The organism is Arthrobacter sp. 10N43, from assembly GCF_056394525.1.
On sequence record NZ_JBFTIA010000002.1, the window covers coordinates 398,076 to 455,746 of the forward strand.

Below are 57,671 nucleotides of genomic sequence, written 5' to 3' on the forward strand. Positions count from 1 at the left end.
TGTTGTTCGGCCACAGGATCAGGACAGGGTGATATTGCAGATCCCGCTGGCCAATTTTCATCCTGGCCTCCCAGCGGCCGAACCGCTGTTGGGCAAACCTGGCGGACATTCCGCCGGTGGTGCCCGCGGCGTCGCCGCTGACAGTCAAGACTCCGCCGCCCACAACCAGCGCATCCGGACTCCGGATCCCCTTGCCCGCGTGCCCCGGCCCCTTGAAGACCTTCCATTTCGCGGGGTCAGGCGGCCCGGCGTAACTGAATTCGTCCCCCGCCACCACTGGGCCCCATCCGCGGACGACGGCGGCCTGGGCCCCGTCTGAACCGGCGGCCTGCGTCGCGGCGGTCACGGCGGCCAGCGTTCCGGTGGAGACGGCGGCCGCACGGTCTATCGCCGGTGCCCGTTCCCTGGACACTGGTGCGGCACCACACCCGGCAAGGGCCAAGGCGCCTGCGGCGCTCAACGCCGCGGTCCTGCGGACTGCGAACATCGCGTCTCCATCCGGTCGGGACATGTCCGGGCCATGCTTCACGCAGACGTGCTTTCACACATGCTTGCCGAACCAGGCGAGCGTGTCGTTCCATGCCGCCGTCGCCTGCTCCTGGTTGTAACGTGGCCCAGTGTCATTGTGGAAGGCGTGGTCCACGCCGGGATAGACCTTGAGTTCGTGGCGAACATTCGTCTTGTCCAAAGCATCCCGGAAGGCCGGCATGGCGCCGGTGATCCGCTGATCCAGTTCGGCGTAGACACCGAAGACGGCCGCCTTGATGGCCGAGATCTTGTCCAGATCAGGTGCTGGCCCATAAAACGCTGACGTCGCCTTCAGGCCAGGGATCGCCGTCGCCGACTGCCAGGTGATCCCACCGCCGAAGCAGAAACCGTTCATGGCGATCCGCCCGTGGTCAACGAAGTCCTGAGAGTTCAGATAGTCGAAACCGGCGGCGAAGTCGGAGACGTGCCGCTGGGCACCGGCCTGCGTGAGCGCCCCCGGCACAGCGTCGGGGTCCATGCCCGCGGTACCGCCTTCGCGGCTCAGCAGGTCCAGGGCAAGTGCCGCGTAGCCTGCTTTGGCGAAGCGGCGCGCCACATCCTGGATATGGGGTGTCAGCCCGCGATTCTCATGGCAGACCAGCACGGCCGGCCCGGCCTGACCCGCCTCCGGCCGGGCGAGATAACCACTGATATTTGTGCCACCCGAAGCAAACTGCACGGTCGCCGTCGAGAGTCCTGCCGCGCCCTCCGGGACAGACAACGGGCTCTTGGCTCCAGGTACTGCCCCTGCGGACGCACGACCGGAACCCGACGATGTTGGCGTCGGCGTCGGCATGGGATCAGTGCTGCGGGGAACTTCCTCGGCCGTGCAGCCAACCAGGAGCATGGCTGCCGATGCCGCCGTCATGCTGCCCATGATGAACGCCACCCGCCGCGTGAATGCCCGGTGACTCATATCGCCGGAGCGGTAGTCGTCGAAGAACTCCTCAATCAGATACTTCTCAAACTTGCCAAGCTCGGTCATGAAGGGCCTCCTCCGGTGCCGATCATCCTCCTCCGAAGTCAGATTTCCGGCAAGAGTCCACAGGGTACCTGCGCTGAGGCCAGGTCCAGTACGGCAGCACCCGACCCCAGAGCGCCAACTAAATCCGGTCCAAGTCTTTCGGCAAGCCAGCAAGAAGCCGCACGCGCGTACCCCGCATGCGGCTCCTTTGGGGTTTCGGCTATCCGGAAATTCTCTTGGTCGTCGCGTTCCAAGTCAGCCGCCCGTGCTGGAAATCCGTTGCCCGGCCCACGGAAACCACGTACGAGTCGCTCGTGGGATAGCCCAACCGGCTCGTCTCCCAGCCGAGTGACGCCCACTTAGACCGGATCGCACCTGTTACCGGATGCGCCCCGGTAGCTGGCGAATAGTAAATCGACGACCCGTTAGAACCAGAGAAGTGATTGTACCGCCCCACCTTGTCCGGTGTTCCCTTCTCGTCCGTGATCGGATATCGCAGCGCGCCAGTCTCCGCGCCCAGCGCCATCCATTTGGCACGGATTGCACCTTGGACAACGTGCGCCCCGGTCTTCGGCGACCAGACAATAGAGCTTCGACCCGAACCGGCGAAATGGTTGTACTGCCCCACCCTGTCCGCCGATGCATTCGTGTCAGAGGTCGGATAGCCAAGCCCGGTCTCCCAGCCCAGTGACGCCCACTTGGCTCGTACCGCACCTGTCACCGAGTGCGCCCCGGTTTTGGTTGACCAGTAAATCGACGCACCTCCTGCGCCGGAGAAGTGGTTATACCGCCCCACGCCGTCCGGGGACTGCTTTTCGTCGTTGATCGGATAGCCTAACGGCCCTGTTTCCGCGCCGAGTGCCATCCATTTCGACCGGATCGCACCCAGAACATAGTGCGCTCCGGTTGTCGGGGAGTAGTAGATCGAAGACCCTCCCGAACCGGCGAAGTGGTTGTACAGCCCCACTTTGTCCGGCGATGGTTTCTCATCGGAAGTAGGGAAGCCCAGGATGCCGGCCGGACCGCCGGCGGCCTTGTAGCGTTTGTTGATCTCACCGAGCACCGCATGCGCGCCTGTCTTGGCTGACCAACAGATCACCCCTCTGAAGTAGTCTTGGCACTTTCCTCCCGCTACGGCGTACTCCGCGGTCAGCGACCGGCCAAGGCTCGACCCGGGGCGGCCGGCGTTGATCGTCCACCCGTAGGCAGCGATGGGGTCGTCCGTTCCGTTCCCGGTGAGCATGACCTTCTGAGCGGTCTGGCCGTCGTCCGCTGTAATGAGGTAAAAGGTCTCCTTCGTGCCGGCTTGCCCTGCGGCCGTGGGCGCAAAGGTCACGGTCTGGTACGCGGTTTCACCGCCGGGAATTTTCAGGCCTTCGGAGATGGGTGTCGTAGTGGAGAAGACACCCTGCGGCGCTTTCGCCTTCGTGATGGTCATCGGGACGTTTCCGGTGTTCTTGATCGGGAAAACCTTGGTGGCCGATGTCCCGGTGGGGACGTCACCGAAGTCCAGCGAGCCCGGCAACTCCAGGTGCGCTGTACCGGAGATGGCGGTCGCGGTAATCTTTACCGTCACCCTGCCGCGGTCGCTGACGACGACCAGCGAATCGGCCACCGGCGTCGCCGTGGTGGGGCTGAAGGTCAGAGACACCGGCACTGACGCGAGGGGTTGAATCGTCTGCCCCACAACTGGCGCCGTGCCTGCATCCACTTTCAGCGCCGCGTTGGCCGGCAAGGTGACGCCAGTGATCTTGACGGCCGCTGTGCCGGTGTTGACGATGTTGACGGTCAACCGGCTAGTGGTTTTCGTCGGCACGTCGGTGAACTGGGCCAACGCCGGGGTAGCGCCCAGGCCGTCCTTCGTCCCCACACCATGGACGCCGAGGAGGACGGTCTCGCCGTCCGCTGTCTTGACGATCAGTGTGCCATCGATCTGTCCCGCGGACGTGGGCGAAAACATCACCGGAACTGCGAGATTTCCCCCCTTAGCCACCTTCCGAGGCAACGTCAGAGAGGTTCCAACTTTGAACGGTGCAGTTGTTGTGATGGAACTAATCGTCACGGTCCGGGACGCGGTGACCGTAACAGTTCCGGCTGCAGGGGTACCCACCTTGGCGTTGCCCAGGTCAGTGTCCGTCGCCCCTACCGCTGCTGTTGTCGGGGCGCCGAATCCAACCACGTGCCCGTCTCGGGTGCCGACGTACACACGGCCTTTCTCAGTTGCCACCGAGGAGAACTTGGCGCCGATCCCCAGCGGGGCGCTGAAGACCTCTTTGAGCTGGCCAGTGCCGTCCGGAATCGCCTTGTATGCCCGCAATTCCGCACCGGCCCCGGTTCCTCCGCTGACATAGACCACCCAGACAAGGGCGGAGGACCCGTCGTTGCCGGAGGAAGTCACCACCGGCGAACCGGAGCTGAACCCGAACGTGCCGGCGGAGGTCCCGACGGCGGCGAGGCTGACGCCGCCCGCCGCGCTCGTCACCAACTTGAATGCGCGAAGGTATCCATTGCTCTCTACGACATAGATGTAACCACCGTTGCTGCTCCCGAAGAACGCGGGCTTGCCCCACACTCCGTTGTACGGACCGGCTTTGTCGAGGACGGCATCAGTTCCACCGGCCCCCTGCGCCATGCCGCCCAGGTTGTCCCGATCCAACAGGTAGACGCGGCCGTCCTTCCCCACTTGCGCCAACAGATGGGGGTGCTTCACTGTGCCATAGCCATCCGGGATGGCGAGGGGGGCGCCGGCTCCCAGGTCAGCGTCGTTTCGGTTCAGCCGGGCGTTGTCTGCCGGGCTGAAAAAGTCGGTTGGCTTCAGGTTGCCGTCGCTGCCCACGCGGAGCCTGACCACGGCTTCGGCCAGGGTAGTGGGAGGCTTCGAGCCCGGGCCAGGATTCGGGGAGATGCCGTTCCCTGTCGCCAGCAAGATCTGACCGGCACCGTCGGACACCAGGCCTCCGCCGGACTGCCAGACGCCGCCTTCCGCGTTGGCATTGCCTGATTCAGTGGCCCACATCGTCGTCTGCCGGCCGGCGGTCGATACGCCGACGACATAGCCGACGAAGGGGGTGTAGTCGCAATGGCTGGCGAATCCTGCGTAGACCACGCCGTCAAGGAGCAGCAGCCCTGGGCGCTGCATCGCCGTCATTGGGTTGAACGGGCGGGTGGGATCATTTGTCGGGGCGCCTTGGATTGTGACAGGGAACCCGGGCTTCTCCGCGCCGGTCGCAACGTCCAAGGAGTGCATGTACCAGTGCGGAAAATACTTGCTGGCCCCGTCATTCGTCTTAGCCAGCAGGAAGATGCTCTTAGTGGCCGGGTCGTAGACGGGAGTGGAAGTAATTCCGATATTGGGCGTGAGATCACCGCAATTGACGGTCGACACCGGCCAGGCCGGCCCGAGCTGGCGCGTCCACTTCGCCGCGCCCGTCTCGCTATCCAGCCCGTACACTGCATTGTTTTCCGTCGCGGCAATCACAGTACCGCCTACTACGAGCGGCTGGGCGTAGACCTGTCCGTCCACGGTTGCAGAGAACAGTTTGCCGAAGTTCGAAGAGGCGACAGCCGACGGCGAGAGCCCCGGTTCGTTCTTGTCCCAGCCCGTCCGCAGTGAATCGTAGGCGACGGTCGCCACATCCGCGACCGCGGGCCCGCTAAGGGCCAGCCCAGCAAGTGCGAGCGACGCCGATAGCAGAGACGCCCACGCGCCCCGGGACGACCCGCGTGGCAGGGACCATGCTGCGAAGTTCGTGGCCGCCCGATGTTTCCGCGGATGTGGCGCCCCACCCTGACGTCCACCGCGCAGACGGCCCTTAAAATGGCCAGAAAACACCCGAGAATCTGTTTGATCACGCATGGCTGAGACCCGTTCCTGATCATTACATTGACTTTATTAACCCAGTAATCAGGAGCCTAGAAGCGGAGATTTGTGAGCGCGCGAGTGGTCGCTACTCGAGTTTTTGGGCGCGATTCCCGTCTTTTTGCTGGCACTACTTGATCGCCTCGTGGGCTGTCGCGGCTTCCTACCTGCACCCGGGAAAACTCAGGGCGGAGACCCCCGGTCTGGGGCCATGCGCATGGTTGTCAGGCATCGCCGGCAGAGGCCGCTCCGGGCGCAGGCGTGAGCAATTGCCGGGGTGTTTCGAGCGTTCCCAACGGGGACGAAGAGGGTAGGCGGAAGCGTGTCAGCGTTCCGGTCCGTTGGGTTGTTTCGAGAAGGCAGCGCGCGCCCGCCGTTAGAGGGTCTCGCCTACCGGTTCATCAAGGCGTCCAGGACAGCTGCACCCGGCGGACCCGTAGCGGCCAGCACCGAAAAGCCAACGGCGGCGGGAACACCCAGCGCCCAGGACAGCCGCCGCCGTCGTGCCTGATCCACCAGGCACCGGAGGGCTGCGAAGTTCCTCATGAGTTCGTCCACATCGTGTGGCGGCGTCGGCTTCGTGTGCCAGGTCCGGGCTTTCACGGCGGCGGCAACGATGCGGTCGACCTGGTCGGCATTCAATACGGCGCGGCGCCGCCGGAGGAAGCCCAGGAGCTGCCGATCGCTCAGGACGATTACCTGGCTCGGCTTCTCCCTGATCGTGAGCCGCCGGGGGTCAACGATCACCACGACGCCGGTGACGTCCACCGCCGCACCCGCTGCCGCACTCAGCAGCGTCGAGGCCCGGGCCGCTTCGCGCGCCGAGTTGTAGAGGTGGCGGTGTTTGTTTCCCGACACCATCAGAGTTTGCCCGGCCACCCAGATCGATTGGCCGGTATGGTTCTTCGTGTTGATGGTGAAGACGCCAGCAGGACCGACCAGCACGTGATCGATATCCGACCAGCCTGAGCCGACCGGGACGGCATGCAACACGAGCCACTCGGGCCCGAGCCCTGCCAGAATCCGGCCCACAGCAATCTCGCCCAGCGCGCCCCGGTACCACGGCCAGCTGGCCTCGCTCATAGGACTGGCACCGAACATCCGCCTGAGCAGCGAGCGCGGCGGAACAAGCGCCTGGACCGCCAACAGTTCCTCGATCACGGACTGGGCCGCAAATCGCTCGGTCAGCGGCGCCGGCGCCGCGAATCCGCTCATTGCCGCGACTGTGGTCGCGGCTGTGGTGTGGGACGCATGCGACGCATCCTAGCTGGCAAGGGCATGGCAACGGGGGCAGGGGTCCCGGCGCGCCGGAATCCTTGCCCAATGCTGGCGGAGGTCTGCGGCTGAGCCCCCGCACCCGCCCCCCGGAGGACGCCCCGGGCCGGGAGCGCCCCCGCGGGCCCTCGCCTCAGGCGCCGCGCTAGGCTCGTCCCATGTCGCCCGATCGCTACCTGGCCGAACTGGCCGGATCCCTGGACCAACTCAGCTCGCTCGCCCGGCAGCCGGCCGGCCTGCTTTCCCGCGCCGTCCCGGCATGCCCCGGCTGGACGCTCGAGCAACTATTCGGCCACCTCGGCTCCATCGAGCGGTGGGCGGCCGCGGTGGTTAGTCGGGGCACCTTCGTCGAGGAAACCTCACCACCCGCCATCGACGCCGCGGCCTGGTTTCTCGAGGGGACGGCACCCTTCCTCGGGACGATGACGGTGCTGGATCCGGAGCAGGACTGTTGGAACTTTGGTCCGCCACCGCGCAAGGCCGGGTTCTGGCTTCGGCGCCAGGCCCACGAGCACGCCATCCACCTGGTCGACGCCTGCCAGGCGCTCGGTCTGGAGATCCCGTCTCTTGATGAGGACTTCATGCTCGACGGCGTGGACGAGGTCCTGGCCATGTTCACTCCGCGCCAACTTCGACTGGGGCGGATGCCGCACCCAGACCAGGGCGTGATTTTCCAGGTGCCGGGGGCCGCCGGCTGGACCGTCGGCCCGGGTCCTGCGGTGGCATCTATTACCGCCCCGCTGCGCGGCATGTATCTGGGTCTTTGGGGCCGGTCCAGCCTCAAGGAGATTGCTGTCATTGAAGGCGACGACGCCGCCGCCCGTCGCTTGCTTCGCGGCCCGCTCACGCCGTGAGTCCAGGATGTGCGGAACAGGTCGAGGTGCAGGCGATTCCGATCAGCCCGGACCGATGAGCCCGGCCACGCGGTCTATCTCCTCGTCCAGATTGTAGAAATGGACGGCCAGTCGGATCCTGCCCTCGCGGACAGACGACACGACCTTCGCCTTGCGGAACCGGGCCATGACTGCCTCGGTGTCTCTCACGGGCACGGAGATGATGGTCGAGCGGTGATCCTCGGCGAACGGACGGAAGCCTGAGCCCTCCGCCGCCAGGGCGTCCTGGAGGCGACGGACGAGCCGGGCGTTGCGGTCAAACAAGGCAGTAATGCCGAAACGGCGGAAAATGCCGAGGGCCGCCTGCTCTGCCAGGGCAGGAAACCATGCCAGCGAGGCATCGAGCTTCGAGGCCGTGGGCGAGAGGTCCATGGCCGGTCCGTAGAAACTCTCGGCCGGAGTGCGTGCAGCTTTCCAGCCCGGGCCGACGGGCTGGAGGCGGTCAAGCAGCCCCCTGCGGACATACAGATACCCCATGCCCCTCGAACCGAGCAGGAACTTGTGGCTCGCGGCCGCCAGGAAGTCCACGCCGTCACGCACTACATCCAGCGGCACCGCGCCTGCCGCCTGGCAGGCATCGACGAAGAACCACGCACCGGAGCGGGCAGCGACCCCGCTGAGCGCGGCAAGGTCGGCCCGGTAGCCGTTGGCCGAATGTACCGCGCTGACGGCGATCAGGCGGGTGCAGCCGTCGGCCGCCCGGCCGAAAGCCTCGGCGTCAACAGTGCCGTCGCCGTCGGGAGCCAGCGTGCGGACCTCGTAGCCGCGGCCCCGGAGCAGCAGCCACGGATAGTAGTTAGAGGCGAATTCGTTCCCGGCGACCACGACGTTTTCGCCGTGCTTCGCGGGTGGCAGGTTGGCGGCGACGATCCCGGCGGCCGTGCTCACTGCCGGAACGATTGCGATCTCTGCGGCGGTGGCGCCGACGATCTCCGCGAATATGGCGCGGGCCTCCTCCCCCGCCCGCTCGGCTTCCATCCAATCGAACCGGCCGGCGGACCAGCGCTCGACCGCCAGTTCGTAAGCCTCCCGTGCCGGGGCCGAGCCAACGTTCATGGTCGCGGTGTTCAGATAGATGATGTCCTTGAGCCCCGGGAAGAGCTGGCGGATGTCGGAGGCTTGCATGGCCTTTGCTTCCTAGACTTTTGAGTGCGCGGGGTCCAGGCCCTTCGCGTAGGCCGCCTGCCCCACGTGCTGGAGGCAATCGGCAAATATGCTGACCAGCCGCACCCCGAGCGTGACGGGCGGGTCCCAGCGGGTGTCGACGATGCGGTCGAGATCAGCGTCGCCGAGGGTCTTCAGAAATTCCACAGTCTGCCGGTGAACGGCGTCGTAGTATTCGAGCAACAGCCCCGGCGGCGCCTGCACCGCATCGACCTGGCGGCTCGTATGGCCGTAGCCGGTGTCGCGTTGGGGCAGCTGCAGATCGAACCGGCCGGCGAACCCCTGCGAGGTCCAGACCTGGTCAAGGCCTGCAGCGGAGGCCACCTGCGCGTCCTCGACCCGGCCCAGGTGCCAGAGGAGCCAGGCCATCGAGTTCCCGTTGCCTGCCGGCCGGCGCAGCAGCGTAGCGTTATCTACCCCCGCCAGGGCAGCGGCAACGCACTCATGGATCCTGCCGAAGGAGTCGAGCAGCAGTTCATTGGATTTCATCAAGTCCCTCCCTGTGCATATTCGGTGGGCCGTACATTTTCGGTGAGCTCTTCATGTTCGGTGAGGCCCATGCTTGCACGGAGGCCGTGCCGGCGGATAGGGCCGAGCGTCCAGCCGGCGGGGCTTAGCAGCGAGGTCTTGGCCGCGGCGGCTGATGAACCTGGTATCGGGCATTGGCATCGTCCGGGTGTTCCGCGGGAAGCGGACCGGCGAATGGGACGAGGCAGAGCTTGAGCGGCAACTCAACGACCGGAGCTTCCTGGCCCTGCTGCTTGGCGGATCGATCCGGCATCCCGGCAGCCGCTGAGGCTGGTGTCTGCGGGAGTGGTCAACAGTTGGGCGAGTCGAACTCGTAGGCCCCCGAATCGGCGGCGGCCGTGCCGTTGCAGTCGCCGTCCTGGGGCACCGCCAGTCCGGCGAGGTCGACGAAGGAAGGGCTGGTTCCGGCGCGGTCGATGGCCGGGCTGGTGCCGGTCAGGTGGAGGTCGGCCGGGGCGTTCACGAAGCGTGCGGACGCAGTGGTGGACGTACTGTTCGGCACGAAATTGACTGGACCGTTGAGGACGTTCTGCTTTTCGGTCCATCCGGAACCGTTGATCCACAAGGAGTTCTTGACACCTGCCAGGATGTTGCCGCGGATCACGGTTGATGACGGGCAGCTCGCATGGCAGACGATGGCCTGGGACTGCGGCCCGTTCAGGTAGATGGTGTTGAACTCGAAAACGGTGCCGTTCGTGGGTCCGAACGAGGTCCCCGGTCCGCGGGCGATCAAGCCCTTGGCCTGGGCGCAGTTGGCGCCACAGGTGGACCGGACCAGGTTGTAGCGGTAGGTGTTGCCGTCGGCAGTTCCGGAGGACTTGCCGATCTCGGAGAAATTGTTGTTGTCCAGGGCCACGTTGTGATGAATGTAGTTGCGGTTACCGTTGTAGATTTCGAAAGAACCGCCGTCGCGGTTGTAATCGTAGGAAAAAGCGGTGGAGCCGCTGACGGTGTTGCCGGAGAATTCGTTGTCGTTGCCGTTGACCAGCACGCCGGATGCCCCGGAGTCGTCATTGCAGTTCACTGCTTGGGGTGTTCCGCAGTTTGTGCCCTGCGTCAGGACGTTCATGATGTTGTTGTTTGTGAGTATGTTGCCGGCGTATTTCCCGAAGTCGGACCCGGTTCCCGCCTTGATGCCCACGGCATTGTTGGAGGCGCTGGAGTTCCGGACCGTGTTGCGGTCTCCCGTGACGCTGATGCCCGCATAGCCGCAGGAGACGCCGCGCAGTCCGTCAACCGTGGTGAAGTTGCCGTTGATCCGGATGCAGTTCCCTGACTTCCCGCCCGTTATGGTCGGGGCACTGCCGCTCCCGTAGCCGTTCAGGGTAATGGGCGCGGCATCAGTCCCACTCTGGGTGGTCACAACACCTCCGGTCCAGGTGTCTCCCCGGCGGAAACTCACGGTGTCTCCGGGCTGGAGGACTGTCGAGTTGACCTTTGACAGTGACTTCCATGGTGCGGCGCTCGAGGTTCCCGAATTGGTGTCGCTCCCAGAGGCACTGACAAAGTATGTGGCACCCGCGGCGTGGGCCGGCGCCGCGAGTCCCGCCACCAACCAGCCCACGGTGAGCAGTTGTGCTAGGAGGCCGGTGATGGTGGAAGCGATTTTCCTGATGCCTCGCGGGTTCATCCCGCCAACCCTAGTGGGCGACGGTTGCAAAAAGCTGGGGCAAAGATTGCCAGAGATTTATCTCAAACAGCACTGTATACTTTCAATTGATTATCCAAAGTGCCTGCCCAGCCCGGTCCCAGCGCGGAGACGTCGCACCGCATAAGTCGACCCCTTCTGACTGGAGTCCTGCCATGCTGCTGCGCCACCCCCGCCACGCCACCTCAGCGGCGGCCAGGCCGCACCGCAAGAACCCGTGGAAACGGGCCCTCCGCGCGGCAGTGGTGGTGGCTATGATCGTGGCCTGCCTACTTGTCGCCTCGACGTCGGCCAATCTCCTGTTGGAATGGCACGAAAAGTCCAACTCGGTCGCCTACGGCGAGAGGGTCTCCATCCGCGAGGGCACCGTCAACGTAAGTCGAACCGGCAGCGCCGGTCCTACGATCGTGCTGCTCAGCGGGCTCGGCACCCCGGCCCCGGCGCTCGATTTCGCACCGCTGGTCCGGGAGTTGCGCGGCTTCCGAACCGTGGTTGTTGAGGGATTCGGCTACGGCTACAGCGACATGGCAGCCCGGCCGCGGACCGTGGAAAACATCGCCGAAGAACTTCATGAAGTGCTGTCAAAGCTCGGCATCAGCGCGCCTTACGTCCTCGCGGGCCACTCGATTGGCGGCTTTTCCACGCTGTACTACGCGAACAAATATCCCGCCGAGGTCTCCGCGGTTATCGGCATCGACCCCACCGTCCCGACCCGCCAGAGGTCCACGGGCGCAACTCCCGGCCCTAATGAGATGCCGGCAGCGGACTACTGGTGGGCGCACACACCTTCCACGGCAGGCCTGGTCCGCTGGGCCACCGCGCTGGGTTTTGGGGAGCCTGGGGGCGACGGCTTCACGACTGCTGAACGCCAGCAAATGCGTCAAATGACCAGCTGGAACTTCGGCAATCAAGCCGTCACTGACGAAACACTGCGGATGGGCGAGAACGCCGCCAAACTCCAAGACGTCCGTTACTCGGACACCCTTCCGGTACTCGAATTCCTGTCCCAAGACACAATGAACCAGCAGCCGGACTGGTACGTATTGCACGAACGGCAATTGGCCAATGTAAGACACTGCGAGCTGGTTGTCCTTCCGGGCGAGCATTACCTGCATTGGACGCAGTCCAAGGCCATGGCTGCGAAGATCAGCGAATTCCTGCGCCAGATCAGCCCGAAACTCCCCTAGTGCGGGGCCGGATCCGCAGGCGGGCCTGGCTGGGCTAAGAGGGCACGGATGGTAGACGGAAGGACCTTTGCTGCCGCGACCTCGTCCAGTCGCCCTCCCCGAATTTCAGCCGCCGCGCCGTGGAGGATGGCGTAGAAGCAGGCCGCCTGCCACGCGAGGGAATGATCGGTGCGGAAGATCCCCTCGATCCTGCCCTTTTCAAGCACGGAAACTACCCGCGCCAGTGGCTTGTCGTGGTACCCCCTGATTTGCTCCGCCGTCAAGTATCGATCGGCCGCCGCCAAAAGCGAGTTGAATTGTTGGAGGACCCGCCAGGACGATTGGATGAGTTCCAGCAGGCAACCCCAAGCGTCCTGCCCGATGTCCACCGCGGCGAGTTCGGCCTCGGCGCGGTCCATAGTCACGGCAAAAACAGCAACAACCAGCTCACGCCTGTCCGCGAAGTGTCCGTAGAGGGTCACCCTGCCCACCCCCGCAACCCGGGCAATCTCAGCCATGCTGGCCCCTGGATTCTCACCCAGGCAGGTCAGTGCGGCGTCAATGATGACGTCCTTGTTCCGGACAGCGTCCGCACGCTTGACGCGCCCCTTCTGGACTTCCGGCACGGGCCCGACCCGCCTTTCCGACTATTCAAACACCGATGTTCAGGTTACCAGCGGGGCCGCCAGCGCAGACTTCCCTGCAGGACGACACAGGCTGGCGCCTGTGAGGAATCTCTCACCCCGCTGCGGCCGCCGGCAGGGAACCTGATTCACCGGGCACTCCCGGTTACCACAGGCCCGCCCGAGCCTTTCGCTTCGGAATGGATGAATTATCGTGGAACAAGAGCGTGAATTTATGGTGAATATTCGGATTTTGCGCCACTATCCCCATGTTGGAAGAATTTAAGGCGGAATGCGGGCGATATCCGCACCCAATTTTGCGGAAGCGCTTCCGTGACGATTCCAGCCACCACAGGGAGCCCTATCCATGATTTCCGTCAGCCGGGTCTCGAAGAGCTACGGCTCGGGGACGACGGCGGTCCGTGCCCTTGACGACGTCTCCCTGTCCGTCGCCCGAGGCGAGATATTCGGCGTCGTTGGCCAGAGCGGCGCCGGCAAGAGCACACTGATCCGCACCATCAATTCCCTGGAGCTCCCCGATTCGGGAAGCGTCAGCGTCGACGGCCGCGAGATGACTACCCTGTCCGGCGCAGAGCTGCGCACTGCACGCCACAACATCGGCATGATCTTCCAGCACTTCAACCTGCTCAGCAGCAGGACCGTGCAGGCGAATGTGGAACTTTCTTTGGAGATCACCGGCGCAGGGCGTGCGGCCCGGCGCACCCGGGCCCTGGAGATCCTCGAACTTGTGGGCCTGAACGGCAAGGCCTCCGCGTATCCCGCACAGTTGTCCGGCGGGCAGAAACAGCGTGTCGGCATCGCCCGCGCGCTTGCGTCCAACCCCTCGGTGCTGCTGAGCGACGAGGCGACCTCGGCGCTGGATCCCGAAACCACGGCACAGATTCTCGATCTCATTCGGAACCTGAGCAGGGACCTGGGACTGACCGTGCTGCTCATCACCCACGAGATGGACGTGGTCAAGCGGATCTGCGACTCGGCTGCCGTCATGAGCGGAGGCAGGATCCTCGAGCAGGGTCCCGTGGAACAGCTGCTGGCCACGGAGAAATCCCTGTTGGGCCAGGCGCTGTTCCCCATGGGCGAGGTCCCGGAGACCTCCAGCGCAGTCGTTGACATCACGTTCAGCGGCGTCACCGCCGACCGCCCCGTGATCGCCCGGCTGGCACGCAAACACGGCATCGACGTCGGCATCCTGGGGGCGGCGGTTGAAACCGTCCGCGGACTCCAGACAGGACGCACCCGGCTGGAACTGCCCGGTGACGCGCGCACCGTGGCAGCCGCCGTCGCCGATCTCCGTTCCCAGGGACTCTTCGTGGAGGTAGTCAAGTGATCGACCGCAATGACCCGTATTTCTGGTCGGACCTGCTGGACACCATCCTCAAGGGCGCCGGTGAGACGTTCTACACGGTGGGCCTGAGCTTGCTGTTCACGGTCGTTTTTGGCCTCGCGGCCGGCGTCCTGCTTGTGACCACCGAGACCGGCGGCCTGCTGGCGAAGCTCTTCGGCAGCCGGGCGCTCGGATTCTTCGTCAACCGGCTGCTGGACGTGGTGGTGAACATCGGCAGGTCCGTCCCCTTCATCATCCTCATGATCCTGCTCATTCCGTTCACCCGCCTGCTGGTCGGGTCCTTTATCGGGCCCACCGCAGCCATAGTCCCGCTGACCATCGCCGGCATTCCCTTCTTCGCCCGCCTGGTGGAGATCGGGGTCCGCGAAGTACCGGTGGGACTCGTCGAAGCCGCCCAGTCGCTCGGAGCCACCCGGTGGACCATCCTGACCAAGGTCATGGTCGCCGAGGCAGTCCCGGCCCTGGCGCTCGGACTGTCCACCACCGTGGTCGGCCTCATCGGTTACTCGGCCATGGTGGGCGCAGTGGGCGGCGGCGGCCTTGGGGATGTCGCGTTCCGCTACGGCTACCAGCGGTACAGCCCCGAGTACATGTTCTGCGTCGTCATCCTCCTGGTCCTGCTGGTGCAGCTGTTCCAGTCCCTGGGCAATTTCGCCGCGCGCCGGCTGTCCCACCGATAGCTGCCGACGCCGGCTTCACCGTTTACTTTTCCCATCACCCTCCGTTCTGCGAAAGAGTTCCCATGTTCCGTGCACAAATCCTGAAGGCCGCCGCAACCGGTGCGGCCGCCATCCTCGCCCTGTCCGCCTGCGGCGCGGGCGCTTCCAGCACACCGGCCGAGACCATCAAGGTCGGCGCCCTGGCCGTGCCGGCCGGGGACATGCTCAAGCAGGTCCAGCGCGAACTCGCCCCCAAGCAGGGCCTGACCGTGGAGTACAAGGAGTTCAGCGACTACAACACGCCCAACCCGGCCGTAAGCGACGGCGACATCGACGCCAACCTGTTCCAGAACACCACGTTCATGGAGACCTACAACAAGGCTGCCGGCAAGAACCTCGTCAGCGTGGGTAAGGTGTACCTGCCGCCGATGGCCCTGTACTCCAACGATGTGGCCAATCTTTCGGCGCTTCCCGACGGCGCCTCGGTCGCCATCCCCAACGACCCCACCAATGAGTCCCGCGCCCTGAAACTGCTGGCGTCCAAAGGGCTGATCGAGGTCACCGAGAACCCGATCACGCTCAAGGACGTCAAGGCGAACCCGAAGAACCTCAAGTTCACGGAAATCGAAAACGCCAGCCTCCCGCAGGCCCTCAATGACAAGGACGCGGCAATCGTCACTCTGGCCTTTGCCCTTCCCGCTGGCCTGAGCGCGGACAAGCAGCTGCTGGTCGAGGGCAAGGACAGCGCCTACTACAACGTGCTGGCCGTGAAGGCCGAGATGAAGGATGACCCGCGCGTGCAGAAGCTGTACAAGATCCTGACCTCGCAGGACATGAAGGACTTCATCCAGACCAAGTTCAAGGGTCTGGTCATCCCGGCCAGCTGACCGGTTGTGTCGTCTCCCTGGCGCCTCCCCCGGGACCACCCGGTTCGGGTGAGGCGCCGCCCGGCGATCGGGTTCTATGGTCAGGGCATGGGACTTTTACGGCACAGGCATGACGAACCCGCGGCCCAGCGGTTTCAGATGCGCGAGAAGCTGCTCTCGATTGGGGACGATTTCTGGATCGAGGACGACCAGGGCAGACGTGCCTACAAGGTCAACGGCAAGGCCGTCCGTGTCCGTGACACGTTTGTCCTGGAGGACGCCTCGGGAAACGAGGTGGCGCGCATCCAGGAGCGCAAACTCTCGATCCGGGACAAGGTCTCCGTCGAGCGCGGCGGGGACACCGCGGCGACGGTCCACAAGGCACTGGTCGGGCTCCGGGACCGCTTCGCCATCGATGTGAAGGACGGCGCCGATTTGAAGGCGCACGGCAACATCGTTGACCACGAATACAAGATCGAACGTGACGGCGACACAATCGCGACCATCTCCAAGAAATGGTTCCGCGTGCGTGAGTCCTACGGCGTGGAAGTCATGGAGGGCGAGGACGTTCCGCTCCTTCTGGCGATCACCGTCGCTATCGACTCGTTGACCTGACCCGTTGAGCGAACATGGCGCCGAGGAACCGAACCCGCTCCCAACTGGCCAGGACCCTCTGGGGGCTCTTCGGCTTCTTCACCGCGAGCGCGGTCTGCGGCGTACTGGCGGCCAGCCTCCTGGTGCCCACCGTGGCCGCGACCGGCGTCGCCGTCAGCGATTCGATCAAACTGTTCAATAGCCTTCCGTCGGAACTGACCGTAGATCCGCCGTCGGAGTCCACCCGGGTGCTCACCGCGGATGGAAAGCCGATCGCGACCTTCTACGCGGAAAACCGTGTCAAGGTCCGGCTTGAGCAGATGTCCCCGTACATCAAGAACGCGATCGTCGCGATCGAGGACCGCCGCTTCTACGAGCACGCCGGCGTGGACCCCCAGGGGATTCTCCGGGCCGTGGTGTCCAACCTGACCACTGGCGGCAGGCAGGGCGCCTCCACACTGACCCAGCAGTACGTCACCAACGTGCTCAATGAATCCCTCGTCTCGGCGGACAGGGGCGATCAAATTGTCCTCAACGGACAGAAGAGCATGGCCGACAAGATTCGCGAGATGAAGCTCGCCGTCGAATTGGAGAAAAAGTACACCAAGGACCAGATCCTCGAGGGTTACCTCAACATCGTGTTCTTCGCCCGCGACGCCTACGGCATTGAGGCCGCGTCCCGCTACTTCTTCAACACCACAGCCAAGGACCTCACCCTGCCGCAGGCTGCGCTGCTCGCCGGCCTCGTGAACAGCCCCAGCTTCTACAACCCCGCCGTCCACCCGGACAACGCCGTCCAGCGGCGCAACCAGGTCCTCGCCAGGATGCTCAGCTCCCGGGCTATCTCGCAGGCGGAGCATGATGCCGCCGTCGCCGCCCCGGTGGATCTAAAGATCACTCCCGGGATGCAAGGATGCGCCGGCGCGGAATTGGCACCGTACTTCTGCGATTACGTCTCCCACCTCATCCTCAACAACCCCGCATACGGTGCGGAAGTCGCCGAGCGCGAGCGGAAGCTGTTCCGCGGCGGCCTGACCATCACGACCACCCTGGACAGCCGGCTCCAACTGGCGGCCCAGGCGCAGGTGGATGCCACGGCCGGGGCCAACCCGGACAAATGGGGCGCATCGATGGTCTCGATCGTTCCCGGAACGGGCAAGATCCTGGCGATGGCCCAAAACACCGTCTTCCTGCCGGCTCCCGGAAAATTCGATACCCAGCTGAACTTCAATGTCGATTCCAAGGACGCCAACGGCAACGATCTGAACGGCGCCGGCGGGTTCCAGCCGGGCTCCACCATGAAGCCGTTCACGTTCGCGGAATGGCTCAACGAGGGCAAATCCCTCGGCGCCGTGGTGGACGCCTCCCGCCGCTCCTATCCGCTCGGGTTTCGCTGGAGATCCAGCTGCGGCAGGGTACTCGGTGCCTACAGCTCGCGGGAGAAGAGCCTCGGCGCGGCGGACGACCTCCAGAACAACGACGCCGGATACTACCGCCGCATGCGCGTTGACTACGGGCTGTATAACTCCATCAATACGGCCACCTTCGCAGAGGCCTCCCAACTCGACTTCTGCGGCATCCAGAAAATGGTCGATGCCGCGGGGCTACACAGCGGCGTGGACAACGCCCGGATAAACATGCACCAGCTGGGCAATCTGCTGGGTGCCATTGGCGTGGCGCCGCTCAATCTGGCCAACGCCTTTGCCACATTCGCCAATGACGGCAGGTACTGCGCACCGATCGCCATTGTGGCCGTCACCGACGCGGCCGGCCGAAACCTTCCGGCCGAGAGCAGCTCCTGCCGGGATGCGTTCAAGCCCGAGGTCGCCCGCGGCGTGAACTCCGTGCTGCAGGACGTGCTGAAGCGCGGGTCCGGCGTTTACATCAAGCCCAAGCTCTACGACCGGTTTCCTGTCGCGGCCAAGACCGGCACGTCCAATACCAACGGCTCGACCTGGGTGGTGGGCTACACCACCGGCATGGCCACCGCGTCCTTCTTCGGCGACGCCCTGGAAGGTCAAAAGCGCCCCGGCCAGAACGTCACCGTCAACGGCAAGTTCTACAAGGCCATTGACGGGTACATGCTCGCCGGTCCGCAATGGGCTAACTACATGCTGCAGGTTGCCGGGTACTACCCCGCCGCTGCCTTCCCCAAGCCGCCCGAGTCCATGACCCGGACTCCTTTCAACACGCGGATCCCCTGTTCCCCCCGGGCTGACCGGGCGCTGTGCGGGTAGCAGGCCAGAAATTGTCGGGATCCACGGGCGCACCCTATGCCATCGGGCCCGGAACGCTTATTCTCTTGCCATGAAGGATGGGGGCAATTTCCGGCGAGGGGAATCGCGCCGCCGCGCGCGAGTGGCCTGTGAATACCGCTGACCAGCCCCATGACAATTACGACGCCTTCCTGTCGAGGCTGGACGCCGCCACAACCAGCCTGAGCACTCGGGCCGGGTCGTTGGACAAGGCCCTGGAGGCCGTCTCGCTGCTGTTGGAACCATATGAGTCAGCTGTCCGGAAATGGGAGCGCCGTCGGCATTACGTCAGCCAGCAGCTCGCCGCGCATTCCGGGTCGCCGCAGTCCTACACCGCGCTGTGCGAGCTTCACATCGTGGCGGGAAAGATGGAATCGATGCTCCGCGGCCGGGTCGAGCGGGTCACGGAAAAACTCGCGGTCATTCAAGGGCGCCGCGAGGCCATCGACAAGTCGCTGCTGGAGCTTGAGCTGAGCAGAATCAAGCTGACGTCGTCCCGGATGCTGTCACAGGACCGCCAAGAGTTGACCACCATCTTTTCTGAACTCGCCGGCTCCCCCGTTGCCACGGGAGCCATTCCCGACATGGGGTTGCTGAGCGATCTCAAGGAAGCACGCGAGGCAATCATCCTGGCCGAAGCGCTGATCGAAGTGAAGGGCTACTAATCATGGAAATTTCAAGGCGCGATCAGCCCCGCAAGAACACCGTCGTTCTTGTTCGCTGGAAAAAGCAACCGGGCGAAAACACCGTGGCCAAGTTCATCATGTCCAGTATTTTGGGCTTGATCCTGTGCCTCTTCCTGATGATCTTCCTGTCCGGCCTCAGAAGTTTCGGTGCCCTGGTCCTGTTTACCGTCTGTTTCGCCGCGCTTCTGACGCTGCGTTCAGTCATGACCCAGAGAAAATTCATGCGGGGGCTGACCAAGAGGATCAATGAAACCATCGCCGAGGTAACGAGCAGCCCGGGCGACCAACTGTCGGTCAGGCAATTTCGGCACATGGCCAAGAGCGGCGAGAAACTTCCGCTCGTTGTCAGCGGCGTGCCCGGGCTAAACCTGCATGTTGCCAAGGCCTCAACGCTGGAGAAACATGTCCCCGAGAAGTGGGTTGCGGTCTTTACCGTAGTCCCTCCCGAGAACGGGACTGCCAGCTTCGACCGGCTGTTGGCCGCGGCAATGAATGCCGGACCAGGCAACACCGGCACCAACGTCGCCTAGCGCGCGAAGGGAGATTTTCTGCGGCCCCTTTTGCCGCACCCAGCCCGCCGGCCGTGACCTTTATTGGGCTGGCGGCACCCGCGCCTTCAGGGCCTCGTTGACGGGGGCGAAGGCAACCCGGTCCAGGACAAGCTCGATCTCGCGGATCTTGCCAGCGTTGATGGTGAGCAGCTCGATGCACCTCACGGCACCAGCAGCGGTATCGGTGATGAAGTCATACACGACGCAGGCACGGTCCTGCCCGGTAAAGACTTCCCGGATCTCGTTGCGGACCAGCGCCGGGAGAAGGCGCTTGAGCGCGGTGGTCCACCCGGCCTCGTCGAAGGTGGCGCCAGCAAACGTCGCCACGAGATCCTCACCGAGCAGGTTTTCCAGGGCGTTCACATCGTGGGAGCCAACGGCCTGGATGTACGAGCGTGCGATCCCTTCGACACTGGAGTCCGGCATGAGAAACCTTTCCTGAGCAGCGGAGGGGCCCGCCAAGGAGCCACGGGCAAGCCAAGAATCCACGCGTGGCCACATCGTTTCCCAGAAGCCTAGCGGCCGGGGATTGAGACGGGAAGGTCCACGCAGGGTCCGGCCCCCGGTCACTCTGACCGCTTTTCACTCATGAGGGCCCCGGCCGGTGCGGAACTGCGAGATCAGGCTGATCAGGGCGAGGGCGACTGTAGCGCCGCCATATCCGGCAACAGTCGGCATGAGGCCCAGCGGGGCAGCGAGCTGGCCAGCGATGATGACGGGCAGGCCGAACGCGATGTAGGCGACAACGTAGATTGCGGCGACGATTCCTGCTCTCTGTTGGGGGCCGGCCAGCGGCACGATCAGGCGCATTGATCCGGAAAACGCTGCCCCGAAGCCGATGCCCGTGATGACCAGCCCGGTGATCATGACCGCAAGGCTTCCGGCGAGCACGCCGGTCACGACGCCGATGGTTCCGGCGATGGAGGCGTAGATCCCGATGGTCATTCCACGCCGGGGGCTGAGCCGCCCGGAGGCTACAGCCACGACTGCAGCCGTTGCGGGCGCAATGAATCCGCTGAGGGTGGCCGTGAATGCGCTGGTGGCGGCGCCGGTGGCGAGGCCCTGCAGGACTCGGGCGGCGATCACCCAGCCGATGCCGGGCGCCACGAGGAACGTCACGGTCGCCAGGAGCTGGACGAGGAGTGCTCCGATCAGCACGGGCCGCCGGCCGACATGGTCCGAAAGTGAACCGACGGTCAGCATGGCCACAAGAAAGCCGATTGCGTAGACGGCAAACGCCAGGGTCAGGACGGCCGCGGGAAAACTCCACCGCTCCTGGTAGAAGGGAAGCAGGGGTGTCGGCGCGCCCGCCGCCAAGTACAGGCTGATGAAGGTAACCGCGTTCCCCGTGAAAGCTACCCCGGAAGGAAGCTTGGAGCGCTCGGACCGAGCACCAGCAACTGGTGTACGGGTTTCAAGGGAGGAATTCTAGACTCCGGACCTGCACGGTAGCCCCGTGGACAAGCAGATGCCCCCAACTGTCGGCGCCCATGCCACGTCAATCGGACAGACTCCACGACGGCTAGCTCAGCCATGTCGCCGGGAGAGAGCCGCGGCACCGAGATTCTCTGCTCATGTGGTGCCTGACTGAACGGAAGCCCCTCCCCCTCCCAGGATGACCCCAACGCGACTGTATTTTGGATTTACACCCCACAGCGGGAAAAGAGCAATGATGCGCGGAATAGGCAGGCGTCAGTCAGGCGGCCGCGGAATAGGCCTGATCGGGGCCGCGTATTTTGCCATCGGCGTAGTGGTCGCCGCCACCCACGGCTAGCTTGTGGCATTGAATGTTCCCGGCAATATTGGACGTGGTATCCGCAGGTCAGCTGTTCGCGGGCCGTCAGAGCGAATTTTTCCATCGAGGCGTCATAACGGACTTTGCGGGTGCCCTGCGGTGAGGCCGGCAGCGTAGACGTGGCCAGGGCAGCGATCCTCGCGCCCGCCATCCCGGCCAGCGAGTCGGCATGGGCCCGTCCCGCCCGGATCTCGGCCGCGAGTCTGCCCGAAAGTGACAGCGAAGGACCACGGGACAGAGTCCGCGCGCAGGGGCGGCGGCGGTCACCTGTCGGGCGGGAAACACGAATCCGGCCGCGCAATCGATATGCAGCCCTGTCAGAGTCCCGGGCGCCAATTGCCCTTCACCTTGCCCGTCCGGGCGACTCGGCAAGCCGCATTATGTTCCGGCCTGACGCCCCTGAATGAATCGTCTCGGCGCCGCACGGGCCCCCATGGCATTCTTGTCGTTCACTGGATGTAGCCTTTTGGCGCTGGCGGATGGAATCCAGGTATACCGTCCTCGGCGCGGCACAAGAAAATCGCAACGACGCAAGCGCAGAGTATGAGCATGAAATCACTACTGAGCGATGAAGTCGTCGCCGTACGTGGCGTCCTCACCGATACGCAGCCGGTCGACTTCCATGCCCTCGGGGTCACCGGCGCAATCGACCGATTGACCATTCCCCTCCGCGAACGCGGAACCGCGGTGCACCTGGAGGCTCCGCACCACAGGACGGAAGTGGACCGGCAATCCGCAACTCTTCTGTACCGGGCGGCACAGGAACTCCTCAGCAATTGCTACAAATTCGCCCACGCTTCAATGGTGACGATCCGGCTCGGCTGCGTAGCCCAAGGTCTGAGCCACAGCGTCCAACTCAAAGTGACCGACGACGGCAGTGGTTTCGACGTGCCGGCAGCCATGATTGGTCGGCACACTGGTATGGGACTGCGCCTCATGCGAGCGGCCGTAGGCCTTGCGGGCGGAGAAATGATCATCGATTCGTCGGCCGCCGCAGGAACCTGCGTGACGATAACACTGCCTCTGGACTAGCGCCGGGCCGCATCGCACTCGTCGCCAACACAGCAAGGGCGGCGCGCGTCTGCTATGGCGGCTCCTGCCCCGCGTTCACCCCACGATTAATCGCTTCTAAGTAGGAGACGGCCTTCCCTACTCTCCCAGGTCTGCCGATTCCTACCGTTACGGAACTAACTGACCGGCTTCCTAACGGGTATCCGTTTCCGCGTCGACAGACGATGCCGCTTGGCTGTCGAACCCGGCCGGCCCGGCTTATCACTTAGGAGTGGGCGTTATAGCTTTTGGCCTTCAACTTGGTTCCGGCGCCTCCGGCGTTTCACAAGGAACTCCGAGGTTTCTCCGTGGCATTCCCCTATCTGTTGTGGAACAGTTCGAGTACCTGACGGTGTCCGCGCCGTGCCGACGTATGACCCGGGCTTGCCGGTTGATGATGCGGACGATCCTGTTGCAGTAGCCGTTCACCGATTTCAGCCGGGTCGGACCGTAGAGAAAGCCGGAAATGATGAGCCGGAATGTCGCAGGAAAGTGTAGGCGGAAGCTCATGAGGCGGTATCCGTGGCTGATTGTCGCGGCGGCCCTTGCCTTGGCAGCGGCGGGCTGCCAGTCCCCGCCGCCCGGCCCCGCCCCCTCCACCGGGACCGGAACTGCAACGGCCTCCCCGGCCCCGAACTCCTCTTCGACGGCCGCCCGCCCGGTCTCCGGGACCCCGGGACACGTGTTCGTGATCATCCTTGAGAACAAGGGCTACGACAAGGTCTGGGGTACGGGCTCGACGGCGAAGTACCTGTCCAAAACTCTGCGCGCCCGGGGCGTCCTGCTCTCCCGCTACTACGGCATCGCACACAATTCGAACCCGAACTATCTGGCCCAGATTTCCGGGCAGGCATCGAATGAGATGACTCGGAACGACTGCCCGACCTATGCCCCGTTCCAGCAGACCGGGACCGCAGCACCAGGCCAGGTGCACGGAACCGGTTGCCTGTATCCGGCCTCAGTCCCCACCGTCGCGGGGCAGCTCAGTGCGGCCGGGAAGACCTGGAAGGGCTACATGGAGGACATGCAGAGCCCCTGCCAGCACCCGGCGCCCGGCGCCAAGGACGACCACCAGGGTGCCACCGCTGGCGACCAGTACGCCACCCGCCACAACCCGTTCGTGTATTTTGAATCAATTACCTCGTCCCCGGACTGCCAAAGCACCGTCGTGGACTTCGCCCATCTCGCCGATGACCTGAAGTCCGTTAGCACGACCCCCAATCTGTCCTACATCACGCCCAACCTGTGCAACGACGGTCACGACAGCCCCTGCGTGGACGGCAGCCAGGGCGGACTGGAAAGCGCCGACGCGTGGCTCCGCCAACAGGTCCCCGCCATCCTTGACTCCCCGGCCTACAAACAGGACGGCATGCTCGTCATCACCTTCGACGAATCCGAGGGCAACACCACCGGACCGGCCGGGCTCGTGCCAGGCGGCACTGCGGGCGGAAGAGTCGGCGCCCTCGTACTCTCCCCCTTCGCCAAGGCCGGAACCACCTCGAACACCCCCTACAACCACTACAGCCTGCTCGCCAGCATCGAGGACATCTTCTCCCTCCCCCGCCTCGGCTACGCCGGGGCCCCCGGACTGAAACCCTTCGGCAAGGACGTCCTCAATAACAAACCCTGACCCCGCACTTCCAGGCATCCCGTCCATCCGCCGCAGTGTCAGCGGGTGTGCACGGGTCAGGGCCGCCCAGTCGCCGGCGGCCCCGGTACCGGGGTACGGGCAGCTTCTTTAGCCGAAGCGGCGGGCAGCGTTTCTTTTGCCGGCGATTGACAGGTAGGTGACCACTGCTGCGATGCACGCGGCGAGGCCCAGGCTGACGGGACCGGTCCCCCAGCCGAGACCTCCCCGATCGGAGGATACGGCCGTCCAGTCGGCGAAGGACGCCCCGAGCGGCCGGGTGAGGATGTACACGAACCAGAACGACGGTATCGCCGCAAGCCAGCCACGCCAATACCAGAGGGTGCCCACCCCGATCGCAGCGGCGAACACGACGCCCGACGCAAGATAGCCCAGGTCCAGGCTGTACGCGGTCATGTCGCCCGTCGCGGTGCCAAGGGCGAACGTGACCAGTACGGCGATCCAATAGAACCCTTCGCGGCGCCGCGTGTCCACGCTATGGATCGACAGGGTCTTCTCGGACCGGTACCAGAGGAGGAAAACGGCTGACAGTGCGAAGAGGAAGAACACAGTAGACACTAAGTACGGGACGCCCAGCACGACGTGCACCGCATCGGCAGCCATCGTCCCGAAAACACTGACCATAACCACGGCCAGCCAATAGACCCATGGAACGTAACGGCGGACGGCGAACTGCAGAACGAGCGAAGCAGCCAGGCCGCACCCACCCAGGCCCAGCGCCACGACAGGCTCGATGTGATGGACCAGAAAGTCCGACGTGGTCTCGCCCATCCCGGTCGTAAGCACCTTTGCCACCCAGAACCAGGCCGTGATTTCCGGAACCTTGACCCCGACCCGGCGTGCGCGAGCCCCTCCCCCGGCCGGCACCCCTGCCTCCTGCACCCCAGACGCGGCGCCGATACGTGAAATGTCCTGCTGTCGGGAATCTGTCATCCCGTGATTGTGCCTCACAGTCCCTACCGTTACCTGAACATGACAGCGCATCATCCGCCCGGACCCCGAAGGAAGGGGGCATGCTCTGTCCGGCCGTACCCCAGGCCGCTCTGCTGGTATTCGGGCAGGATTCATCACGTCCTCCAAGCGAACGCCATCCAAGGCGGAAGGATCAGGAGTCGAAAGCACCAGTGTCCGAATCGGGATTGCCTTGGGACGCAGTGGGCGGCAGGGACACACGAGCCGTGTCGGTCGATAACCAACTGGGAGCGTCTTTGCCAGGTTTCTTGTGTCACGGTTGGAGGTCAACCGCTCCCGTCGATTATTCAGTGAGGCTCATGGTTTTCCCAGCCAGGCATCGGAGAATGAAGGTATGTATTTGGTCGAAACCGGCGCCTACGAAAAGGCATCGTCGCACATCGCGCTGGCATTTGGTTCCAGTTCCTGCTCGTTGTCGACTTGCGAGGGGCGCGCCCGCTGCTGAAACTCATAACTCGGGGGGCGCTACCTGGACGACGTCAGCGGATGCGTCCTCAATAGCAGCCAGACTTGACGCCGGTGATGGAGCGAATTTTTCTTCCGGCGCTCCGGCCCTCTACTTGAATAGGATGCACGCTCCCGACACCGGCCCTCATGAACAGCGGTTAGCCGGTGCACCGTGCATCCGTCCGGCAGCTCCAGGGTCTCCCTTGATGCCGGCCGCCCTGAAAGGAATCCTCGTGACCGTGCTGCCGCCTGATCACGCAAGCGCGCCATTTTTCGCTTCCGGGCCCTTGAAAAGGCTGCGTGCCGCGCCGGTGACGGTGGGCTTTGTCCTGGTGTTCTGGGCTGCGGGAGCATTCTCCTCGTGCCTGATCTCTGGCCCGAGCCCTTCCCTGCGGACCCACTTGGCGGCGACAGCGCACTCCCTGCCGGGGAACTGGTGGGCCGTGCTGACGTGTGTGTTCTGGGCACAAAGCCTGGGCGGGTACCTGCTGGGTACGGCGTTGGTCCTCGCCGTCGGCATTCCGCTGGAACCTCGGATGGGAAGCCTGAAGTTCGCCGCCGCAGGCCTGGCTTCACACGTTCTGGGCATCGGTGCAGCCTTGGGGTTCCTGGCCCTGACACAGCAAACGCTGAGGAGCTTGACCCAGGAAATGAGCGGGCATCTGTTCCTGGGGCCCAGCGCACTGATCGCAGGGGCGTTGATGGCGGGGACCGCCATGATGCCAACCCTGTGGCGGCGCCGGGTCCGCCTGGTCGTCTTCGCGTTGCTGATACTCCTCGCCCTCTACAGCGGAGGGTTCGCCCACCTTGTCAGGCTCGGCGCCGCAGCGACCGGAGCTCTTCTGGGTCCGATCCTGCTGGGCAGGCTTCCCAAGTTCGGGCGCCCGGTGAGCTCCCGGCATGAAGGCCGTGTCTTGATCTCGCTCCTGGTGGCGGTTTCGGCCGTCGGCCCGGTCGTGGCTGGCCTTGTCCCGCATGCCGCCGGCCCCCTGGCGGTCCTGCGATTCCTCTTTACCAACATCCAGCCGGTGGACTCCCAGACCCTCCAGAACCTGTGCTCCGACCCGGGGTCAGCCAAGGACTGTGCCGCCGCCCACCTGCAGCTGCGCGCCGGAGCCGGCGGCATCTTCATGGGAATCCTTCCATCATTTCTGCTGTTGCTGCTTGCCGACGGCCTTCGCCGCGGCCGCCGCTTCGCGTGGACCGGCGCCGTGCTAATCCAGCTCGCTCTCTCGCTGCTGGCTGGCATCACCATTGCCGGGGTTCTCCTGCGAGCGGCACCGGACACCTCGGCCGTGGAGGGGATCGGCGCGTTCGCAGCATCGGGGTACGCACACCCGCTCAGCCTGATAGTGCCGTTGCTGCTGCCCATCGCCCTGAGTATTCTCTTGCTGCTAACGCGCAGGCTCTTCCTGGTGGCGGCACCGTCGGGGACATACGCCCGGCTCTTGTCACGGGTTCTTGCCGTGGGAGCGTCCCTTGGAGCGTTCTACCTGCTCGCCGGACTGGCTCTTGCCGGCGGCTTCGCACCCGTTCCCGGACCGGCCGAACTGTTGGCAGATATTCCGGACCGATTCCTGGCGCTCGGATACATGGTGGACGTGTCGCCGGCGTTCTTTCCCCAAAGCACCGCGGCGGTTCTGCTGTACGAGGGCATCGGCGTCATCTTCTGGGCCGCGACCGCCGTTCTAGTGTTGAACACTTTCTTGCGCCCGGTCCCGATCCAGCACAACGCCGGCGCCGCACGCGCCCGCGACATACTGAAAACGCGGGAAGGCAGCTCGTTGTCCTGGATGACGACCTGGCCCGGCAACAGTTACTGGTTCTCCGCCACGGGCGAGAGCTTCGTCGCCTACCGCGTCATCGGCGGGATCGCCCTCACCATGGGCGTGCCGGTCGGTCCCGGGCCGGACCGCGAGGACGCCTTCGCGGAATTCACCCGCTTCTGCATCAGGGAAGGGTGGACACCGTGCTTCTACTCCGTTCCCCAGGACCTGCGGGACCACGCCGCGTCGCTGGGCTGGCGGTCAGTTCAAGTGGCTCAGGAGACGGTCCTGCCGCTGGACTCGATGTCCTTCAAGGGAAAGAAATTCCAGGACATCCGCACGGCCATGAACAACGCCGCGAAGGCCGGCATTCGCGCGGAGTGGATGACATACGCCACCGCACCGTTTTCGGTCCTTGCCCAGATCCAGGAGCTCTCCGAAGAATGGGTGGCGGACAAGAAAATGCCCGAAATGGGCTTTACCCTCGGCAGCCTGGACGAACTCAACGACCCTGATGTCCGCCTGCTGCTTGCCATCGACGGGCATCACAGGGTCCACGCCGTCCTCTCCTGGCTGCCTGTCTACCGCAACGGGACCATCGAGGGCTGGACCCTGGATTACATGCGTCGACGCAGCACCGGATTCCGTGCCGGCGTAGAATTCCTCATCGCCTCCGCGGCACTCAGCTTCAAGGACGAAGGATGTGGCTTTATCAGCCTGTCCGGGGCGCCCCTGGCCCGGGCGAATGTGACGTCACCGGACCTGGCCGCCCACTCGGATCCGCAGACGGCGGGCGGCCTGGACCGGCTGCTGGACTGGCTGGGCGCAACTCTGGAACCCGTGTACGGGTTCAGGTCCCTGCTGGCCTTTAAGGCCAAATTCCAGCCCCGTTACGAACCCCTTTACATGCTCTATCCCGATGCGGCGTCGCTGCCCCCTATCGGAAACGCCGTCACCCGGGCCTACCTCCCCACCATCAATTTCGGAGAAAGCCTTGCACTGGCCCTGCGAATGCTTCACCGCCCCACCCGAGGGAGGCCCGCACCGCTCCGCAATCGGGAGCCGGTCCCGGGCGCCAACCACATCGACGAGCCCAAGGATGAACGGCCGGGTGCCGTCACCCCCGGCTAACCTCTCGCGGGGCGCCGGGACGATGCCGTGGGCCGATGCGCACGGCGCGTCGTCGCCGGCGGGTGTGGTCCGGTGGGTGCCGGGTCTTGAACGCCGAGGTCTTCGGCGCGGTGGCTGCGAAGCGACCGTTTCAGGGCGGGGTGAGGCCGAACCTTTGGTACAGCACCGGGAGCCCGGATTTGAGGCCGAAGTTAACGGCGTCCCCGAGGTGCCCGATCCCGGGCCCGACGAACCGGTTGGTAGTCATGCCGGCCGCCTTAGCGTCCGCTTCGGCCTTGGCGCCCTCCGGCCCGTATTTGGAGTCCAGGGCGCCGTTGGTGAAGATGGCGAGTTCGTCGTTGTATTTGTGTGCTTTGAGGATGGTGGCGGGTTTCTCTGCGGTGTATGCGGCTTTGTCCCCACCGAAGATGGTTTTCACCGTGTTGTCGGCGTTGCGGTCCACGGGGTTCAGCTCTCCGGAGATGTCCAGCAGAGAGCCGAAGATCTCCGGTCGCTTGGCCGCGAATGAGAGGGCGCATTCCCCGCCGTTGGAGTACCCGGCCACGGCCCACTGGGTCCGGCCGGTGGCCACGTTGAGGTTCTTGCGGATGTAATTGACGACGTCGGTAGTGACGTAGGTGTAGACGTTGCCTTTCGCGGAATCAACGCAAACCGGATTTCGATACGGATTGCCCAACTGGTCGATGGTGAGCACGATCGGTGCCAGACCGTGGTTTTGCTGCGCCAGCACATCGAGCTGCTGCACGGCGGTTTTGCTCTGCTCGGGGCCGCCCGGCTGGCCCATCATCATGACGATGATCGGCAGGGCCGGCGGATTGTCCACCAGAGCCGCGGGAGGCAGGTAGAGGAAGGCGTCGCGGGCGCGGAAACCGGACCCGTTCGCCGGTATCGTGACCGAGCCGCTCACTCCGGCTGACGGGATGCCCGCCGGGGGTTTCCAGCTCTGCCACAGCGCTGTCCCACTTTGTGCCTGCGGCACCGGGTTGAGTTTTGGCAAGACCAGATGGCTGGTGTGGTCAACGCCCAGCATGGCTCCCAACGTCGGGTTCAGCCCGTAGCCGGCGTTGATCCCCAGCGCCGCAGTGACAACGAACACCAGGCTGGCGACGATGGCGGCCGCTTTGCGCCACCAGCGTGACCGCCACAGGTTCACGACGCCGAGTCCGACGCCGGCGAACGCAATGATGACCCAGGTGCGGGTGCCCGCGTCCAGTGGCAGTCCGAAAACGTTCAGCACGACTTCGCAGACGAACAGGGTAATGGCTCCGGCCAGGGCGCCGCCGGCCACACCCGCGGTGGCGGTGATAATCCACGAACGGCGTCCTGGCCCCGTGGTCCGGCGGCGCAGCTGGGGTGGCAACAGCACCGGGCGCACGAGCAGGTAGAGCGCTGCCAGAGCGGAAAGGCCATAGATGGCGTAGAGCAGTGATGTGTCGATGATATTGAGGTTGAAAAGCTGTTCCACCCCGCCTCCTCCTGTTTGGCATGGCCCGTGCTGGCAGTCCCTGTCGGGACAGATCCACGACGGCCCCCGGCAGCGGCTATCCCCGGGACTTTATAGCACGCCAGTCATCATGGATGCTGGGAATCCGTCTTCCCAGCCGGCAGCAATCTTCAGCCGCTATGATCAGCGGCGTGACCGGACGGGCAGTCCGGGATGGGTTCAGGGGCCGAACGGCCCCGGCACGCCGGACGATGAAGTTCCGGCGGGACGGTGGCCGCAGAATATGGTCGACAGGGGACATGAAAAAATTCATTCTGGCTCTCAACATCGTTGACGGGCCCTTGATCGTCGCGGCATATGTGCTCAGCGCGGCTTTGTGCGCGACCCTTCTGGTGCGACGGGGGCCCAGGTCGTTCGCCATGACGGTACTCTGGGGTGCTGCCGGCGCCGTGGTCGGGGCAGTCACGTTAGTGGTGGCGGAGAAGATCGTGCAGGCATTTGGCAGTCCCCTCGACTGGTCTGTTCGGATCTGGGTCATAGTGTTCTTCGCCGGCCTCGGCGTCTGCGGGGCGAACTTCCGGGGATCCGGCACTTGGCGGAAGGTGCTCGCGTCCGTGGCGGCTCTCTGCTTTGCTGCCACGGCGACCCTGGGAATCAACGCCTACTACGGACTGAACGTGACGCTGGCCTCCTTCCTGGGGGTCTCCCTGGCCCCAAGGATTGACTTGGGACCGGTCCCACCCCACGTCGCCGCACCCCAGAAGCCGCTGTGGGAAGCGTGGAAGGCGCCGGCCGGAATGCCCTCCGAGGGTTCAACGGCCCAGGTGGTCATCCCGCCCCAAATATCCGGGTTTGCCTCGCGCCCGGCGGGCCTGTACCTGCCCCCGGCGGCACGGGTCCCCAATCCACCGGCCCTGCCGCTGTTGGTCCTGATGATGGGTCAGCCCGGCGATCCGGACCCGCAGTACGCGGCTGCAGTCCTGGATGACTACGCAGCACACCACGACGGACTGGCACCGATCGTCATCGTCGCCGACCAGCTCGGTGACCCCATGGTCGACAATCTGTGCCTCGACTCGCCCCTTCACGGACGCCCGGAATCCTTCATCAACCGCGACGTGGTCGACTGGGCCCGAAGCCACCTGAACATCATTGACAACCCGAAATACTGGACCATCGCGGGCTATTCAAACGGTGGCCAGTGTGCCATTTCCTTCGCCGCCAAGTACCCCTCGGTCTGGGGCAACGTCTTGGACATATCCGGGGAAGAATACCCGGGAGCCGAGGACCCCGGGGGCACCCTCCAGGACGTCTTCGGCGGCAACCAAGCAGCCTACGACGCCCAAAAACCGATCAACATCATGAAACAACAGCACTACCTCGATACCCGCGCCATCTTCACGGCCTCAACCGACGACCCCGTCTACCTGGACGCGGCCCGTCACGTCTCGGCAGCGGCAGCGGGAGCGGGAATGACCGTCACCTACTACGAGGTCCCTAACGGGGGACACGTCATCGGGGCGCTGAACGGGGGCCTGACCAAAGGATTCGAAGTCCTCTACCCCCGGCTCGGCCTCTCCCGGCCCACCCCGTAGGAGCCTCCCGGCCAGCGCTTGACCGTGCCGGGGCCGGCCCCAAACCCCATGCTCGCCCTGTAGAGCAGTCGCTGCCACCGGCCAGCGCCCTCGGTCGTCTTGGATCAGGTTGACATACTCACCGGAGTCCTGTTCGGAGGCGTCCGGTTGGTCCCGGAGCGGTGATCACGGGTACTTCGGGACGTTCCTTGCACCGCGGCCCGGCATCATCGGTTCCGCCGGATATCGTTGCGGTCCTGTGTCTTCCGCGCGCGCGGACGATGCCGGACACTATGTTCAACGGTGCCGCCCGCGCACCGGGGAAGGCATCGCCTCATGAACGCTTCGATCACCCTGGTTGCCACGACCGGACACCGGAACACCGCGCCGGCCCGCATCCGGGTCCGGCCCCTGGAACCCGATGATCTTCTCGAACTGGCCAATCTGCACCGACACGCTTACGCCGACCGTTCCGGACAGCGGGCCGGAGACCCGGTGTGGATCGGCCCATCCACCGAGGAGGGCAGCGGCCGCACCACCGAGGCAGCCTCCCTCGTGGCTTTCGGACCCGACGGTCAAATCACGGCCGCCCTCATCGTCACCGAACGCGACGGCGAGACCGTCATCGAAGAACTGTTCACCCACCCGGACCACCGACGCCAAGGCCTGGCCGAAGGACTCCTCCGGCACTGCCTGCACCTCCTGCACACCCTGGGCCGTACCACAGTGAGGGTCACCGTAGAGGACAACAACCCGGCAGTGATGGCCCTGTACCTCTCCCAGGACTTCCGCCGCCTCACGGACGATGACCCAGACACCGACTACGACTGAAAACCCGCACGGAAACCACCCTCGTCGCCGCGAACATATTTATGGGGTCTGGCCCGAAAAGACGCGGTCCTGTTCCCAGATTTCATTGAGCTTCTCCAGCTCGGCGGCCGTGTCGTAGCGGAGGTAGCCGACGAGTTCCCGGACCCTGGCCCAGTTCTTTTGCTCCACGTGGGCGCCGTCGTTCTTGTTCCCGGGCCGGGAGCGGGTGAACGTGATCTGGTGGGCATGGCAGTAGGCGAACAGGTGCTCGTTGATGAACTCGGAGCCGTTGTCCGAATCGATGCCGATGATCCGGAACGGGAACACCGCGGTGACGTACTCACCGCGGTGACGTGCCCAAGGGCCTCGAGGACCCATCTGGCGGCCTTGTTCCGCACAGACCGGTTCACCGTCCAGCCGGTGGCAATGTCGGTCACTGTCAGAGTGAAGCAGAACTCACCAAAGCTGTTGCCGCCCTTATGGCTCACCAGGTCGATCTCCACGAAACCCGGGACCGTGTCGTCCCAGTCGGCCCAGGTGCGGACCGGGATCTGGGACTTCAGCAAGGTTCCCGGCTTGGTGTGGGACCGTCCCCGCGGGATCAGCTTCGCCCGTTCACCGGCCAGTTTGCGGTCGACCGTCGCCGCGCTCATCCGGCTCAGCAACCGGGCCTGCTCATCGGTGATCACCAGCTCCTGCTCAGCGCGCAGCAAAGGCACCAGAACGGGCAACATCGGGGCCAGCAGCTTCCCCGCCGGGGCACGCCGGACCGACCAGCACTTGATCAGCGCGGGCAGCAGGTCAGTCCCGTAAACCGGTGTCCTCCCCGGCCGCGGCTTGACGATCTTCAGAACCAGAGCATCCCGCAGGGCCGCCCGGGCAAAGTTGCGGTGCCACCCGGTCAGCGCGACCATCTCATCCGGGATCCGAGACTTCCCTTTCCGGGAAGCGCCCTGATAGGCGAGGGCTTTTTTCTTCGTCACAGCCTGCCGCTGGGCCATTGTCAGCTCCATGAAAACGGGCATAGCTGGCAACCGGAGCCAACACCGTCAACCACGCCGCTACACGGAGGTTTTCACATGAGGCAACGTATCCGGCTACGCGGAGGTTTTCTATGAGTCAACGCGACCTGTTGACGTACCTGGTGAGCCAGGCGTAAACAGGGGCGTATTCATCCATCCGCAGGCAGTCCTTTGCGAGCCTGCACGCACGCAGGGAGCATGTCATGGCGGTTGCAGTCATCTTGGAGTTCGACGGAACGACTCTCGAGCAGTACGACGAGATCAACAGGCTGATGGGGCTCACTCCGGGCGGACCGGGCCCTGTCGGATCCATTTCACATTGGGCCACGATGACGGACAAGGGTCTGCAAGTGACCGATGTCTGGGAGAGCCGCGAGCAGTTCGATGCTTTCGCTCAGGAAAAGATCATGCCCCTCAGCGTGCAGGCCGGTTTCGCGGGGCCTCCCAAGCTGACCTTCCACGACGTGCACAATTACTACACTCCCGGGAACGGCGCCTGAATCCTGGTATTGCAGGGCAAGGCCAGCCACTTCAGTCCAGGGACTCCTCGGTGTCAAAGTCGGGAGGCGCAACCGCTGTTCACTCGGCGCGTTACATCGAGGGTCTTGAGGACCTGCTGCTTCTTTTTCTTGTGGAGGGAGGTCACCAGCCGCTCCGTCAGCTCGTGATGAATGAACGTTCCCTGCTTTTCAGCCTGATTCAGCTCGTACCAGCGGATGCCCTCGTCGGCGAGCAGGCTTTGCGCTCGCTCACCGGCACGCCGGGAAGTGTTCGGTGGGTCACGAGCATCCCGCCCCCGTTCCTCATCGCGTCGGGATGCCAACAGCTCACGTATTCCAGCAGGTCCTTGACTCGTCAGGGTGGTGGGTGCGGCCAACGAACAGGGCCATGGTCTCGACCTCGGGCCGGAGTCGGTTGAACTTGGACGTGGCCAGGGCAACGGCAGTTGAGACGATTTTCCGCACCTGCCTACCGAACCACGCTTGGGTGTAGGTGAACTATGCCGCTTGCGCGGTGACCAGATGTCGGAGTCCAATCCCGATGGGCCAGACGCTAGTACAGCGACAACAATTCAACCGCCCAGATCGATGTGACGGCTCTTCCCCCGGTGCGAGAATGTCTGCATGCTCACCTTCCTGGAGACTGAACGACTTCTGCTTCGGCAGTTCACCCCCGACGATGCCGAACTACTCGTGGAACTGGACAGTGATCCGCGCGTGATGCGGTACATCACCGGCGGTATCCCCACCTCCCGGGCCGACATAGAAGGCGACTTCCTCCCTGCATTCCTCGACTACTACCAGCGCTTTCCCGGCTATGGGTTCTGGGCCGCGCACGAGAAGAGGACCGGGGAATTCCTCGGCTGGTTCCACTTCCGGCCGGGCCACGACGACCCGCAAGATCAGCCGGAACTGGGCTACCGGCTGCGCCACGCGGCCTGGGGAAAGGGGCACGCGACGGAGGGATCGCGGGCGCTGATCGCCAAGGGCTTCACCGAATTCGGGGTCCAGCGGGTTGTAGCCTCGACCATGGCAGTAAACACAGCATCCCGAAGGGTGATGGAGAAATCCGGGATGCGCCTCGTGCGGGCCTTCTTCGCCGACTGGCCGGTGTCCGTCCCCGGCGAGGAGCACGGTGACGTCGAATACGCGATCACCCGAGACGAATGGGAGACTGACGATTCTCGCCTTCGTCCCCTGTGACCCGCCGGGACTCGACAATGCTGACCCAACATGTCCCCGGTCCCGAACACCGCGATTCCGTGGATACTTCTGACACAGCGCACGCAATCCAAGGCGAGCATCCTGCCCGAGCATTCGGAAAGTCATGTCACAGAGACCACATGGGTGCATGACCTCGTGTCGGCACAAATAGGGACGAACGGAAGCAGCCACCAGCAACGGCATCACGCGGATAAGAGTGTGGACACCGTACACACCCCGTTTGGCCGGACAAACAGCCACCAGCTTCTCCCCAGCCCCCAAGAAACAGCGAATCTCGGCCAAGAATCTGAAAAAAATTTCGCACAGGTCATGTCGTCACCACATCAACACGGCATGAATACGTACAGGACCAACCACGGCCACCAGAACTACCCAGAAAAAAAGACCCGGCGTGTCTGATCAGGAGAATCACGAGGCCCATCGCCCACAGGGTCGCTCACCCAGATCTCATAGCCGCTGGCCTGGTCAACGAACGTGCGCTGATCGGCTGCGTGCGCTGCTAGCCAGAGGCCGGAGGCATCGGGCATGACCGTGTCAACAGGCCACGGCGTTGCGTGACTCCCCCGAATCGAAGTTCGACGAGAAGCCCCTCGAGTTGCTGCCATTCTTCGACAAAGCGAAGCATTGCTCGAAAGGAGATGTCTGATTGCACAAGTTCTCCTCAACATCTGTTGTGATCTTTTTGGGCATGGAACAACTATTACGGTGGGACCAATGACATGGCTTCCGTGCCGCTCCGGCAATTCCGGGCGACGCCGGTAAACGTTACGATCTGATGCGGTCGACGGCGCGGCTGATCGGGACACTGACGTTGTGGCGCGACCTGGCGGCCTAGGAGTCGCTGTCAGACGTGTCCCTCCATCGCAGGACGAATCGGCGGCGCAGAAAACATCACCGACGGCCCGGTCCAGAGCCGGGGTGTACACGGTGTCCACCCTCTGGTTGCAGTTCGACAGACTTTACGAGACGTCGTGCACTGATCAGCCCCTTGCTGAAAGACGCCCTTGCCGCCGGTCTATCCGGTGAGGTCCTTCGCCCCGGTTTCCGGAAGACTCCACGCGACCAGGGTGGAGATTGCCAGCAAAACCACCACATAGCTGGTGAACGCTCCCGGACCGAACGACGCATTCGCCCAGTTCTGGAGATACGGTGCCGTCCCGCCGAAAACGGCCACGGCGACGGCGTAGGGCACAGCGACGCCCACTGTGCGGATCCGCGTGGGGAAAAGCTCTGCGAACACCGCAGGTGAAATGGACAGCGTTGCACCCATGAAAACCAGGATGATGGTGGCGGGCAGAAAGAGGGACCAGAAGCTCTGACCCACAGTGTTTACCAGCAGCGGGAAGAGGATGATGGGCACGCCGGTGCCTATCAAAAGGCTGGGTCGGCGGCCGAAACGGTCAGAGAACTTGCCCCAGAACGGCAGGGAAATGATCAGTACGACGTTACTTAGCACGCTGGCCAGAAGTGCGGTTCCCTGGTCCATCTTGTGAATGATGACAGCCTGCTGCACCGCGCTCACAGACCAGACGTAGTAGCAGACGGTGCCCCCGACGCCGAGGCCGATCACGCGGAGGGCGGAGCGCCAGTTCCTGCGGATCTCCGGCCACATCGGCTGGCGAACGGTCGTCTTCGCTGCGGTGAACGCCTCGGTTTCCTTCATCCGTGAACGGGCAATCAGGGTGTACAGGCCCAGGAGCGCGCCGACAACGAAAGGGACACGCCAGCCCCACGACTGCATGTCGGGTTTACTGAGGACGGTGTTCAGCAGCACCCCGAACAGCAGACCGATCACAATGCCGGAGGTGCCGGAGACATAGATCAACGAGGACCAGAGACCGCGGCGGGATGCCGGGGCGGACTCTGCAATGTAGGTCTGGGCTGAGGGCATTTCACCGCCGTGGGCGAGCCCTTGTAGGAGCCGGGCGCTGAGAAGCACTACGGCAGCCCAGGCGCCTGCGGAGTTGTAGGTAGGAACCAGCGCGATCATCAGTGATCCGAACGATGCGAGGCCCACGGTGGAGATCATCGACGCGCGGCGGCCAAGATGGTCCGCCATCCAGCCAAAGAGGAGGCCGCCAACTGGGCGGGCAACGAAGCCCACGGCGAAGACAGCCATCGCCCCCAAAAGCGCGGCCAGGGGGTCTTTGGGGTTGAAGACCTCTGTGGCGAAGTAGATGGCGAAGGCGGAGTAGATGCCCCAGTCATACCATTCGAGAGCGTTGCCCATGCCGGTGGCGACGAGAGTCTGCCGCTGGGATTTGGTCGCCTTGAGCGATGCCCTGGCGGCCGGGGTCTTTTCCTGCACGGCAAGGTGCGCCGTGCCGTCAGTTGTTGGGTCCATCATCAAAAGTCCTTGGTGTTGGGGGGAAGGATTGGGGTGCCGGGAAGGTCAGACGGCGGCGAGCTGGGCCAGTTGGCCCACGGCCAACTGGGTGTACAGGGCCGTACCGTCAACCAGGACGCTGTCATCGAACGCCGCGCGCGGGGAGTGGTTGAACGCCGTGTCCGGGCCGCCGGCAAGCGGGGTGGCGTCCAGGCAGATGAAGCTGCCCGGCACGCGGATTAGGACGTCGGCAAAGTCCTCGGACCCGCCCAGCGGTGCGGCGAGCCGGTGGTGGCGTTCGGCGCCAAAAAGTTCGGTGATCTGGTCGGCGGCAAAAGCGGTCTGGGCCTCGTCCGTCACCGTGACGCGTCCCCCCACCTGATAGTTGATGTCGACTTCCAGCCCGTGGGCAGATGCGATGCCTTCCAGCAGGCGCGGAATGGCCGACTGCATTTTGGTTCTGGCCTCGTCGGAATACATCCGCAGGCTCGCGCCGAATTCGGCCGTGTCCGGAATGACGTTGATGGCCTCGCCGGCCTTGACCATTCCGACCGAGACCACCACGGGGTCGTGGGCGTTGAACTGGCGCGTGACCATGTGCTGGAGGCCGAGGATCATTTCCGCCATAACCGGGACGGGGTCCTGCGCCTGGTGCGGCGCCGACCCGTGACCGCCGCGGCCTATGACCCTGACGAAGAGCGCGTCCGCGGCGGACATCATGACCCCCGGCTTGGTTTCGAAGCGGCCTGTATTGCCGCCCGCGCTGAAGACGTGTAGTCCGTAAGCGGCGTCGGCCCGCCGGCCGGACAGCTCCAGGATGCCTTCCTCAATCATCATCGGAGCGCCCGCCAGCAATTCTTCGGCGGGCTGGAACATGAAGACGACGTCGCCGGCCAGATGGTGGCGACGCTCGGCGAGCAGACGTGCCGCACCGACGAGCATCGCCGTGTGCAGGTCGTGGCCGCAGGCGTGCATGCGGTTGGCCACCTCCGACGTGAAATTGATGCCGGTTTCCTCCTGGAGCGGCAAGGCGTCCATGTCTGCGCGCAGCAGGACGGCCGGCCGGGCGGCGCCGTCGGACGTGTCTCCGGCGGTGCCGCGCAGAACGGCACCCACGGAAGTGAGGCCCTTGCCCAGGGTGATCTCCAGCGGCAGGTCGGCCAGCGCTTCGAGTACCTTCTCCTGGGTGCGGGGCAGTTCCAGGCCCAACTCTGGGTGGCGGTGCAGGTCGTGGCGCAACTGAACGATGTCGCCGTGGAGCGCGCGGGCATCTTCAAGAATTTTGGCGACGGACACGAAGTGTTCCCTTCGAATGAACGGGTGATCCACAAAAACGTGGTTTGGCTTCTTTCGAGTATGTGAGCTGCACTACCTGCCGTCCATGACCAATATTGCAGGAATAGCATGCCGTCGCGGCATAGATCAGTCGCTGGCGCCCTCAGTCGAGGGCGAAGCCGGGTGAGCCGGGGACGGAGGCGAGGAGCTTCCTGGTGTAGTCGTGTTGCGGGTCCCGGTAGACGGTGTCGATGGGGCCCTGTTCCACGATGCGGCCTTGGAACATGACCACCACTTCGTCGCAGACCTGCTGGACGACGGCGAGGTTGTGCGAGATGAACAGCATGGCGCTATCCACGGTGCCGCGCATGTCCTGGAGCAGCCGGATGACGTCGGCCTGGACTGAAACGTCCAGGGCAGAGGTGATCTCGTCCGCGATGACGAGCTTGGGCTCGAGCATGAGGGCCCGGGCGATCGCGATCCGCTGGCGTTGCCCGCCGGAAAACTCGTGCGGATACCGGGTCGCGGCGGACGGGTCGAGTTTGACCCGTTCCAGTGCGGCCGCGATGGCGTCCCGATGCTCTCTGGGGTTCGCGCCGTGTGGATCGAGCGCTTCGGCCAGAGTCTGCCCTGTGGTTCGGCGCGGGCTGAGCGAGGAGTAAGGGTCCTGAGGGATGTACTGAACTTCGCGGCGCATCTGCTGCCGGCGCTTGCCCTGCATACGGGTGAAGTCCTCGTTGCCGATGAAGATTTCGCCGCTGTTCGGTTTGTTGATGCCCACGAGGGTCTTGCCGAGGGTTGATTTCCCTGAGCCTGATTCACCGACCAGCCCCACCACGGAGCGGGCGGGGACGGCGAGCGTCACGTCCTTGAGCACGTGGGCGGCGCCGAAGCTGACATCGAGGTTGCGGACGGACGCGGCCAGCGGAACGTCGGTTCCGCTTGGTTGAAAGCCCGCCCCGGGCCCTCCGGGGACATTGAGAACATCTGCGTGTGCGTTCATGACGTGAGAACTCCAGGATTTTCCGGAACCGGGCCGCGATCCAGAACCGGGATGGCGGCCAGCAGTGCCTTGGTGTAGGGGTGGTGGACATCTCGGGCGGCCAGTTGGGCGGACGTCAGCCGCTCGACGATTTCGCCGGACTTCATCACCAGAATGGTGTCGCAGAGTGCTTCCACAACACCGAGGTCATGGGAGATGAACAGCATGGCGGTCCCCTGCTCCCGGCGGATGCGGCGAAATTGCCGCAGGACTTCTGCCTGGACGGTGACGTCGAGCGCCGTCGTAGGCTCATCGGCGACGATCAGCTTGGGCGAAGTGACAATTGAGGCAGCGATCATGGCCCGCTGGCGCATGCCGCCGGAGAGCTCATGCGGGTGCTGCCGAAGCCGGCGGGCCGGCTCAGTGATGTTCACGCTGGCCAGCGCCTGAGTGATGACGTGGCGTGCCTTGGCGCCTCCCATGCCCAGGTGGGTACGGAGCACCTCGGTGAGCTGGGAACCCATCCGCAGGGCCGGGTTGAACGTGGTTCCCGGATCTTGATAGACGATGCTGATGTCTTTGGCCAAGCGTGACGGGTCGGGCTCAGCCAGCATGTTCATGTTGTCCACACGCAGCAGGTCTGCCTCCACCGTCAAGCCTTCGGTGGGCAGCCCTGCGATGGCCATGGCCGTGAGGGACTTCCCGGAACCTGATTCGCCTACCAGGGCCAGCACTTCACCGGGATCGATACTCAACGAAATGCTCTTCACGAGGCCGGGCCCGCCGGGGACACCAATCTTCAGGTTCTCGACCCGCACGAGTGCACGGTCCGACGCCGGGAACGCCACCGTGCGGTTCTGGTGGACCACCCGGCGGAAGAAGCTCCGCTTGGCGCGGGGATCGGCGTCGGCAGCCAGCGCGTCGCCGATCAGCATGACCGAGAGCCCGGTCAGGGCGATCATGACAGAGGGGCCGACGGCCTCGACCGGCTGGGTGTACAGGGCCCCGAGGCTGTCGTTCAGGAGCCGGCCGAAGTCGTAGTCCGGGGACTGCACACCGAGCCCGATGAAGGACAACGCGGAGATTTCCACCAGGGAGAGCGCGAACACCGTGGCGGACAGGATCAGCAGGGGCTCGGCCATGTTCGGCAGCATGTGCCGTACCGCGATGCGGACCGGGCTGACGCCGAGGAGGCGCGCTGTGACCACATAGTCACTGCTGGACACCGAGGAGGCCAGATTGGCCGTGATCCGGGCGAAACCGGGAATGCCGGCGATGCCGATCGCGACGACGGCGGAAGCGACACCGGGTTCCAGCACGGCGGCGATCACCAGCGCGAAGATCAGGCTGGGGTACGCCACGGCGGTCTCGAGGACGCGCAGGGCGGCCTCGCGGACACGCCGGCCCGAGAGCCAGATGGCCAGGCCGATCAGGATGCCGGAGACCGCCGTAATAGCCGCGGCACCGGCGGTCATGAGCAGGGTCAGCCGGGTCGCCACGAGGGCGCGTGCCAGCAGGTCCCGGCCGAAGTCATCGGTGCCCAGCCAGTGTGCGGGGCTGGGTCCCTGGGCGGCGTCGGGAGTCAGCTGTTCGGCCGCCTGCTTCAAGGTCAGTGGTGCAATGACGGCGATGAGAATCAGTGCGAGCATCAGCGCGGCGCCCGTTGCCATGGCGGGAGTCCAGAACTCCCGGCTCCTAAACCTAGACGTCATTGGAAGTTCCTCCGAGGTTGCGGGGGTCGATGATGGCCAGGATCAGGTCCACCAGAATGATGATGAGGGTGGCCAGAAGCCCGAGGACAAGGATGATTCCCCGGATCACGGGATAGTCGCGCTGCAGGATCGCGTTCACGATCCCCTGCCCCAGTCCGGGCCACGCAAAGACGGTTTCGATGACCACGGCGCCGCCGAGCTGTGCGGCGAGGATGAGTCCCGAGAGCGTCAGCGTGGTGGTGAGCAGGTTCGGCAGGACGTAGCGGGCATGCGTGCGCAGGGCGCCCAGCCGCCAGCCGCGGGCGGTCCGGATGTAGTCCTTGTCCAGGACCACGGCGGTTTCGCGCCGCACAATCCGGGAGATGACGCAGATCGGGCCCAACATGAGGGCCGCGGTGGGAAGCACCAGCGAGTTCAGGGTCGCCGCCCCCGCGGCCGGTAGCCATCGCAGGGTCACGGCAAACACCACCACGAGCAGTGTTGCCACCACGTACTGCGGAATCGAGTAGATGAGGCTGGTCAGGAAGTTGAACCCGGCGTCCAGCCACCGGTTCCGCCCGCCGCGGGTGAGGATGGCCACCGCCATGCCCAGCGGCACGGAAACGAGCAGGACCAGGGCGATGGCCAGCAGGGCGATCTCGGCGGTGAACGGGAATCGAGTGAAGATCAGGGTGGAGACGCTCTCGCCACTGACGAAAGAGGTTCCCAGGTCCGGGCGGAGGACGCCCGAGACATAGTTGACGAACTGGGTGAGGAGCGGCAGGTCCAGGCCGAGTTCGGCCCGGACATTCGCGATCTGCGCCGGGCTGGCGCCGTCACCGGCGGCGATCACGGCCGGATCGCCCGGGATGAGCGGCACGATCAGGAACGTCACGACGGTGAGTACCGCGAACGAGAGCAGCAGCCCGCTGAGCCGGCGCAGCGAGAACCGGGCCCACGGATGGCGGATGAGGCGGCGTCCAGCACTCCCGGCATTAACACCGGGAGTGCTGGAAGCTTCAGCAATGCGTGAAGAAGTCATGAGCTGTTTTCCGTGCTACTTCGTGATCCGCATGGTGCTCTCGTCCGGCTGGCCATTCATGGTGTGCATGGCGAAACCGGACCGGATGGTCACCTGCGAGGGAAGGCTGGCCAGCGGGATCACGTGGGCTTCGCCGATCATGATCTTCTGGGCTTCCTGGTAGGTCCCGCAACGTTCGGCGTCGTCGGTCTGGGTCATGGCTTTGGCCACGAGGTCCAGGACGGGCTGGTTCTCCAGGCCGCCCCAGTTGAGGCCGCCCTTTTCCACCGGTGTGCCGATGACAGTGGACAGTGCGCCGTACATGGTGCCCCCGGCGTTGATACCGCCCATAACGGTGACGTCCCAGGTGTCGAGCTTCTGGGTCAGGTCGGTGCTCCACGTGGCGAGGTCCACGTTGCGCAGTTCAATGTCAGCACCTGCTGCCCGGAGGGCTTCGGCGACATAGGTGTTGGCTGCACCATTGGGGCCGAAGATCTGCGCGCCGACCATGCGGATCTTGACGCCGGCGAGGGCCTTCTGCGCAGCTGCAGGGTCCGCCTTGATAAGCAGGCCGGCGTCCTTGTTGGAGCACGGCACGCCCGGGTGGGCGAAGGAGGAATAGATTTCGCCGAGACCGCCCGAAGCTGCCTGGTTGAAGGCCGTGACGTTCAGCGCCTGGGCCAGGGCCCTGCGCAGGGCCGGATCGGTGAACGGATGGCCGGGCCGCTCATTGAACATCATGTACAGGCTGCCCTGCGGGATGACCTGGGTGCTGAAGTCCTTGTTGCCGTCGAAGCGGGTGGTGTCTTTGCCGCGGATGTTGGCGATATCCTTCGTGCCCGTCAGGAGCTCATTGGAGATGGCGCTGGCGTTGGCGTTGACGCTGGCCTCGATGGTCTTGGCGGGAGTGCCCTCGATCTTGGTTTCGTATGCCGGCCAGGTCTTGTAGTCGTCCCGGAGCGCGAACGTGTATGCCACGCCATGCTGCTTCTTGCTAAGGGTGTACGGCCCCGAGAACGCGCCGGCAACGTCCCCTGTGGTCAGGGCCTTGGGGTCTTTGAGTCCGGCAGGGCAGACGATGCCGGTGGCGTGCAGGCTCATGCCCTGCAGGAGGTCGGTCCACGGCTGGGCGAGCTTGACGGTGACGGTGCCGGCGGCGTCGTCGGCCGTGACAGTGGCGGGGCCATCACCCAGGACGAGGGGGCGGAAACTGGACTTGCTGTCCGGGGCAGCGAACACCTTGAGGGATTCGGCCACGACGCCGGCGGTAATGGGGGTGCCGTCGGAGCAGGTGGCGCCGCCGCGAATGGTGAACGTTCCCTGGGTGGGGGTGATGTCCCACTTGCTGGCCAGGTCGGAGACGATCTTGTTGTTCTCGTCGCGGCGCACCAGCGTGGAGAACAGGAGACGGTTGACGGCGTAATCGTCAGCGTTGCGGACCTCGACCGGCGCAAAGCTGGTGGGGTCGGCGCTCAGCACCGTACGGATGGTGTCGGTGGAGATCTGGCCGACCGCGGCGGCGCCCGGGCCGGTTCCGCCGCCAGTGGTACAGCCGGTGGCAGCGACGGCGATAACCGCAGCTGCGGCGGCCAAGGGAGCGAGCCTGCGTCCGCGGCGGGCGGAGATGCCTGCCGCTGACTGGTGGTTCTGGGTCACGAGTGGTCCTTCGATTGGTCCGATGCGGGTACGGGTGCTGCCTGCAATAGCTGAGGCGAACACCTGCTGATCGAGTATGTGATCCATCTCTCAGAACGTCTAAGACTCATTTTGTAGATATTCGATGCCTCTACGGCATAGACCGCGGCGTTCTGCGGGCAGACGCGGGGCGGCCACGCCGGGGCGCCCCGCGTCTGCGGAAATAGCTGCTCCTCCGGCACCTCATGTGACTCGATTGTTGCGGGGGCCGGGGCGGCATTCCGGAAACGCGCACTTACCCTGATTGCGTGACCCCCACCCTCTTCGCCAACGCCACGTTCCATACGCTCAATCCGAAGCAGCCACGCGCCGGGGCCCTCCTGGTAGAGGACGGCGTCATCGTGGCAGCAGGCTCGGCAGCAGAACTCCAAGCCCATGCACCCGCGGGTACGAGGACCCTCGATTTGGACAACGCCGTAGTCATTCCAGGGCTGACGGATGCTCACATCCACACGGCGAGCCTGGCCCGGTCCATGCATGAGGTCGACCTGCGGCAGGCCGGGAGCCTGGCGGAAGCGCTGGCCGGCGTCGGTGCCGTGCGGCCGCGCTACAGGGAAGGTGAGTGGATTTTCGGCGGCTGGTGGGACTTCAACAAGTGGCAGGTCCCGGTCCAGCCGGACCGCGCCGGTCTGGACGCCATCTGCCCGCGAAACCCCGTGGCCCTGACCAGCGCGGACGGCCACACGGTGTGGGCCAACTCGCAGGCGCTGGAGCTATTGGGCATTACCCGGACGACGCCGGATCCCGCGGGCGGTGAAATCGTCCGCGACGAACACGGCGAAGCCACCGGGATCCTGCGGGAGAGCGCCGTATACCCGGTCCGGAAACTCGCCGCATCGGGGGTCTCGGGAAATCTCCCGGATCAACTGCGGGAGGCCCAGCGATACCTGTTGTCCCTGGGCCTGACCGGCGTCCACGACATCGACGGTGCTGACGCCCTGGAGGCCTACAGGGCCCTCCGCGCCGAGGGCGCGCTGGCCCTGCGCGTCCACAAACTGCTGGCCCAGGACGATCTGGAGGCCTCAATCGGTGCCGGAATTCAGACCGGACAGGGCGACCGCTGGATCCGACACGGCGCCGTGAAGATTTTCGCCGACGGCGCAGCCGGCTCCCACACCTGCCACATGACCGAACCGTTTCCGGGCGGCACCAGCCACGGCATGGAGGTGACCGCCTACCCCGACCTGCTGAGACTGGCCAACCGGGCCGCCGCCGCGGGAATCGCCGTCGCCGTCCACGCCATCGGTGACCGCGCCAACCACCTGGTGCTGAACGCCCTGGCCGACATTCGGGACACCACCGCCCTGCACGGCCTGCGTCACCGGATCGAGCACGTCCAGTTTCTGCAGCCCGCGGATGTTCCGCGGCTGGCCGCCCTCGGCGTCGTGGCGTCCATGCAGCCCCAGCACTGCCCCAGCGACCTGCCCATCCTCGGCATGGTGGAGGGCCGGGGCCTGGCGTCCTACGCCTGGCGGAGCCTGCTGGATGCCGGGGCCACCGTGGCCTTCGGATCGGACTCCCCCGTGGAACTTCCCAACCCGTTCCACGGGCTTCATGCCGCCATCACGCGGACAACGGCTGAAGGGGAGCCCGACGGCGGATGGGAACCCCAGGAGCGGATCTCACTGGAGGAGGCCCTCCACGCGTACTGCGTCGCACCGTCCTACGCCTCGGGCGAGGAAGCCGTCAAGGGAACGCTAAGCCCCGGGATGCTGGCCGACTTTGCCGTGCTGGACACCGATATCTTCGCATCAGGCGCCGCCGAGATCAGGGCGACGAAGGTCCGGATGACCGTCACCGACGGGCTCGTCCGGTACAGGAGCGAGGACTGACCAAAGGCCGCTGAAAAGGACCGCGCGGGAAGCCAGTACTCTCCGAAGCAAAAACCTCAGGACAACACAACACCCCCGCAAACAGGCTGCGGGGGTGTCGTCGTTACGGGTGGACCGACGGCGGGCGGCTAGTTGCCGCTGGCGGGCACCTTGGACGTCGCGATGGCGCCGCCGAGTGAGATCAGGCCGATGACCACCAGGAGTGTGGCCGGTCCCCAGGACGCGTTCCCGGACAGGGACAGGAAGACCGTGGCCAGCGCCGGCATGAATCCTGCGACAACCGCAGACAGGTTAGCCGACAGCCCCATGCCCGTGTACTTGACCTGCGCCGGGAAGAGCCGGTCGATCAGGGCACCGATGATGGCATAGGTGATGGCACAGGGACCGAATGCCAGCACCATGGCCACGATGATCATCCCGGGATCCCTGGTGTCAACGAGCCAGAAGATAGGAAACGCCAGGGCTATGAAAATGGAGTATCCGATGATGCCCACGCGGGCGGCCCCGAAGCGGTCGGCAAGGCGTCCGGCAACGACTGTCATGACCATCTGGGCGACGGCACCGATGGTCATGGCGGTGAGTATCACCGCGGACGGCAGGCCCAGCACCCGGGTCACGTAGCTGATCATGAAGGTGGTCAGGATGAAGAAGCCGGCGTTGCCCACCAGATAGGTGCAGACACCGATCGCCAGCCTCCCCTTGAACTTGCGGAACAGCTCAATGACGGGAGCTTTCTTGGTCCCGTCACTTGCCTTGAGTTCCTGGAACTCCGGGGTTTCCTCCACGTTCCAGCGGAGCCAGAGCGCCACGACCACCAGGATGATGGAGGCAATGAACGGCAGCCGCCAGCCCCACGCCATGAAGTCGTCCCTGGGTAGCAGGGCAACCAGGGTGATGGCACCGGTGGAGAGCAACGTGCCAACCGGCGAGCCAAGCTGCACCAGGGCCGCGTACAGCCCGCGGCGCTTCGCGGGTGCATATTCGATGGCCATGAGGGTGGCGCCGCCCCATTCGCCGCCGGTGGCAACACCCTGGACCGCCCGCAGCAGCGTCAGCAGGATCGGGGCGACGACCCCCGCGGTCGCATAGGTGGGCAAGAGGCCCATGAGGGTGGACGCAGCGCCCATGAGCATCACGGTCGCGACCAGGGCGCCGCGCCGGCCGTACTTGTCACCGACGTGGCCAAAGATGATCGCACCGATGGGCCGGGCAACAAAGGCCGCGCTGAAACTCAGGAAGGCCGAGACGGTGGAGGCCACGGGGTCGGCGCTGGGGAAGAACAGCGGTGCGAAGACGATTGCGGCCGTAGTTCCGAACAGGAAGAAGTCATACCACTCAAGGGCGGTGCCGATGAAGGCTGCGGCCACAACCTTTCCGGGGCTGGACGGTCCCGGCCCGATAGCTGCCTTAACGGCACCTGCCGGGGCGGCAGTGGATTGTGATGTTGGAGTTGTCATGGGTGGATCCCTCGGCTGGATAGTTCAATGTTCAATGGGTTGTGACCATGACCGTACTGCGGTCCAGTGCATACCCGCCAATACTTCTTCTTGCATTTGTGTATGCCGAAAGGGCATGCTTTCCCCATGAACCTACGCCGCCTGCAGTACTTTCTGGCAGTTGTGGATGCCGGTACCGTCACTGCTGCGGCGGAACGGATCCACATTGCCCAGCCGGCCCTCAGCCGGCAGATCAAGACCCTGGAAAATGAGCTCAAACTGCGCCTGTTCGAGGCGCAGGGCAACAAGCTCGCGCTCACGCCCGCCGGCCGGGCCTTCATTCCGGCCGCCCGCCGCCTCATGCTGGAGACGCAGAGCCTGGAAGATGCCGCGGATGCACTGCGGACAGGACGGGTCGCCACGCTCGTGGCTGCCGCCACCGCAGCCTCCGTCCGGGGCTTCCTGGCACCCTACATCGCCACCACCGGCCCGGAGGATCCACTGATTATCACCCGCGAAACCAGCCACTTCGCCATCGCCGAGGCCCTCCTGCACGGCAGCGACTTCGCCGTCTCCCCGGCGCCGCCGGAGCCGGGCCTGGCCACCATGCCGCTGGGCAGCATCCCGCTGACCGCCTACGTCGCGGCGGACCACGAATGGGCGCGGGACGGGGTGTCCGAGCTCCCGCTATCGGCCCTGTGCGGCCAGCATGCCATCCTGCCCTCACACCAGAGCGTCAGCCGCTACATTCTCGACGACGCCCTCAACCAGGCCCACCTCAGCTTCCGCCGGGTCTCCGAGTGTGACGACGGGCAGACCATCATGGCACTGGCGGCGGCCGGGCACGGCATCGGGGTGACCACCGACCTGCCCGCCTATGGCACCCACCCGATTCGAATCCTGGCGGGCAATAACGGTCAGCCGGGACATGCCCTCCGGCTGCCCCTGCACACGGCTTGGATCCCCGGGCACTTCGCCGAGGAATCCATCCGGGCGGTGGCCGTCCGCCTGCGGAGGTTCCTTAACAGGCAGGGCGCGATCATTGAGGACGAGTCGAAAGACGAGAGCACGATGCCATTTTGGCATTGACTATCAACCAGATACGCATTAGACAGCATGAAAACGGATTCCGATACTGGATGGAACGCAATGATGCATCCATAGAATCGGGAGAAATGCATGCTCTTGGACGTGCTCTACACCAACGGATCGTTTTACACCCAGGATGCCCGGCGTCCGCGGGCCCACAGCGTGGGCGTCCACGATGGACGCATCATCAGCCTCGATGACGAACTGCCCAGTTCCCTCTTCCGCGACGTCCACAATCTGGGGGGCGCCGCCGTCGTGCCAGGGTTCAATGACGCGCACTGCCACCTCAGCTATGTGGGACAGGCGCTGGTCCAGGCCGATGTCCGCTCCTCCGTGTGCACAAATATGGACGAGTTGCTGGCCACGGTGGGGCGCGCATGCGCAGCAGCACCGCCAGGGGCGTGGGTCCAGGGCGCAGGGTACGACCAGAACTACCTCGGCAACCAGCACCCCACGGCGGAGCTGTTGGACGCGGTCAGCCACGGCCACCCAGTGTGGTTGATGCACAACTCGCGGCACATGGGCGTGGCCAATACGGCCGCCTTCGAGCGGGCCGGCTACCCCGGCCGCCGCAACGTCGCCGCGCCCGACGGCGGCGCCGCACCCGCCGATGCCGACGGCAGGGCCATCGGGCTGCTTCAGGAGACGGCCCGGGCCCTGGTCATGGACGCCATTCCCGCGCCAAGTGTGGACGACGTCGCCGCGATGGTTGGCGCGGGCAGCACCGCGCTGCTGAAACTGGGGGTCACCAGCATCACCGAGCCGGGGCTGGGCGCCCCGCAGCACATCGGCCACAGCCTGTCCGACCTGGCCGGCTACCAGGCTGCGCGCGATGCCGGGATGCTGGGCGTGCGCGCCACGGTGATGCCCTACCTCACCACCCTGCACGGGCTGGGCGACGAGTCCGGTCCGGTAGGTCAGGCCGGCGCCGGCCCTGTTGCCCGCATGGGCCTGGATCTGGGCATGCGGACGGGGTTCGGCGACGAATGGCTCCGGCTGGGCCCGGCCAAGATCCTGTCCGACGGCTCGCTGATCGGCCGCAGCGCCTTCATGTGCTGCGACTACCAGCACGACGCCGGGGCGGAGAAGGGCAACCGCGGGCTGCTCCAGTTCCCCGCCGTGGAACTGCGGCGGCGGATCATCGGCGCGCACCGTGCCGGCTGGCAGGTGGCCACCCACGCCATCGGCGACGCTGCACTGGACGTTGTGCTGGACATTTTCGAGGAAGCCCAGGGCCTCTACCCGCGGCCGGACGCACGGCACCGGATCGAGCACGTGAACGTTGCCGGCGATGCGCAGATCCGGCGGCTGGCTTCATTGGGCCTCATCCCAGTGCCGCAGGGCCGCTTCATCAATGAACTCGGCGACGGCGCAGCTCGGGCGCTGGGGCCCGAACGGACCCGACTGTCCTACCGCGTGAAGGCCCTGCTCGACGCCGGGATCGAGATCCCTGCCAGCACCGACGCGCCCGTGGTCTCCGGGGATCCCATCCTGAACGTCCACGACCTCGTGAACCGCCGGACCTCCTCCGGCGCGGAATTTGTGCCCGAGGAGCGCATCACCGTCGCCCAGGCCGTGCGCGCCTACACCGTGGGCAGCGCGCACGCCGCACATGAGGACCATTACAAGGGCACGCTCTCCCACGGCATGCTCGCGGACTTCGTTGCCCTGTCCGAGGACATCTATGAGGTTCCGGCCGACGCCATCTGCGACGTTCGGGTCACGGCAACGGTCGTCGACGGCAAGTTGGCCTGCGGCAGCCTTTAAGCAAGCACTGCCCGTCACTAAGCCCATGGGCCACCCAGTGCCATCTACATGCTTTTTAGTTATATATTTTGAACTTTTTATGTATTAGACAGCATGAACTTGGTTGCCAATACTTGAGGGAAACCCCCATGCCGGCCACCCTGGCCAGCACCCCAGTTGTCTGCCAGTTCCCTGGCTCAAACCCCTGTTGAGGAGCACTACGTTGGAGAAGAACACCCACGCCGGCCAGGCGATCGTCGATTCCCTGGCCCTGCACGGCGTCAATCGTGTATTCGCGGTCCCGGGCGAAAGCTACCTTGCCGTGCTCGACGGGCTCCACGGAGCCGATATCGAGACCATCGTGTGCCGCCAGGAAGGCGGTGCCACGTACATGGCGGAAGCGCACGGCAAGTTCACCGGCGAGCCGGGCGTGGCCATGGTGACCCGCGGCCCGGGAGCCGCGAATGCCTACGTTGCCATTCACGCCGCGTGGCAGGACGCTACACCGATGGTCCTGTTCGTGGGCTTGATCCCGGTCGCGGACCGCATGCGCGAGTCCTTCCAGGAGTTCGATCCCAATGCCTGGTTCGGCACCCAGGCCAAGCGTGTTTTTGTCCTCGACGAGGCCGCCCGGGCGTCGGAGGTGGTGGCCGAGGCCTTCTTCGCCGCCAAGTCCGGCCGTCCCGGCCCTGTTGTCGTCGGCCTGCCGGAAGACGTCATCACCCACGAATTTGTCGGCGACCTGCACCCGGTGATCACGGTTGCCGAAGGGGCAGTATCCTCCGCGGAGCTGGAGCTCATCACCACGGCCCTTTCCGGTTCCGAAAAGCCCATCATCTTCGTCGGCGGCCAGCGCTGGACGCCCGAAGCTGCGGCCGCCGTGACGGCCTTTGCCGAGGCCAACGGCATCCCGGTGGTCCAGGACTGGCGCGCCTCGGACCGCATCCCCTTCCACTCCGAGGTCTTCGTCGGCGCCTTAGGCTACGGCCGCACCGGAGACACGGCACGGATCTTCGCCGAAGCCGACGTACTCTTGGCCATCGGCGCCGTACCCACTGACGTTCCAACGGACGGCTACACCCTGCGGCAGTCGCCTCAGGCCACGAATATCCTCGTCAACATCGACAGCTCCCTCCGCGGACGTTCCGGCGCCGTCACCGCGCACATCCTCGCCAGCCCGGTCGCGTTCGCCAACGCAGTCAAGGGCATCCGGCTGGGAAGGGCCGCACAGTGGGACGCCTGGCGCGCCGCCGGCCGCGCCGCGCAACGCGCGTTCAGCGCACTCCCAGACCTGACCGCCCTCCCTGCCACCCGGGAAGGAACCGGCCACATGAGTGCCGTGATTTCCGAACTGGTGACGCGCCTGCCGCAGGACGCCGTCTACAGCTTCGGCGCAGGCAACCACTGCGCCTGGGCCCAGCGGTACCTGCCCACGAATGTGTTCCCGTCGCAGCTGAGCATGCGCAACGGTTCCATGGGATACAGCGTGCCGGCAGCGGTGGCAGCATCCCTGCAGAGCCCGGATCGCCTGGCGGTAGCGATCGCCGGCGACGGGGAATTCCTGATGAACGGCCAGGAGTTCGCAACGGCAGTGCAGCACGGCGCCGCCATGCTCATCATCGTGATGGACAACGGCCAGTACGGCACCATCCGCGACCACCAGGAGCACCACTTCCCGGGCCGCGTCAGCGGCACACAGCTGACGAACCCTGATTTTGCCGCATTTGCCCGCGCCTTCGGAGGCCACGGCGAAACGGTGACCAGCGACGACCACGCCGCGATCGCCGTCGAACGTTCCCTCAAGGCCGTGCAGGACCAACGGATCCCGGCCATCATCCACGTCATCACCGACCCGCAGATTGCCCTCCCCTGAACGATCCGAACCAATTGAAGGAGCACAGCATGAGCCTCTATGCCGTCACCAACCCGGCCACCGGGGAACCCGTCAAGGCCTACCCCACCGCCACCGACGCGCAGATCCACACCGCAGTAGCCGCCGCCGACGCCGCCTTCAGGGCATGGAACAAGACAGCGCTGGCGGACCGGGTGAAACTCCTCGGACGCGTGGCCGAGCTCTACACCGAGCGCCGAGACGAGCTCGCCGCGATCGTCACGCGGGAAATGGGAAAACCCGTTTTCCAGGCGCGGATCGAAGTGGACATCGTCGCGTCCATCTACCGGTACTACGCCGAGAACGGCCCGTCGTTCCTCGAAGATGAAGAGCTCGAGGTTGCCGCCGGTGGAAAGGCGATCGTCCGCAAGGACGGCCTGGGCGTGCTCTTGGGCATCATGCCGTGGAACTTCCCGTACTACCAGGTGGCCAGGTTCGCCGCCCCCAACCTGATGAACGGCAACACCATCCTGCTCAAGCACGCCCCGCAGTGCCCGGAGTCCGCCCTGGCCATGGAACAGATCTTCCTCGATGCCGGCGCACCCGAAGGTGCGTACGTCAACATCTTCGCCACCAACAAGCAAGTCGCCGGCATCATCGCGGATCCCCGCGTCCAGGGCGTCTCCCTCACGGGATCCGAACGCGCGGGATCCGCCGTCGCCGAAATCGCCGGCCGCAACCTCAAGAAGGTGGTGCTGGAACTCGGCGGCTCGGACCCGTTCCTGGTGCTCGACTCCGCCAACCTGGAACAGGCGGCTACCCACGCGCTGTTCGGCCGCTTCGGCAACACCGGCCAGGCCTGCAACGCCGCCAAACGCATCATCGTCGCCGACGCCGTCTACGACGAATTCGTCGAGAAGTTCGTCCGCGCCGTCTCCGCTGTGAAGGTGGGCGACCCCACGGAGGCAGACACGTTCATGGGGCCGCTGTCCTCCGCCGCCGCCCTCGACGGTCTGGCCGCGCAGGTGGACGACGCCGTCGCCAAGGGCGCCACCGTGCTCACCGGCGGCAGCCGGATGGACCAGCCCGGTGCCTGGTTCGAGCCGACGGTCCTCGCCGGAGTGACCGAGGACATGCGCGCCTTCACCGAGGAACTCTTCGGACCCGTTGCTGTCCTGTACCGTGTTTCGTCCGAAAACGAAGCTGTGGAACTGGCCAACAACTCCGTTTACGGCCTCGGCGCCGTCATCCAGTCCACTGATCCTGCCAAGGCCCAGGAGATCGCAGACCGCCTGGACACCGGCATGGTCTACATCAACGAGGCCCCCGGCACTGCCGCCGAACTGCCCTTCGGCGGCATCAAGCGCTCCGGCGTCGGACGCGAGCTGGGCAAGTACGGCATGGACGAGTTCGTCAACCGCAAGCTGATCCGCACCGGAAAGTAGACAAGGTTCCCGGCCTACCGGCTCGAACCCGTTTCGCATACAGCGGCCGTTGCAACACCCCGGAACGATTTCCGGGGTGTTGCAACGGCCGCTTCGTCTTTAACGAAGGAATCGTCAGGGCGACGAGACAAGCCGCGGTGGCCGCTGCTTCCAAGCCGTTCGTCAGGACCTGTTCCGCCATCGGCCGGCTGGCCAGAGCACGCCACAAGCCCGGCAACGAACTGCTTCGCCATCTCAGGGGCGATGAAGTCCGTTGCCAGGCTAGAAGTGCCGCCCCGCACGTAGCCCGCCTGCCGCCATATGGGAGACGTGGCGGTTTCGGCAGGACTTTAGGCGATTGGCCCTAGTCCGTTCGGGAACCGGCGGTGTCAGGCTTAGCGGACACCTTGGCGGCTGCGTCGCGGAACACGTCGCCGAGGATGGCGGCGCCCTTGCGGATATCGTCCAGCGTCGGCAGACAGAAGGACATCCGGAGTTCGCTGTGGCCTCTTCCGTCCGTGTAGAACGCGGTGCCCGGAACGTACACGACGCCGCGTTCGATGCATTCGTAGACCAGTGCTTCGGTGTCGATACCCGCAGGGAGGCTCACCCACAAGTAGAAGCCGCCGGTAGGCCGGTTCCAGGTGGTGCCAGCCGGCATGACCTGTTCCAGCGTTTCCACCAGAGCGGTGAACTTCTCACGGTAGATCCCGCGGTATTCGGCGAGCTTGTCCGGCCAGGTCGGATCGTCGAGGTAGGCGCTGATGAGCTGCTGGGAGAACACCGAGGGATTCAGCTGGGAGGTCTCGCTGGCGTTGACCAGGTGTCCATATAGCGTTGCGGGCGGCAGGACCCAGCCCACGCGCAGGCCCGGAGCGATCATCTTGGAGAAAGAGCCGAAATACAAGGTGATGTCTTCGAATTCAGGCTGGATGGCGCGCATGGTTTCGCCGTCGAAACCGAGCAGTCCGTATGGGTTGTCCTCGAAGATCAGGAGATCGTTGCTGCGGCAAAGTTCTCCAACCCGGTGGCGGCGTTCCGCCGAGAGGTTTACGCCCCCGGGATTCTGGAAGTTGGGGATTGTGTACAGTCCCTTGGCCGTCTTGCCCGCGGCCCGGACCTCACCAATGAGCCGCCCAAGCTCCTCCGGGATCAAACCGTCGGCATCCATCGGCACGTGCACGATTTCGGCCTCGTAGCTGGTGAAGACGGCCATGCCGCCGGCGTACGAGGGTGCCTCGGCAAAGATGACGTCCCCGGGGTTGACCAGCACGCGCGCGGCGACATCTAGCGCCTGCTGGCTTCCCGAGGTCACGATGACCTGGTCCCGTCCGGCCGTGATGCCCTCGAATCTCATGAGTTCGACGATGTGGGCGCGCAGCTCGGGAATGCCGTCGCTGGCCCCGTACTGGAACGAGCGCTCCCCGTTCTCAAGCAAAATCCGCTGGGCATCCAGCGCAATCCGCTCGAACGGGAGCGCGCCGAGGTAGGGCGCCCCGTTGGCAAAGGAGATCATGCCCGGCCGCTGGGCTGCCCTGAACACTTTGCGGACCTCTGAGGGGCGGGCGGCAAGGGTGCGCTGCGCGAGGGCCTGTGGGGAGAACTGGACATTAGTGCCGGTGGCTGCGGGAGTGTGGGCAGCGCCTGCGGAAGATTCCACTGATACGGACATGGGATTCCTTTCAGCCATGAGTATCCATCCATTCTCGGATCCACGGCGGATGCTGTCTAAGACCAAACTCCGAGGAATGCCATACCAGAAGGGCATGAATCGGTGGGCGACGGAGGACCAGAACGTGCCAGACGGGCGGCAGTTCAACTCGCCGCCGCCTTGTTACGCCATATCGACCCGTCCCGCGGGATCACGGAATTGCGGAACTAACTGGGATGCGCCAATTGGCTCGTTCGTGTCTTTAAAACCCAACTGTCCTACTTGACAAGATTTATGAGTACGCTCAAAATTGATTCAACTCATTTTTAGCTTACGCACGTCGTAGAGGAGCAGCACGCCATGAGGGCATTCGTCGTCACCAAGTACAAGGACCCGCTGCGCGCAGCAGACGTCTCTGAGCCGACCGTCGGCGACCGCGATGTGCTGGTCCAGGTCCAGGCAGCTGGCCTCAACCAATTGGACGAAAAGATCCGCCTGGGTGAGTTCAAGCAGATCCTCCCGTACAAGCTCCAGCTGGTCCTCGGCAACGATGTCGCCGGCACAGTCATCCGTGTCGGGGCGAAGGTGCGCGGATTCAAACCCGGTGACGAGGTCTACGCCCGCCCCGACAAAGACCGCATCGGCACGTTCGCCGAGCGCATCGCCATCACCGAGGCCGATCTGGCACTGAAACCTGCATCGATCAGCATGGAGGAGGCCGGCTCGCTACCGCTGGTTGCACTTACGGCGTGGCAGGCCCTCGTTGAGCAAGGCAACGTACTGCCGGGGCAGAAAGTTCTCATTCACGTCGGGGCCGGCGGGGTCGGGTCGATCGCGATCCAACTCGCCAAGCACCTCGGCGCCACGGTCGCGACCACCGCAAGTGCCTCTAACGCCGACTTCGTGCGCGACCTCGGCGCGGACACGGTGATCGACTACCGTACGCAGGACTTCGAGCAGCTCCTCGCCGGGTACGATCTGGTGCTCGACAGCCTCGGCGGGGAGAACCTCGTGAAGTCTCTGCGCATCCTGAAGCCCGGCGGGAAAGCGATCGGAATCGCCGGCCGGCCGGACTCGGCGTTCGCGCGCAAAGCCGGCCTGAACCCTGTTCTGCGCCTGGCCATCGCGGGGCTCAGCAGCAGGATCCGGCGGCAGGCGAAGAAGCTCGGCGTCAGCTACGAGTTCCTCTTCATGCGTGCCAGCGGCGACCAGTTGCGCCAGATCACCGCCCTGATTGACGACGGCGTGCTGCGCCCGGTCGTGGGGCAGGTCTTCGACTTCGCCCAGACCCCACAGGCGCTCGAGTCGCTGGCCAAGGGCGGCCTCCGCGGCAAAGCCGTCGTCACCCTTCCCTCCTGAGCCGCCGGCAGCCACTCACCTCACAGACCACTCAGGAGGACAACCAGCATGAGCAGCTTTGACACCGCGAACGGCTCTGTCGTCACCTCGTACGCTAAGGCGGCCACACGCACCCTCAACGCCGGTGGCGTTACTTACGCTTACCGCGAGCTGGGGCCCAAGGGCGGCATCCCCGTCGTATTCTTCGTGCACCTCGCCGCGACCCTGGACAACTGGGACCCCTGCATCATCGAGCCCATCGCGAAGAACCGCCACGTCATCACCTTCGACCAGCGCGGTGTCGGCGCCTCCACCGGGCAGGTTCCTGACAGCATCGAGGCAATGGCCGATGACGCCTATGCCTTCATCAAGGCCCTCGGGTTCGACACGATCGACATCTTCTCCTTCTCAATGGGTGGCATGATCGCCCAGGACCTGCTCCTCAAACATCCCGACCTCGTCCACAAGCTCGTTCTGACCGGCACCGGGCCGCGCGGCGGCAAGGACATGGACAAGGTCGTCGGCACCACCTGCTGGGACATCCTCCGCGCGACCCTGACGCGCACGGACCCGAAGGAGTTCCTGTTCTTTAACCGCAACGCCACTGGCAAGCCGGCCGCGAAGGCGTTTATCAAGCGCCTGCAGGAGCGCACGGTCGACCGCGACAAGCCGATCAGCACCAAAGCCTTCCAGACGCAGCTGAAGGCAATCCAGAAGTTCGGCCGCTCCGCGCCCTCGGACCTGTCGAAGCTCACTCACCCCACCCTCATCGCCAACGGCGACAACGACCGCATGGTGCCGTCGATCCTGTCCGAGGACCTGCACCGGCGCATCAAGGGATCCGAGCTGATCATCTACCCCGACTCGGGCCACGGCAGCATCTTCCAGTTCCACGACCGATTCTCCCCCGTCGCCGTAGAATTCCTCGCCCACTGACCAGCACGTACCTGACAAGATCCCGTTAACAGAGCAGAGAGGCACTGTGGCGCTGCCCGCCCGTGAATACGGGCGGGCAGTGCCATTGGCGCGGGGCCTCGTCGCGCTGGCCAGCTCGAACAGGACCCGCACAAACGCGTCAGCAGGGTGATCAAACGTATCGCCACCCCTGACGCGACCCCTGGCTCGTGACTTCCCCGGCGGGTCAGGCCAACCCCGGATCCACCGTTGTTCAGACACTCCCCACCCGTTCCGTCGTCTCTTGTTGGAGGCCTCGGGGGCCGCTGCGTCCTTTGGCGGGTTTGGTGCCACCGCGCTCACTTTTGGTGAACGCGGTGGCGCCGGTTGTTCGCTTATGCGTTCGCGTCCACCAACTGTGGGTAGACCGCT

General features: G+C 64.9%; 49 protein-coding genes (2 of these 49 cut by a window edge). 25 read left to right on the top strand and 24 right to left on the bottom strand.

What is annotated here, in order from left to right:
* From AC1DDO_RS04445 to AC1DDO_RS04460, 4 genes are all read right to left on the bottom strand, one after another.
* Positions 1-511, bottom strand: the 5' portion of a protein-coding gene (locus AC1DDO_RS04445) for a glycoside hydrolase family 16 protein (protein ID WP_476971503.1). Its footprint begins 335 nt before the window's first position; the window shows 511 of its 846 coding nt (coding positions 1-511); it begins with the start codon at positions 509-511; its stop codon lies off the left edge, out of view.
* A 30-nt stretch (positions 512-541) separates the two neighbouring features.
* On the bottom strand, positions 542-1,513 hold the full coding sequence (locus tag AC1DDO_RS04450; RefSeq protein WP_476971504.1) for a dienelactone hydrolase family protein: 972 nt from the start codon (positions 1,511-1,513) through the stop codon (positions 542-544).
* Between the two features lie 199 nt (positions 1,514-1,712).
* The gene (locus AC1DDO_RS04455) at positions 1,713-5,126 is read right to left on the bottom strand and encodes a choice-of-anchor D domain-containing protein (RefSeq protein WP_476971505.1); all 3,414 of its coding nucleotides are present in this window, start codon (positions 5,124-5,126) and stop codon (positions 1,713-1,715) included.
* 615 nt (positions 5,127-5,741) lie between these two features.
* Entirely contained in the window at positions 5,742-6,566 is an 825-nt protein-coding gene (locus AC1DDO_RS04460) for a nuclease-related domain-containing protein (protein WP_476971506.1), read from the bottom strand.
* A 218-nt stretch (positions 6,567-6,784) separates the two neighbouring features.
* Between AC1DDO_RS04460 and AC1DDO_RS04465 the strand changes: the two genes are divergently transcribed.
* Positions 6,785-7,480, top strand: a complete 696-nt coding sequence (locus AC1DDO_RS04465) for a maleylpyruvate isomerase family mycothiol-dependent enzyme (protein ID WP_476971507.1) — start codon at positions 6,785-6,787, stop codon at positions 7,478-7,480.
* A gap of 42 nt (positions 7,481-7,522) precedes the next feature.
* Here the strand turns inward: AC1DDO_RS04465 and AC1DDO_RS04470 are convergent, their stop codons facing one another.
* Entirely contained in the window at positions 7,523-8,644 is a 1,122-nt protein-coding gene (locus AC1DDO_RS04470) for an aminotransferase class V-fold PLP-dependent enzyme (RefSeq protein ID WP_476971508.1), read from the bottom strand.
* A 12-nt stretch (positions 8,645-8,656) separates the two neighbouring features.
* Positions 8,657-9,172, bottom strand: a complete 516-nt coding sequence (locus AC1DDO_RS04475) for a mycothiol transferase (RefSeq protein WP_476869403.1) — start codon at positions 9,170-9,172, stop codon at positions 8,657-8,659.
* Between the two features lie 154 nt (positions 9,173-9,326).
* On the opposite strand from AC1DDO_RS04475, the gene AC1DDO_RS04480 reads away from it, so the two are divergent.
* Positions 9,327-9,479: a hypothetical protein gene (locus AC1DDO_RS04480; RefSeq protein WP_476869402.1), complete on the top strand. Its 153-nt coding sequence runs from the start codon at positions 9,327-9,329 to the stop codon at positions 9,477-9,479.
* Positions 9,480-9,500: 21 nt separating this feature from the next.
* Here AC1DDO_RS04480 and AC1DDO_RS04485 read toward each other — a convergent pair whose 3' ends face one another.
* Positions 9,501-10,841 carry a right-handed parallel beta-helix repeat-containing protein gene (locus AC1DDO_RS04485; RefSeq protein WP_476971509.1) on the bottom strand — a complete coding sequence of 447 codons (1,341 nt, stop codon included), beginning with the start codon at positions 10,839-10,841 and terminating at the stop codon, positions 9,501-9,503.
* Positions 10,842-11,014: 173 nt separating this feature from the next.
* On the opposite strand from AC1DDO_RS04485, the gene AC1DDO_RS04490 reads away from it, so the two are divergent.
* Positions 11,015-12,046, top strand: coding sequence for an alpha/beta fold hydrolase (locus AC1DDO_RS04490; protein ID WP_476971510.1), 1,032 nt, complete (start codon positions 11,015-11,017; stop codon positions 12,044-12,046).
* Here the strand turns inward: AC1DDO_RS04490 and AC1DDO_RS04495 are convergent.
* A complete protein-coding gene (locus AC1DDO_RS04495) occupies positions 12,043-12,651 on the bottom strand; it encodes a TetR/AcrR family transcriptional regulator (RefSeq protein ID WP_476971511.1) in 609 nt (202 codons plus the stop codon). The genes AC1DDO_RS04490 and AC1DDO_RS04495 overlap by 4 nt on opposite strands.
* Positions 12,652-13,015: 364 nt before the next feature.
* Here AC1DDO_RS04495 and AC1DDO_RS04500 point away from each other — a divergent pair, with 364 nt between their 5' ends.
* The 7 genes from AC1DDO_RS04500 (at position 13,016) to AC1DDO_RS04530 (ending at position 19,604) form a co-directional block, all read left to right on the top strand.
* A complete protein-coding gene (locus AC1DDO_RS04500; RefSeq protein WP_476971512.1) occupies positions 13,016-13,996 on the top strand; it encodes a methionine ABC transporter ATP-binding protein in 981 nt (326 codons plus the stop codon).
* Positions 13,993-14,694: a methionine ABC transporter permease gene (locus tag AC1DDO_RS04505; RefSeq protein WP_476971513.1), complete on the top strand. Its 702-nt coding sequence runs from the start codon at positions 13,993-13,995 to the stop codon at positions 14,692-14,694. The genes AC1DDO_RS04500 and AC1DDO_RS04505 overlap by 4 nt, the downstream gene beginning before the upstream one ends.
* 62 nt (positions 14,695-14,756) lie before the next feature.
* A complete protein-coding gene (locus AC1DDO_RS04510; RefSeq protein WP_476971514.1) occupies positions 14,757-15,560 on the top strand; it encodes a MetQ/NlpA family ABC transporter substrate-binding protein in 804 nt (267 codons plus the stop codon).
* Positions 15,561-15,647: 87 nt separating this feature from the next.
* A complete protein-coding gene (locus AC1DDO_RS04515) occupies positions 15,648-16,154 on the top strand; it encodes an LURP-one-related/scramblase family protein (protein ID WP_441408814.1) in 507 nt (168 codons plus the stop codon).
* Positions 16,155-16,168: 14 nt separating this feature from the next.
* Entirely contained in the window at positions 16,169-18,370 is a 2,202-nt protein-coding gene (locus AC1DDO_RS04520; RefSeq protein ID WP_476971515.1) for a transglycosylase domain-containing protein, read from the top strand.
* A 77-nt stretch (positions 18,371-18,447) separates the two neighbouring features.
* Complete coding sequence (locus tag AC1DDO_RS04525) at positions 18,448-19,053, top strand: hypothetical protein (RefSeq protein WP_476869394.1); 606 nt, start codon at positions 18,448-18,450, stop codon at positions 19,051-19,053.
* A gap of 2 nt (positions 19,054-19,055) precedes the next feature.
* Positions 19,056-19,604, top strand: a complete 549-nt coding sequence (locus AC1DDO_RS04530) for a hypothetical protein (protein WP_476869393.1) — start codon at positions 19,056-19,058, stop codon at positions 19,602-19,604.
* Between the two features lie 60 nt (positions 19,605-19,664).
* Here AC1DDO_RS04530 and AC1DDO_RS04535 read toward each other — a convergent pair whose 3' ends face one another.
* The 3 genes from AC1DDO_RS04535 to AC1DDO_RS04545 form a co-directional block, all read right to left on the bottom strand.
* Entirely contained in the window at positions 19,665-20,051 is a 387-nt protein-coding gene (locus AC1DDO_RS04535) for a nuclear transport factor 2 family protein (RefSeq protein ID WP_476869392.1), read from the bottom strand.
* Positions 20,052-20,207: 156 nt separating this feature from the next.
* Complete coding sequence (locus AC1DDO_RS04540; RefSeq protein ID WP_476971561.1) at positions 20,208-20,954, bottom strand: MFS transporter; 747 nt, start codon at positions 20,952-20,954, stop codon at positions 20,208-20,210.
* Positions 20,955-21,268: 314 nt separating this feature from the next.
* On the bottom strand, positions 21,269-21,721 hold the full coding sequence (locus AC1DDO_RS04545) for a glutamate-cysteine ligase family protein (RefSeq protein WP_476869391.1): 453 nt from the start codon (positions 21,719-21,721) through the stop codon (positions 21,269-21,271).
* Between the two features lie 248 nt (positions 21,722-21,969).
* Here AC1DDO_RS04545 and AC1DDO_RS04550 point away from each other — a divergent pair, with 248 nt between their 5' ends.
* Together AC1DDO_RS04550 and AC1DDO_RS04555 are read left to right on the top strand one after the other, a co-directional pair.
* Positions 21,970-22,452: a sensor histidine kinase gene (locus tag AC1DDO_RS04550; RefSeq protein ID WP_476971516.1), complete on the top strand. Its 483-nt coding sequence runs from the start codon at positions 21,970-21,972 to the stop codon at positions 22,450-22,452.
* A gap of 526 nt (positions 22,453-22,978) precedes the next feature.
* Positions 22,979-24,100, top strand: a complete 1,122-nt coding sequence (locus AC1DDO_RS04555; protein WP_476971517.1) for an alkaline phosphatase family protein — start codon at positions 22,979-22,981, stop codon at positions 24,098-24,100.
* Between the two features lie 108 nt (positions 24,101-24,208).
* Here AC1DDO_RS04555 and AC1DDO_RS04560 read toward each other — a convergent pair whose 3' ends face one another.
* Positions 24,209-25,051 (bottom strand): COG4705 family protein, encoded by an 843-nt coding sequence (locus AC1DDO_RS04560; RefSeq protein WP_476971518.1) that lies wholly within the window; start codon positions 25,049-25,051, stop codon positions 24,209-24,211.
* A 719-nt stretch (positions 25,052-25,770) separates the two neighbouring features.
* On the opposite strand from AC1DDO_RS04560, the gene AC1DDO_RS04565 reads away from it, so the two are divergent.
* Positions 25,771-28,434 (top strand): rhomboid family intramembrane serine protease, encoded by a 2,664-nt coding sequence (locus AC1DDO_RS04565; protein WP_476971519.1) that lies wholly within the window; start codon positions 25,771-25,773, stop codon positions 28,432-28,434.
* A gap of 130 nt (positions 28,435-28,564) precedes the next feature.
* On the opposite strand, the gene AC1DDO_RS04570 is transcribed toward AC1DDO_RS04565, so the two are convergent.
* Entirely contained in the window at positions 28,565-29,899 is a 1,335-nt protein-coding gene (locus AC1DDO_RS04570; protein WP_476869386.1) for an alpha/beta hydrolase, read from the bottom strand.
* A 278-nt stretch (positions 29,900-30,177) separates the two neighbouring features.
* On the opposite strand from AC1DDO_RS04570, the gene AC1DDO_RS04575 reads away from it, so the two are divergent.
* Both AC1DDO_RS04575 and AC1DDO_RS04580 read left to right on the top strand, forming a co-directional pair.
* Entirely contained in the window at positions 30,178-31,473 is a 1,296-nt protein-coding gene (locus AC1DDO_RS04575) for an alpha/beta hydrolase (protein ID WP_476971520.1), read from the top strand.
* Between the two features lie 315 nt (positions 31,474-31,788).
* Positions 31,789-32,283: a GNAT family N-acetyltransferase gene (locus tag AC1DDO_RS04580; RefSeq protein WP_476869384.1), complete on the top strand. Its 495-nt coding sequence runs from the start codon at positions 31,789-31,791 to the stop codon at positions 32,281-32,283.
* A 39-nt stretch (positions 32,284-32,322) separates the two neighbouring features.
* Here the strand turns inward: AC1DDO_RS04580 and AC1DDO_RS04585 are convergent, their stop codons facing one another.
* Complete coding sequence (locus tag AC1DDO_RS04585) at positions 32,323-32,640, bottom strand: hypothetical protein (RefSeq protein WP_476971521.1); 318 nt, start codon at positions 32,638-32,640, stop codon at positions 32,323-32,325.
* A gap of 138 nt (positions 32,641-32,778) precedes the next feature.
* On the opposite strand from AC1DDO_RS04585, the gene AC1DDO_RS04590 reads away from it, so the two are divergent.
* Both AC1DDO_RS04590 and AC1DDO_RS04595 read left to right on the top strand, forming a co-directional pair.
* Positions 32,779-33,075 carry a hypothetical protein gene (locus AC1DDO_RS04590; protein ID WP_476869382.1) on the top strand — a complete coding sequence of 99 codons (297 nt, stop codon included), beginning with the start codon at positions 32,779-32,781 and terminating at the stop codon, positions 33,073-33,075.
* 412 nt (positions 33,076-33,487) lie between these two features.
* A complete protein-coding gene (locus AC1DDO_RS04595) occupies positions 33,488-33,784 on the top strand; it encodes a hypothetical protein (RefSeq protein ID WP_476869381.1) in 297 nt (98 codons plus the stop codon).
* Positions 33,785-33,837: 53 nt separating this feature from the next.
* Here the strand turns inward: AC1DDO_RS04595 and AC1DDO_RS04600 are convergent, their stop codons facing one another.
* On the bottom strand, positions 33,838-34,107 hold the full coding sequence (locus AC1DDO_RS04600; protein ID WP_476971522.1) for a hypothetical protein: 270 nt from the start codon (positions 34,105-34,107) through the stop codon (positions 33,838-33,840).
* A gap of 301 nt (positions 34,108-34,408) precedes the next feature.
* On the opposite strand from AC1DDO_RS04600, the gene AC1DDO_RS04605 reads away from it, so the two are divergent.
* Positions 34,409-34,987, top strand: coding sequence for a GNAT family N-acetyltransferase (locus tag AC1DDO_RS04605; RefSeq protein WP_476869380.1), 579 nt, complete (start codon positions 34,409-34,411; stop codon positions 34,985-34,987).
* Positions 34,988-36,023: 1,036 nt separating this feature from the next.
* Here AC1DDO_RS04605 and AC1DDO_RS04610 read toward each other — a convergent pair.
* From AC1DDO_RS04610 to AC1DDO_RS04635, 6 genes are all read right to left on the bottom strand, one after another.
* Positions 36,024-37,355 carry an MFS transporter gene (locus AC1DDO_RS04610; protein WP_476971523.1) on the bottom strand — a complete coding sequence of 444 codons (1,332 nt, stop codon included), beginning with the start codon at positions 37,353-37,355 and terminating at the stop codon, positions 36,024-36,026.
* A 45-nt stretch (positions 37,356-37,400) separates the two neighbouring features.
* On the bottom strand, positions 37,401-38,630 hold the full coding sequence (locus AC1DDO_RS04615; protein WP_476971524.1) for a M20 metallopeptidase family protein: 1,230 nt from the start codon (positions 38,628-38,630) through the stop codon (positions 37,401-37,403).
* 142 nt (positions 38,631-38,772) lie between these two features.
* Entirely contained in the window at positions 38,773-39,612 is an 840-nt protein-coding gene (locus tag AC1DDO_RS04620) for an ABC transporter ATP-binding protein (protein ID WP_476971525.1), read from the bottom strand.
* The gene (locus AC1DDO_RS04625; RefSeq protein ID WP_476971526.1) at positions 39,609-41,303 is read right to left on the bottom strand and encodes a dipeptide/oligopeptide/nickel ABC transporter permease/ATP-binding protein; all 1,695 of its coding nucleotides are present in this window, start codon (positions 41,301-41,303) and stop codon (positions 39,609-39,611) included. Before AC1DDO_RS04625 ends, AC1DDO_RS04620 begins: the two co-directional genes overlap by 4 nt.
* Positions 41,293-42,324, bottom strand: a complete 1,032-nt coding sequence (locus AC1DDO_RS04630) for an ABC transporter permease (protein ID WP_476971527.1) — start codon at positions 42,322-42,324, stop codon at positions 41,293-41,295. The genes AC1DDO_RS04625 and AC1DDO_RS04630 overlap by 11 nt, the downstream gene beginning before the upstream one ends.
* Positions 42,325-42,339: 15 nt before the next feature.
* Positions 42,340-43,959, bottom strand: a complete 1,620-nt coding sequence (locus AC1DDO_RS04635) for an ABC transporter substrate-binding protein (RefSeq protein WP_476971528.1) — start codon at positions 43,957-43,959, stop codon at positions 42,340-42,342.
* Positions 43,960-44,246: 287 nt separating this feature from the next.
* Between AC1DDO_RS04635 and AC1DDO_RS04640 the strand changes: the two genes are divergently transcribed.
* Positions 44,247-45,830, top strand: a complete 1,584-nt coding sequence (locus AC1DDO_RS04640; protein WP_476971529.1) for an amidohydrolase — start codon at positions 44,247-44,249, stop codon at positions 45,828-45,830.
* 128 nt (positions 45,831-45,958) lie between these two features.
* On the opposite strand, the gene AC1DDO_RS04645 is transcribed toward AC1DDO_RS04640, so the two are convergent.
* On the bottom strand, positions 45,959-47,287 hold the full coding sequence (locus AC1DDO_RS04645; protein WP_476971530.1) for an MFS transporter: 1,329 nt from the start codon (positions 47,285-47,287) through the stop codon (positions 45,959-45,961).
* A 126-nt stretch (positions 47,288-47,413) separates the two neighbouring features.
* On the opposite strand from AC1DDO_RS04645, the gene AC1DDO_RS04650 reads away from it, so the two are divergent.
* The 4 genes from AC1DDO_RS04650 to AC1DDO_RS04665 all read left to right on the top strand — a co-directional run bounded on the left by AC1DDO_RS04650 (position 47,414) and on the right by AC1DDO_RS04665 (position 53,377).
* Positions 47,414-48,355 carry a LysR family transcriptional regulator gene (locus AC1DDO_RS04650; RefSeq protein ID WP_476971531.1) on the top strand — a complete coding sequence of 314 codons (942 nt, stop codon included), beginning with the start codon at positions 47,414-47,416 and terminating at the stop codon, positions 48,353-48,355.
* A gap of 90 nt (positions 48,356-48,445) precedes the next feature.
* Positions 48,446-50,122 carry an amidohydrolase gene (locus AC1DDO_RS04655; RefSeq protein WP_476971532.1) on the top strand — a complete coding sequence of 559 codons (1,677 nt, stop codon included), beginning with the start codon at positions 48,446-48,448 and terminating at the stop codon, positions 50,120-50,122.
* 202 nt (positions 50,123-50,324) lie between these two features.
* The gene (locus AC1DDO_RS04660; RefSeq protein ID WP_476971533.1) at positions 50,325-51,974 is read left to right on the top strand and encodes a thiamine pyrophosphate-dependent enzyme; all 1,650 of its coding nucleotides are present in this window, start codon (positions 50,325-50,327) and stop codon (positions 51,972-51,974) included.
* Positions 51,975-52,003: 29 nt separating this feature from the next.
* The gene (locus AC1DDO_RS04665) at positions 52,004-53,377 is read left to right on the top strand and encodes an NAD-dependent succinate-semialdehyde dehydrogenase (RefSeq protein ID WP_476971534.1); all 1,374 of its coding nucleotides are present in this window, start codon (positions 52,004-52,006) and stop codon (positions 53,375-53,377) included.
* A gap of 343 nt (positions 53,378-53,720) precedes the next feature.
* Here the strand turns inward: AC1DDO_RS04665 and AC1DDO_RS04670 are convergent, their stop codons facing one another.
* Positions 53,721-55,028 (bottom strand): aminotransferase-like domain-containing protein, encoded by a 1,308-nt coding sequence (locus AC1DDO_RS04670; protein WP_476971535.1) that lies wholly within the window; start codon positions 55,026-55,028, stop codon positions 53,721-53,723.
* 339 nt (positions 55,029-55,367) lie between these two features.
* On the opposite strand from AC1DDO_RS04670, the gene AC1DDO_RS04675 reads away from it, so the two are divergent.
* Together AC1DDO_RS04675 and AC1DDO_RS04680 are read left to right on the top strand one after the other, a co-directional pair.
* Entirely contained in the window at positions 55,368-56,366 is a 999-nt protein-coding gene (locus AC1DDO_RS04675; RefSeq protein WP_476971536.1) for an NADP-dependent oxidoreductase, read from the top strand.
* A 48-nt stretch (positions 56,367-56,414) separates the two neighbouring features.
* A complete protein-coding gene (locus AC1DDO_RS04680; RefSeq protein ID WP_476971537.1) occupies positions 56,415-57,281 on the top strand; it encodes an alpha/beta fold hydrolase in 867 nt (288 codons plus the stop codon).
* A gap of 353 nt (positions 57,282-57,634) precedes the next feature.
* Here the strand turns inward: AC1DDO_RS04680 and AC1DDO_RS04685 are convergent, their stop codons facing one another.
* Positions 57,635-57,671, bottom strand: the final stretch of a protein-coding gene (locus tag AC1DDO_RS04685; RefSeq protein ID WP_476971538.1) for an SDR family oxidoreductase. Its footprint extends 677 nt past the window's final position; only the last 37 of its 714 coding nucleotides appear in the window; its start codon lies beyond the right edge, outside the window — the gene reads right to left on this strand; it ends in the stop codon at positions 57,635-57,637.

What these genes read in the sequence shown, in the direction of transcription:
- AC1DDO_RS04450 (WP_476971504.1), bottom strand. Translation starts at nt 1,513, where the DNA reads ATGACCGAGCTTGGCAAGTTTGAGAAGTATCTGATTGAGGAGTTCTTC.
- AC1DDO_RS04460 (WP_476971506.1), bottom strand. Translation starts at nt 6,566, where the DNA reads ATGAGCGGATTCGCGGCGCCGGCGCCGCTGACCGAGCGATTTGCGGCC.
- AC1DDO_RS04465 (WP_476971507.1), top strand. Translation starts at nt 6,785, where the DNA reads ATGTCGCCCGATCGCTACCTGGCCGAACTGGCCGGATCCCTGGACCAA.
- AC1DDO_RS04470 (WP_476971508.1), bottom strand. Translation starts at nt 8,644, where the DNA reads ATGCAAGCCTCCGACATCCGCCAGCTCTTCCCGGGGCTCAAGGACATC.
- AC1DDO_RS04475 (WP_476869403.1), bottom strand. Translation starts at nt 9,172, where the DNA reads ATGAAATCCAATGAACTGCTGCTCGACTCCTTCGGCAGGATCCATGAG.
- AC1DDO_RS04480 (WP_476869402.1), top strand. Translation starts at nt 9,327, where the DNA reads ATGAACCTGGTATCGGGCATTGGCATCGTCCGGGTGTTCCGCGGGAAG.
- AC1DDO_RS04485 (WP_476971509.1), bottom strand. Translation starts at nt 10,841, where the DNA reads ATGAACCCGCGAGGCATCAGGAAAATCGCTTCCACCATCACCGGCCTC.
- AC1DDO_RS04490 (WP_476971510.1), top strand. Translation starts at nt 11,015, where the DNA reads ATGCTGCTGCGCCACCCCCGCCACGCCACCTCAGCGGCGGCCAGGCCG.
- AC1DDO_RS04500 (WP_476971512.1), top strand. Translation starts at nt 13,016, where the DNA reads ATGATTTCCGTCAGCCGGGTCTCGAAGAGCTACGGCTCGGGGACGACG.
- AC1DDO_RS04510 (WP_476971514.1), top strand. Translation starts at nt 14,757, where the DNA reads ATGTTCCGTGCACAAATCCTGAAGGCCGCCGCAACCGGTGCGGCCGCC.
- AC1DDO_RS04515 (WP_441408814.1), top strand. Translation starts at nt 15,648, where the DNA reads ATGGGACTTTTACGGCACAGGCATGACGAACCCGCGGCCCAGCGGTTT.
- AC1DDO_RS04520 (WP_476971515.1), top strand. Translation starts at nt 16,169, where the DNA reads ATGGCGCCGAGGAACCGAACCCGCTCCCAACTGGCCAGGACCCTCTGG.
- AC1DDO_RS04525 (WP_476869394.1), top strand. Translation starts at nt 18,448, where the DNA reads ATGGGGGCAATTTCCGGCGAGGGGAATCGCGCCGCCGCGCGCGAGTGG.
- AC1DDO_RS04530 (WP_476869393.1), top strand. Translation starts at nt 19,056, where the DNA reads ATGGAAATTTCAAGGCGCGATCAGCCCCGCAAGAACACCGTCGTTCTT.
- AC1DDO_RS04535 (WP_476869392.1), bottom strand. Translation starts at nt 20,051, where the DNA reads ATGCCGGACTCCAGTGTCGAAGGGATCGCACGCTCGTACATCCAGGCC.
- AC1DDO_RS04550 (WP_476971516.1), top strand. Translation starts at nt 21,970, where the DNA reads ATGAAATCACTACTGAGCGATGAAGTCGTCGCCGTACGTGGCGTCCTC.
- AC1DDO_RS04555 (WP_476971517.1), top strand. Translation starts at nt 22,979, where the DNA reads ATGAGGCGGTATCCGTGGCTGATTGTCGCGGCGGCCCTTGCCTTGGCA.
- AC1DDO_RS04560 (WP_476971518.1), bottom strand. Translation starts at nt 25,051, where the DNA reads ATGACAGATTCCCGACAGCAGGACATTTCACGTATCGGCGCCGCGTCT.
- AC1DDO_RS04575 (WP_476971520.1), top strand. Translation starts at nt 30,178, where the DNA reads ATGAAAAAATTCATTCTGGCTCTCAACATCGTTGACGGGCCCTTGATC.
- AC1DDO_RS04580 (WP_476869384.1), top strand. Translation starts at nt 31,789, where the DNA reads ATGAACGCTTCGATCACCCTGGTTGCCACGACCGGACACCGGAACACC.
- AC1DDO_RS04585 (WP_476971521.1), bottom strand. Translation starts at nt 32,640, where the DNA reads ATGGGTCCTCGAGGCCCTTGGGCACGTCACCGCGGTGAGTACGTCACC.
- AC1DDO_RS04595 (WP_476869381.1), top strand. Translation starts at nt 33,488, where the DNA reads ATGGCGGTTGCAGTCATCTTGGAGTTCGACGGAACGACTCTCGAGCAG.
- AC1DDO_RS04605 (WP_476869380.1), top strand. Translation starts at nt 34,409, where the DNA reads ATGCTCACCTTCCTGGAGACTGAACGACTTCTGCTTCGGCAGTTCACC.
- AC1DDO_RS04610 (WP_476971523.1), bottom strand. Translation starts at nt 37,355, where the DNA reads ATGATGGACCCAACAACTGACGGCACGGCGCACCTTGCCGTGCAGGAA.
- AC1DDO_RS04620 (WP_476971525.1), bottom strand. Translation starts at nt 39,612, where the DNA reads ATGAACGCACACGCAGATGTTCTCAATGTCCCCGGAGGGCCCGGGGCG.
- AC1DDO_RS04625 (WP_476971526.1), bottom strand. Translation starts at nt 41,303, where the DNA reads ATGACGTCTAGGTTTAGGAGCCGGGAGTTCTGGACTCCCGCCATGGCA.
- AC1DDO_RS04630 (WP_476971527.1), bottom strand. Translation starts at nt 42,324, where the DNA reads ATGACTTCTTCACGCATTGCTGAAGCTTCCAGCACTCCCGGTGTTAAT.
- AC1DDO_RS04645 (WP_476971530.1), bottom strand. Translation starts at nt 47,287, where the DNA reads ATGACAACTCCAACATCACAATCCACTGCCGCCCCGGCAGGTGCCGTT.
- AC1DDO_RS04650 (WP_476971531.1), top strand. Translation starts at nt 47,414, where the DNA reads ATGAACCTACGCCGCCTGCAGTACTTTCTGGCAGTTGTGGATGCCGGT.
- AC1DDO_RS04655 (WP_476971532.1), top strand. Translation starts at nt 48,446, where the DNA reads ATGCTCTTGGACGTGCTCTACACCAACGGATCGTTTTACACCCAGGAT.
- AC1DDO_RS04665 (WP_476971534.1), top strand. Translation starts at nt 52,004, where the DNA reads ATGAGCCTCTATGCCGTCACCAACCCGGCCACCGGGGAACCCGTCAAG.
- AC1DDO_RS04670 (WP_476971535.1), bottom strand. Translation starts at nt 55,028, where the DNA reads ATGTCCGTATCAGTGGAATCTTCCGCAGGCGCTGCCCACACTCCCGCA.
- AC1DDO_RS04675 (WP_476971536.1), top strand. Translation starts at nt 55,368, where the DNA reads ATGAGGGCATTCGTCGTCACCAAGTACAAGGACCCGCTGCGCGCAGCA.
- AC1DDO_RS04680 (WP_476971537.1), top strand. Translation starts at nt 56,415, where the DNA reads ATGAGCAGCTTTGACACCGCGAACGGCTCTGTCGTCACCTCGTACGCT.